51 protein-coding genes (2 of these 51 only partly in view) are annotated in these 57671 nt (G+C 70.6%); 7 read left to right on the forward strand and 44 right to left on the reverse strand.

From position 1 onward, the window contains the following. From IEY79_RS21575 to pyrR, 9 genes are all read right to left on the reverse strand, one after another. Positions 1-248 carry the 5' portion of an integration host factor gene (locus IEY79_RS21575; protein ID WP_003956414.1) on the reverse strand. The gene continues 76 nt to the left of window position 1, outside the view, so only the first 248 of its 324 coding nucleotides appear in the window; it begins with the start codon at positions 246-248; the stop codon falls past the left edge of the window. Between the two features lie 257 nt (positions 249-505). Next, on the reverse strand, positions 506-1390 hold the full coding sequence (pyrF, locus tag IEY79_RS21580; protein WP_189109205.1) for an orotidine-5'-phosphate decarboxylase: 885 nt from the start codon (positions 1388-1390) through the stop codon (positions 506-508). After that, complete coding sequence (locus IEY79_RS21585; protein ID WP_189109206.1) at positions 1387-2496, reverse strand: quinone-dependent dihydroorotate dehydrogenase; 1110 nt, start codon at positions 2494-2496, stop codon at positions 1387-1389. The genes pyrF and IEY79_RS21585 overlap by 4 nt, the downstream gene beginning before the upstream one ends. Before the next feature lie 256 nt (positions 2497-2752). Continuing rightward, positions 2753-6079: a carbamoyl-phosphate synthase large subunit gene (gene carB / locus IEY79_RS21590; protein ID WP_189109207.1), complete on the reverse strand. Its 3327-nt coding sequence runs from the start codon at positions 6077-6079 to the stop codon at positions 2753-2755. Then, a complete protein-coding gene (carA, locus tag IEY79_RS21595) occupies positions 6072-7238 on the reverse strand; it encodes a glutamine-hydrolyzing carbamoyl-phosphate synthase small subunit (RefSeq protein ID WP_189109208.1) in 1167 nt (388 codons plus the stop codon). Before carA ends, carB begins: the two co-directional genes overlap by 8 nt. Further along, entirely contained in the window at positions 7235-7897 is a 663-nt protein-coding gene (locus IEY79_RS21600) for a PH-like domain-containing protein (RefSeq protein ID WP_229701023.1), read from the reverse strand. Before IEY79_RS21600 ends, carA begins: the two co-directional genes overlap by 4 nt. A gap of 11 nt (positions 7898-7908) precedes the next feature. Further along, complete coding sequence (locus tag IEY79_RS21605; protein ID WP_189109210.1) at positions 7909-9195, reverse strand: dihydroorotase; 1287 nt, start codon at positions 9193-9195, stop codon at positions 7909-7911. A gap of 2 nt (positions 9196-9197) precedes the next feature. After that, positions 9198-10220: an aspartate carbamoyltransferase catalytic subunit gene (locus IEY79_RS21610; RefSeq protein WP_189109211.1), complete on the reverse strand. Its 1023-nt coding sequence runs from the start codon at positions 10218-10220 to the stop codon at positions 9198-9200. A gap of 122 nt (positions 10221-10342) precedes the next feature. After that, positions 10343-10933, reverse strand: coding sequence for a bifunctional pyr operon transcriptional regulator/uracil phosphoribosyltransferase PyrR (gene pyrR, locus IEY79_RS21615; protein WP_189109212.1), 591 nt, complete (start codon positions 10931-10933; stop codon positions 10343-10345). A 217-nt stretch (positions 10934-11150) separates the two neighbouring features. On the opposite strand from pyrR, the gene bldD reads away from it, so the two are divergent. Continuing rightward, entirely contained in the window at positions 11151-11651 is a 501-nt protein-coding gene (gene bldD, locus IEY79_RS21620; RefSeq protein WP_023542978.1) for a transcriptional regulator BldD, read from the forward strand. 405 nt (positions 11652-12056) lie between these two features. On the opposite strand, the gene nusB is transcribed toward bldD, so the two are convergent. The 14 genes from nusB to IEY79_RS21690 all read right to left on the reverse strand — a co-directional run bounded on the left by nusB (position 12057) and on the right by IEY79_RS21690 (position 26025). Next, positions 12057-12488 carry a transcription antitermination factor NusB gene (nusB, locus tag IEY79_RS21625; RefSeq protein WP_189109213.1) on the reverse strand — a complete coding sequence of 144 codons (432 nt, stop codon included), beginning with the start codon at positions 12486-12488 and terminating at the stop codon, positions 12057-12059. A gap of 2 nt (positions 12489-12490) precedes the next feature. Next, complete coding sequence (gene efp / locus IEY79_RS21630; protein WP_023542976.1) at positions 12491-13057, reverse strand: elongation factor P; 567 nt, start codon at positions 13055-13057, stop codon at positions 12491-12493. Positions 13058-13138: 81 nt separating this feature from the next. Next, a complete protein-coding gene (locus IEY79_RS21635) occupies positions 13139-14251 on the reverse strand; it encodes an aminopeptidase P family protein (RefSeq protein ID WP_189109214.1) in 1113 nt (370 codons plus the stop codon). Between the two features lie 127 nt (positions 14252-14378). Then, positions 14379-15422 carry an AAA family ATPase gene (locus IEY79_RS21640; protein WP_189109215.1) on the reverse strand — a complete coding sequence of 348 codons (1044 nt, stop codon included), beginning with the start codon at positions 15420-15422 and terminating at the stop codon, positions 14379-14381. A gap of 142 nt (positions 15423-15564) precedes the next feature. Then, entirely contained in the window at positions 15565-16005 is a 441-nt protein-coding gene (gene aroQ, locus IEY79_RS21645) for a type II 3-dehydroquinate dehydratase (RefSeq protein ID WP_189109216.1), read from the reverse strand. Continuing rightward, positions 16002-17102, reverse strand: a complete 1101-nt coding sequence (gene aroB, locus IEY79_RS21650; protein ID WP_189109217.1) for a 3-dehydroquinate synthase — start codon at positions 17100-17102, stop codon at positions 16002-16004. Before aroB ends, aroQ begins: the two co-directional genes overlap by 4 nt. Further along, complete coding sequence (locus IEY79_RS21655; RefSeq protein WP_189109218.1) at positions 17099-17689, reverse strand: shikimate kinase; 591 nt, start codon at positions 17687-17689, stop codon at positions 17099-17101. Before IEY79_RS21655 ends, aroB begins: the two co-directional genes overlap by 4 nt. After that, a complete protein-coding gene (aroC, locus tag IEY79_RS21660; protein WP_189109219.1) occupies positions 17686-18870 on the reverse strand; it encodes a chorismate synthase in 1185 nt (394 codons plus the stop codon). The genes IEY79_RS21655 and aroC overlap by 4 nt, the downstream gene beginning before the upstream one ends. 137 nt (positions 18871-19007) lie before the next feature. Beyond that, positions 19008-19853 (reverse strand): shikimate dehydrogenase, encoded by an 846-nt coding sequence (locus IEY79_RS21665; protein WP_189109220.1) that lies wholly within the window; start codon positions 19851-19853, stop codon positions 19008-19010. Then, entirely contained in the window at positions 19840-21774 is a 1935-nt protein-coding gene (gene mltG / locus IEY79_RS21670; protein WP_189109221.1) for an endolytic transglycosylase MltG, read from the reverse strand. The genes IEY79_RS21665 and mltG overlap by 14 nt, the downstream gene beginning before the upstream one ends. A 192-nt stretch (positions 21775-21966) precedes the next feature. Then, positions 21967-22443 (reverse strand): Holliday junction resolvase RuvX, encoded by a 477-nt coding sequence (ruvX, locus tag IEY79_RS21675; RefSeq protein ID WP_189109222.1) that lies wholly within the window; start codon positions 22441-22443, stop codon positions 21967-21969. Positions 22444-22506: 63 nt separating this feature from the next. After that, positions 22507-25176 carry an alanine--tRNA ligase gene (gene alaS / locus IEY79_RS21680; protein WP_189109223.1) on the reverse strand — a complete coding sequence of 890 codons (2670 nt, stop codon included), beginning with the start codon at positions 25174-25176 and terminating at the stop codon, positions 22507-22509. Then, on the reverse strand, positions 25176-25553 hold the full coding sequence (locus IEY79_RS21685) for a DUF6167 family protein (protein WP_229701014.1): 378 nt from the start codon (positions 25551-25553) through the stop codon (positions 25176-25178). The genes alaS and IEY79_RS21685 overlap by 1 nt, the downstream gene beginning before the upstream one ends. Positions 25554-25560: 7 nt before the next feature. Further along, complete coding sequence (locus IEY79_RS21690; RefSeq protein ID WP_189109224.1) at positions 25561-26025, reverse strand: DUF948 domain-containing protein; 465 nt, start codon at positions 26023-26025, stop codon at positions 25561-25563. Positions 26026-26244: 219 nt separating this feature from the next. Here IEY79_RS21690 and IEY79_RS21695 point away from each other — a divergent pair, with 219 nt between their 5' ends. Next, entirely contained in the window at positions 26245-28527 is a 2283-nt protein-coding gene (locus IEY79_RS21695; protein ID WP_189109225.1) for an ATP-binding protein, read from the forward strand. Between the two features lie 31 nt (positions 28528-28558). Here the strand turns inward: IEY79_RS21695 and rpsD are convergent, their stop codons facing one another. Then, positions 28559-29173, reverse strand: coding sequence for a 30S ribosomal protein S4 (gene rpsD / locus IEY79_RS21700; RefSeq protein ID WP_189109226.1), 615 nt, complete (start codon positions 29171-29173; stop codon positions 28559-28561). A 180-nt stretch (positions 29174-29353) separates the two neighbouring features. On the opposite strand from rpsD, the gene IEY79_RS21705 reads away from it, so the two are divergent. Further along, on the forward strand, positions 29354-30034 hold the full coding sequence (locus tag IEY79_RS21705) for a DUF2470 domain-containing protein (RefSeq protein ID WP_189109227.1): 681 nt from the start codon (positions 29354-29356) through the stop codon (positions 30032-30034). Between the two features lie 43 nt (positions 30035-30077). On the opposite strand, the gene IEY79_RS21710 is transcribed toward IEY79_RS21705, so the two are convergent. The 4 genes from IEY79_RS21710 to IEY79_RS21725 all read right to left on the reverse strand — a co-directional run bounded on the left by IEY79_RS21710 (position 30078) and on the right by IEY79_RS21725 (position 34335). Next, the gene (locus IEY79_RS21710) at positions 30078-31445 is read right to left on the reverse strand and encodes a replication-associated recombination protein A (RefSeq protein WP_189109228.1); all 1368 of its coding nucleotides are present in this window, start codon (positions 31443-31445) and stop codon (positions 30078-30080) included. Positions 31446-31517: 72 nt separating this feature from the next. Continuing rightward, the gene (locus IEY79_RS21715; RefSeq protein ID WP_189109229.1) at positions 31518-32153 is read right to left on the reverse strand and encodes a vitamin K epoxide reductase family protein; all 636 of its coding nucleotides are present in this window, start codon (positions 32151-32153) and stop codon (positions 31518-31520) included. Between the two features lie 192 nt (positions 32154-32345). Continuing rightward, complete coding sequence (gene hisS, locus IEY79_RS21720) at positions 32346-33608, reverse strand: histidine--tRNA ligase (protein WP_189109230.1); 1263 nt, start codon at positions 33606-33608, stop codon at positions 32346-32348. A 13-nt stretch (positions 33609-33621) separates the two neighbouring features. Next, the gene (locus IEY79_RS21725; protein WP_189109231.1) at positions 33622-34335 is read right to left on the reverse strand and encodes an MBL fold metallo-hydrolase; all 714 of its coding nucleotides are present in this window, start codon (positions 34333-34335) and stop codon (positions 33622-33624) included. 179 nt (positions 34336-34514) lie between these two features. Here IEY79_RS21725 and IEY79_RS21730 point away from each other — a divergent pair, with 179 nt between their 5' ends. Then, positions 34515-35303: a peptidylprolyl isomerase gene (locus IEY79_RS21730; protein ID WP_229701015.1), complete on the forward strand. Its 789-nt coding sequence runs from the start codon at positions 34515-34517 to the stop codon at positions 35301-35303. Positions 35304-35550: 247 nt separating this feature from the next. Next, on the forward strand, positions 35551-36780 hold the full coding sequence (locus tag IEY79_RS21735; protein ID WP_189109232.1) for a DUF349 domain-containing protein: 1230 nt from the start codon (positions 35551-35553) through the stop codon (positions 36778-36780). Between the two features lie 72 nt (positions 36781-36852). On the opposite strand, the gene IEY79_RS21740 is transcribed toward IEY79_RS21735, so the two are convergent. The 15 genes from IEY79_RS21740 to pgsA all read right to left on the reverse strand — a co-directional run bounded on the left by IEY79_RS21740 (position 36853) and on the right by pgsA (position 52898). Further along, the gene (locus tag IEY79_RS21740) at positions 36853-39504 is read right to left on the reverse strand and encodes a RelA/SpoT family protein (protein ID WP_189109233.1); all 2652 of its coding nucleotides are present in this window, start codon (positions 39502-39504) and stop codon (positions 36853-36855) included. A 207-nt stretch (positions 39505-39711) separates the two neighbouring features. Beyond that, positions 39712-40257, reverse strand: a complete 546-nt coding sequence (locus tag IEY79_RS21745; protein ID WP_189109234.1) for an adenine phosphoribosyltransferase — start codon at positions 40255-40257, stop codon at positions 39712-39714. Further along, on the reverse strand, positions 40254-41393 hold the full coding sequence (gene secF / locus IEY79_RS21750; protein ID WP_189109235.1) for a protein translocase subunit SecF: 1140 nt from the start codon (positions 41391-41393) through the stop codon (positions 40254-40256). The genes IEY79_RS21745 and secF overlap by 4 nt, the downstream gene beginning before the upstream one ends. 1 nt (position 41394) lies before the next feature. Next, complete coding sequence (gene secD / locus IEY79_RS21755; RefSeq protein ID WP_189109236.1) at positions 41395-43173, reverse strand: protein translocase subunit SecD; 1779 nt, start codon at positions 43171-43173, stop codon at positions 41395-41397. A gap of 144 nt (positions 43174-43317) precedes the next feature. After that, positions 43318-43836, reverse strand: a complete 519-nt coding sequence (gene yajC, locus IEY79_RS21760) for a preprotein translocase subunit YajC (RefSeq protein WP_189109237.1) — start codon at positions 43834-43836, stop codon at positions 43318-43320. Between the two features lie 164 nt (positions 43837-44000). Then, entirely contained in the window at positions 44001-45107 is a 1107-nt protein-coding gene (gene ruvB / locus IEY79_RS21765; protein ID WP_189109238.1) for a Holliday junction branch migration DNA helicase RuvB, read from the reverse strand. Between the two features lie 110 nt (positions 45108-45217). After that, entirely contained in the window at positions 45218-45844 is a 627-nt protein-coding gene (gene ruvA / locus IEY79_RS21770) for a Holliday junction branch migration protein RuvA (RefSeq protein WP_189109239.1), read from the reverse strand. Further along, on the reverse strand, positions 45841-46398 hold the full coding sequence (ruvC, locus tag IEY79_RS21775) for a crossover junction endodeoxyribonuclease RuvC (RefSeq protein ID WP_189109240.1): 558 nt from the start codon (positions 46396-46398) through the stop codon (positions 45841-45843). Before ruvC ends, ruvA begins: the two co-directional genes overlap by 4 nt. A 185-nt stretch (positions 46399-46583) precedes the next feature. Next, on the reverse strand, positions 46584-47336 hold the full coding sequence (locus tag IEY79_RS21780; protein ID WP_189109241.1) for a YebC/PmpR family DNA-binding transcriptional regulator: 753 nt from the start codon (positions 47334-47336) through the stop codon (positions 46584-46586). Between the two features lie 62 nt (positions 47337-47398). Then, the gene (pdxT, locus tag IEY79_RS21785) at positions 47399-48004 is read right to left on the reverse strand and encodes a pyridoxal 5'-phosphate synthase glutaminase subunit PdxT (protein WP_229701016.1); all 606 of its coding nucleotides are present in this window, start codon (positions 48002-48004) and stop codon (positions 47399-47401) included. Continuing rightward, positions 47994-48908 (reverse strand): pyridoxal 5'-phosphate synthase lyase subunit PdxS, encoded by a 915-nt coding sequence (gene pdxS, locus IEY79_RS21790; RefSeq protein ID WP_189109243.1) that lies wholly within the window; start codon positions 48906-48908, stop codon positions 47994-47996. The genes pdxT and pdxS overlap by 11 nt, the downstream gene beginning before the upstream one ends. A 140-nt stretch (positions 48909-49048) precedes the next feature. Further along, entirely contained in the window at positions 49049-49591 is a 543-nt protein-coding gene (locus IEY79_RS21795) for a hypothetical protein (RefSeq protein WP_189109244.1), read from the reverse strand. Between the two features lie 486 nt (positions 49592-50077). Continuing rightward, positions 50078-51241, reverse strand: coding sequence for a glycosyltransferase family 4 protein (locus IEY79_RS21800; protein ID WP_189109245.1), 1164 nt, complete (start codon positions 51239-51241; stop codon positions 50078-50080). Continuing rightward, complete coding sequence (locus tag IEY79_RS21805; protein WP_189109246.1) at positions 51238-52191, reverse strand: phosphatidylinositol mannoside acyltransferase; 954 nt, start codon at positions 52189-52191, stop codon at positions 51238-51240. The genes IEY79_RS21800 and IEY79_RS21805 overlap by 4 nt, the downstream gene beginning before the upstream one ends. Further along, positions 52188-52898, reverse strand: a complete 711-nt coding sequence (gene pgsA, locus IEY79_RS21810) for a phosphatidylinositol phosphate synthase (protein WP_373292591.1) — start codon at positions 52896-52898, stop codon at positions 52188-52190. The genes IEY79_RS21805 and pgsA overlap by 4 nt, the downstream gene beginning before the upstream one ends. A 209-nt stretch (positions 52899-53107) precedes the next feature. Here pgsA and IEY79_RS21815 point away from each other — a divergent pair, with 209 nt between their 5' ends. Further along, positions 53108-55321, forward strand: coding sequence for an elongation factor G-like protein EF-G2 (locus IEY79_RS21815; RefSeq protein WP_189109248.1), 2214 nt, complete (start codon positions 53108-53110; stop codon positions 55319-55321). A gap of 168 nt (positions 55322-55489) precedes the next feature. Then, a complete protein-coding gene (locus IEY79_RS21820) occupies positions 55490-57145 on the forward strand; it encodes an AbeC-like domain-containing protein (RefSeq protein WP_189109249.1) in 1656 nt (551 codons plus the stop codon). Positions 57146-57151: 6 nt separating this feature from the next. On the opposite strand, the gene IEY79_RS21825 is transcribed toward IEY79_RS21820, so the two are convergent. Further along, positions 57152-57671, reverse strand: the 3' portion of a protein-coding gene (locus IEY79_RS21825; protein ID WP_189109250.1) for an HIT family protein. 47 nt of this gene lie beyond the right edge of the window; the window shows 520 of its 567 coding nt (coding positions 48-567); the start codon falls outside the window, past its right edge — the gene reads right to left on this strand; the stop codon is at positions 57152-57154.

Genomic DNA, 57671 nt, shown 5'->3' on the forward strand with positions numbered 1-57671 from the left:
TCGGAGATGCCGAGTCGCTCCATGATCTGCTTGGCGCGCACCTTGCCCACGCCGGGCAGAGATTCGAGGAGGGCGGAGACCTTCATCTTGCCGATGACGTCGTTCTCCTGTCCCTGCTTGATGACCTCGTGGAGGGAGGCGCCGGAGTGCTTGAGTCGATTCTTGACCTCGGCCCGCTCCCGGCGAGCCGCGGCGGCCTTTTCGAGCGCGGCTGCGCGCTGTTCAGGGGTAAGGGGCGGAAGAGCCACGCCTACGTCACCTCGGATGTCGAACTGTCGGATACGGACCGGTGAGGAACGGGGTCGCCCCACACCAGGGCGAGCAACGCGCGAGACCTTCCGCACGTTGGCTCTCGACGGAGACTAGCGTTGAAGACCGCTCTCGTCAGCGAGAACAGCCGAAAAGTCCTGGTCAGCATCGCTCGACCAGGACATTCCTGGCAAAACAACCTGCTTTTCTTCCTGGATCGACGCCGGATCCGCGCAGAATTCACGTTCGAGCCGCGTCAGCGCGCTCCTTCCGCGCCCTCGACCGCCGTCCGCACCTCGTCGCCGAACCGCTCCGCCGCCGCACGCAGGGCGTAAACATCCGGACCTGCACGCAGTACACCCCGGCTCACACTCGGCACCACATTTCGGACGGCCGAGCCGAACACACCGGGAAGGTCCGCGGGGGTCGCGCCCTGCGCGCCGATGCCGGGGGCGAGGAGCGGACCGTTGACGGCGAGATTCACACCGGCCTCGCCGAGGGTCGCCCCCACGACGGCGCCGACCGACCCCAGCGGCGTCACTTCGGCGTTCTCCGCCGCCATGTGATCGAGCATCACCTGTGCGACCGAGGAACCGCCCGCGGTGGTGGCCCGCTGGACCTCGGCGCCCTCCGGGTTGGAGGTGAGGGCGAGCACGAAGAGACCGGAGCCGCTGATCCGTGCCGCGTCCAGGGCGGGCCGCAGGGAGCCGAAGCCGAGGTACGGCGAGACCGTGACGGCGTCCGAGAAGAGCGGGCTGTCCTTGTCGAGGTAGGTGGCGGCGTACGCGGCCATGGTGGAGCCGATGTCGCCGCGCTTGGCGTCCATCAGCACGAGCGCGCCGGCGGCCCGGGCCTCGGCGACCGCCTGCTCCAGGACGGCGACACCGCGCGAGCCGAACCGCTCGAAGAACGCCGACTGCGGCTTCAGTACGGCGACGCGGTCGGCCAGCGCCTCGACGACGGTCCGTGTGAAGGACGTCAGCCCCGCGACGTCGTCGCTCAGCCCCCAGGCGTGCAGGAGCGAGCTGTGGGGGTCGATGCCCACGCAGAGCGGCCCCCGCGTGTCCATGGCGCGCCGCAGACGAGCGCCGAAGGGCTCCGGCTCCGGCTCCGGCTCGGGGGCGGACGCGGAGGCGGTCATGCGCGCACCTTCCTGGTGTCGGCGCCGACAGCGTCGGCGAGGGTGGCGTACTCGCTGGTGGCCAGCCGGGCGGCCAGCCCTTTGTGGATGCCCCGGCTCCAGAACGGCCCCTGGTAGATGAAGGCGCTGTAGCCCTGGACGAGGGTCGCGCCCGCCAGGATCCGCTGCCAGGCGTCCTCGGCGTTCTCGATGCCGCCCACCCCGACCAGGGTGATCCTGTCCCCCACACGGCCGTACAGCCGCCTCAGGACCTCCAGCGAGCGCTCCTTCAGTGGCGCTCCGGACAGTCCGCCGGCCTCGGCGAGCAGGGACGGGGCCGTCCTCAGGCCGAGGCCGTGCCGGGCGATGGTGGTGTTGGTGGCGATGATGCCGTCCAGGCCGAGCTCGACGGTCAGGTCGGCGACGGCGTCGATGTCCTCGTCGGCGAGATCGGGGGCGATCTTGACCAGCAGCGGGACCCGCCGCCCGGTGACGACGCGGTCGGCGGCCTCGCGTACGGCCGTCAGCAGCGGACGCAGCTGGTCGACGGCCTGGAGATCGCGCAGACCGGGGGTGTTCGGGGACGAGACGTTGACGACGAGATAGTCGGCGTGGGCGGCCAGGCGCTCGGTCGACGTCACGTAGTCGCCGATCGCACTCTCGTCCGGGACCGCCTTGGTCCTGCCGATGTTGACGCCGACCGTCGTACGGAAGATCTCCCGGCGGGTGGCGAGGCGCAGGGCGATGGTCGCCGATCCGTCGTTGTTGAAGCCCATGCGGTTGATCAGCGCCCGGTCGGCGGGCAGCCGGAACAGCCGCTGCGGGGGGTTGCCGGGCTGCGGGCGGCCGGTGACCGTGCCGACCTCGACATGGTCGAAGCCGAGCATGCTCATGGCGTCGATGGCGACGGCGTTCTTGTCGAAGCCGGCTGCGAGACCGAAGGGGCCGTGCATCCGCAGCCCGAAGGCCTCGGTGCGCAGCTCCTTGTAACGAGGCGCGAGCGCCGCGGCCACGAAGGTGCGCAGGACCGGGATCCCGACAACGAACCGGATCCAGCGGAAGGCCAGCTGGTGGGCCTGCTCCGGGTCCATCCGCCGGAAGAAGAGCCGGAAGAAGAGTCGGTACATGAGGGGCGGGCTCCTCTGGGTCGTGTCTGACGGATGGCGCCGTCCGCCGGCGGGGCGGGGCGCGAGGCGCACGCGTCGGCGTCGGCGCGTGCGCTCGCGTGACGGAGGATCATTCTCGTACGGGACGTACGCGAATGACCCCGGCGACGCAAAGGGCGCCCTCCCGCCCCGGGGGAACTACGTCGGCCTGGGGGGTGTCTCAGAAGTGGCGCCGTCCGCCCGCGGGGCGGGCCAGGCGGGACTCTGAAGACACGGCCTAGTCCTCGCGGGCGGCGATGAGGTGCTGTGCGTGCTCCTGGAGCGAACGGACTCCCACACCGCCGTGGTTGAGCGCGTCGATGCCCTGGACGGCTGCCGCGAGCGCCTGCACCGTCGTCAGACAGGGGACGCCGCGTGCCACGGCCGCCGTACGGATCTCGTAGCCGTCGAGCCGGCCGCCGGTGCCGTAGGGGGTGTTGACGATGAGGTCGACCTCCCCGTCGTGGATGAGCTGGACGATGGTCCTCTCGCCGTTCGGACCGACGCCCTCGAACTGCTTGCGCACGATCGTGGCGTTGATGCCGTTGCGCCGCAGGACCTCCGCGGTGCCGGAGGTGGCGAGCAGCTCGAAGCCGTGCGCGACCAGTTCACGCGCCGGGAAGATCATCGAGCGCTTGTCGCGGTTGGCGACGGAGATGAAGGCGCGGCCCTTCGTGGGAAGCGGACCGTACGCCCCTGCCTGCGACTTGGCGTACGCCGTGCCGAAGACGGAGTCGATGCCCATGACCTCGCCGGTGGAGCGCATCTCCGGGCCGAGCACCGTGTCGACGCCGCGTCCGTGGATGTCGCGGAAGCGCGACCACGGCATGACGGCCTCCTTGACGGAGATCGGCGCGTCCATGGGCAGGGTGCCGCCGTCGCCGTTGGCCGGCAGCAGGCCCTCCGTACGGAGGTCGGCGATGGTGGCGCCCAGCGAGATCCGGGCGGCCGCCTTGGCCAGGGGCACCGCGGTGGCCTTCGAGGTGAACGGCACGGTGCGCGAGGCGCGCGGATTGGCCTCCAGGACGTAGAGGATGTCCCCGGCCAGCGCGAACTGGATGTTGATCAGCCCGCGGACACCGACTCCGCGCGCGATGGCCTCGGTGGAGGCGCGCAGCCGCTTGATGTCGAAGCCGCCGAGGGTGATCGGGGGCAGGGCGCACGCCGAGTCGCCGGAGTGGATGCCGGCCTCCTCGATGTGCTCCATGACGCCGCCCAGGTACAGCTCCGTCCCGTCGTAGAGCGCGTCGACGTCGATCTCGATGGCGTCGTCGAGGAAGCGGTCCACCAGGACCGGCCGGGTGGGGCTGATCTCGGTGGACTCGGCGATGTACGTGGACAGGCGGGTCTCGTCGTACACGATCTCCATGCCGCGTCCGCCCAGTACGTACGAGGGGCGGACCAGCACGGGGTAGCCGATCTCGTCCGCGATGGCCTTGGCCTCGTCGAAGGTGGTGGCCGTGCCGTGCTTGGGCGCGGGCAGTCCGGCCTCGGCGAGGACCCGGCCGAAGGCGCCGCGGTCCTCGGCGGCGTGGATGGCCTCCGGGGGCGTGCCGACGACCGGGACGCCGTTGTCCTTGAGCGCCTGGGCGAGACCGAGCGGTGTCTGGCCGCCGAGCTGGACGATGACGCCCGCGACGGGCCCGGCCAGGGTCTCCGCGTGGACGATCTCCAGGACGTCCTCCAGGGTGAGCGGCTCGAAGTAGAGCCGGTCGGAGGTGTCGTAGTCGGTGGAGACGGTCTCGGGGTTGCAGTTGACCATCACGGTCTCGTAGCCGCCGGCCGGCGTCGGGGCCGCGCTCAGCGCGAAGGAGGCGTGCACGCAGGAGTAGTCGAACTCGATGCCCTGGCCGATGCGGTTGGGGCCGGAGCCGAGAATGATCACGGCGGGCCTCTCGCGCGGCGCGACCTCGCTCTCCTCGTCGTACGAGGAGTAGAAGTACGGGGTCTTGGCGGCGAATTCGGCGGCGCACGTGTCGACCGTCTTGTAGACGGGGCGCACGCCGAGCGCGTGCCGTACCTCGCGTACGACGTCCTCGCGCAGCCCCCGGATCTCGGCGATCTGGGCGTCGGAGAATCCGTGCCGCTTGGTTTCGGCGAGGAGTGCGGGGTCGAGCCGGTCGGCGGCGGCGAGCTCGTCCGCGTACTCCTTGATCAGGAAGAGCTGGTCGACGAACCACGGGTCGATCTTCGTCGCGTCGAAGATCTCCTCCTGGCTCGCCCCGGCGCGGATCGCCCGCATGACGGTGTTGATCCGGCCGTCGGTGGGGACCTTCGCCAGCTCCAGCAGCTCGGCCTTGTCGCCGGGCGCCCCGGCGAAGACGAACTGGCTGCCCTTCTTCTCCAGCGAGCGCAGCGCCTTCTGGAGCGCCTCGGTGAAGTTACGGCCGATCGCCATGGCCTCGCCCACCGACTTCATGGTGGTGGTGAGGGTGGCGTCGGCGGCGGGGAACTTCTCGAAGGCGAAACGCGGGACCTTCACCACGACGTAGTCGAGGGTCGGCTCGAAGGACGCCGGGGTCTTCTCGGTGATGTCGTTGGGGATCTCGTCCAGCGTGTAGCCGACGGCGAGACGCGCGGCGATCTTGGCGATCGGGAAACCGGTGGCCTTGGAGGCGAGCGCGGAGGAGCGCGAGACGCGCGGGTTCATCTCGATGACGATGATCCGGCCGTCGGCCGGGTCGACGGCGAACTGGATGTTGCAGCCGCCGGTGTCGACCCCGACCTCGCGGATGATCGCGATGCCGATGTCACGCAGCCGCTGGTACTCGCGGTCGGTGAGGGTCATCGCGGGCGCGACGGTGATGGAGTCGCCGGTGTGGACGCCCATCGGGTCGAAGTTCTCGATGGAGCAGACGACCACGACGTTGTCGTTCCGGTCGCGCATCAGCTCCAGTTCGTACTCCTTCCAACCGAGGATGGACTCCTCCAGGAGCACCTCGGTGGTCGGCGAGAGCATCAGGCCCTGTCCGGCGATCCGGCGCAGCTCGTCCTCGTCGTGGGCGAAGCCGGAGCCGGCGCCGCCCATGGTGAAGGAGGGGCGTACGACGACGGGGTAGCCGCCCAGTTCGTCGACGCCGGCCAGGATGTCGTCCATCGTGTGGCAGATGACGGAGCGGGCGGACTCGCCGTGTCCGATCTTGGCGTTGACGGCCTCGACGACCCCCTTGAAGAGGTCGCGGTCCTCGCCCTTGTTGATGGCTTCGACGTTGGCGCCGATGAGTTCGACGCCGTACCTCTCCAGGACGCCGTTGTCGTGCATGGAGATCGCGGTGTTGAGCGCGGTCTGGCCGCCGAGGGTGGGCAGCAGCGCGTCGGGGCGCTCCTTGGCGATGATCTTCTCGACGAACTCGGGGGTGATCGGCTCGACGTAGGTGGCGTCGGCGATCTCCGGGTCGGTCATGATCGTGGCCGGGTTGGAGTTGACGAGGATGACGCGCAGGCCCTCGGACTTGAGGACGCGGCAGGCCTGGGTGCCCGAGTAGTCGAACTCGGCCGCCTGGCCGATGACGATCGGACCCGAGCCGATGACCAGGACGGACCGGATATCGGAGCGCTTAGGCACGCGGGCCCTCCATCGGGACTGTGTTCATCAAAGACGTGAAGCGGTCGAAGAGGTAGGCGGCGTCGTGCGGGCCGGCGGCCGCCTCGGGGTGGTACTGGACGCTGAAGACCGGCCGGTCGAGCAGCCTGAGCCCCTCGACCACGTTGTCGTTGAGACAGACGTGGGAGACCTCGGCGCGGCCGTAGGGGGTGTCGGAGATCCGGTCGAGCGGGGCGTCGACGGCGAACCCGTGGTTGTGCGCGGTGACTTCGACCTTGCCGGTGGAACGATCCTGCACCGGCTGGTTGATCCCGCGGTGACCGTATTTGAGCTTGTACGTGCCGAACCCCAGCGCGCGGCCGAGGAGTTGGTTGCCGAAGCAGATGCCGAAGAGCGGCGTACCGCGCTCGAGCACGCCCTTGACGACCGTGAGGTCGGCGGTGGCGGGGTCGCCGGGGCCGTTGGAGAGGAACACGCCGTCGGGCTCGACCGCGTACACGTCGTCGAGGGTGGCGGTGGCGGGCAGGACGTGCACCTCGATGCCGCGCTCGGCCATCCGCCGGGGAGTCATGCCCTTGATGCCGAGGTCGATGGCGGCGACGGTGAACCGTTTGGTGCCGACGGCCGGGACGACGTACGTCTCGGTGGCCGCGACCTCCGCGGAGAGGTTCGCGCCCTTCATCCCGGGCGCCTCCAACACGCGCGCGGTCAGTGCCGCTTCGTCGTTGAGGCCGCCGCCCGCGAGGGCGTCCCCGGAGAAGATGCCGACGCGCATCGCGCCGCGCTCGCGCAGATGGCGGGTGAGCGCGCGGGTGTCGACACCGCTGATGCCGACGATGCCCTGCCGGACGAGTTCCTCGTCCAGGGAGCGCCGGGAGCGCCAGTTGGAGGGGACGCGGGCGGGGTCGCGTACGACATAGCCGGCGACCCAGATCCGGCCGGACTCGTCGTCCTCGTCGTTGACGCCGGTGTTGCCGACGTGCGGGGCGGTCATGACGACGACCTGGCGGTGGTACGAGGGGTCGGTGAGGGTTTCCTGGTAGCCGGTCATGCCGGTGGAGAACACCGCCTCGCCGAAGGTCTCCCCCTCGGCCCCGTAGGCACGGCCGCGGAAACTGCGGCCGTCCTCCAGGACGAGTACGGCGGGAGCCTGGGCGGCTCCCCGGGTGGAGAGGGTCATCGTGCGGTGCCTTCCGTCGTGAGTGGTGCGTCGTCGGTCGCGGCGGTCGACGCGTCGGTGAATGGCGCGTCGCTGGTCGCGGCGGTCGACGCGTCGGTGGTCGGTGTGTGATCCGTCGCGACCGACTGGTTCATGAGGTTGACGGCCTCGACCCAGGCGGTGTGCTCCGCCGCGCGGTCCGAGCGGAAGCCGGAGTCGAGCAGCCGTTCGCCGTGCTGCCAGGTGAGGATCAGCAGCCCGCCCTCGGCGAGGACCTTGCCGGCGATGCCCTTGTCGAGGCGGGCGGCGCGCAGTTGGCCGGCCGGGACGAAGAAGTCGGTGGCCCCGGGCCGTACGACCTGCACGCCCGCGTCCGTGAGCGTCAGCTCCACGCGGCTGCGGACGCCGAGGCCGTGGGCGACGATCCGGTCCAGCCACTGACCGGCGGTCGTGGAGCCGTGGTACCGGCCGCTGAGCCGCAGCCGTACCTCCCCGGGCGCCGCCGCCTCGGGAGCCTGGGGCAGCTCCGGCAGATCGGACTGGAGGCTCCCGCGCCACTTCCAGCCCTGGCGCATCAGCCAGTACACCAGCGCGATGAAGACGAGCAGGCCCACCGCCCAGCCGATACGGGCGGACCAGTCGGTCACCTCCGCCGACTTCTGCTCGGCGGCCAGATTGATCAGTGCAGCGCTCACGCCAGATTCCCGTCGACGACCGTGGCACGGCCCCGCAGGAAGGTGTGGGTGACACGTCCCGGCAGCTCGCGGCCCTGGTAGGGGGTGTTGCGGCTGCGGGACGCGAAGCCCGCGGGGTCCACCACTCCACGGTAAGCGGGATCGACGAGCGTGAGGTTGGCGGGCTCACCTGCCGAGACGGGACGGCCGTGTCCGGCGAGGCGGCCGATCTGCGCGGGGCGGACCGACATCCGGTCGGCGACGCCCGCCCAGTCGATGAGCCCGGTGTCGACCATCGTCTGCTGGACGACGGAGAGCGCGGTCTCCAGGCCGACCATGCCCATGGCCGCCGCCGCCCACTCGCAGTCCTTGTCCTCGTGCGGGTGCGGGGCGTGGTCGGTGGCGACGCAGTCGATGGTGCCGTCCGCGAGGGCCTCGCGCAGCGCCAGGACGTCGGCCTCGGTGCGCAGCGGCGGGTTCACCTTGTAGATGGGGTTGTAGGACCGTACGAGCTCGTCCGTCAGGAGCAGGTGGTGCGGGGTGACCTCGGCGGTGACGTTCCAGCCCTTCGACTTGGCCCACCGGATGATCTCGACCGAACCGGCCGTGGAGAGATGGCAGATATGGACGCGGGAGCCGACATGGGCGGCCAGCAGGACGTCCCGGGCGATGATCGACTCCTCGGCGACGGCGGGCCAGCCGCCGAGTCCGAGCTCCGCCGAGACGATGCCCTCGTTCATCTGGGCGCCCTCGGTGAGCCGGGGCTCCTGGGCGTGCTGGGCGATGACGCCGTCGAAGGCCTTCACGTACTCCAGGGCCCGGCGCATGATCACCGCGTCGTCCACGCACTTGCCGTCGTCGGAGAAGACCCGCACCCCGGCGGCCGAGTCGTGCATGGCGCCGAGTTCGGCGAGCTGCTTGCCCTCCAGGCCGACGGTGACGGCGCCGACGGGCTGTACGTCGCAGTAGCCGGACTCCCGGCCGAGCCGCCAGACCTGCTCGACGACGCCGGCGGTGTCGGCGACGGGGAAGGTGTTGGCCATGGCGTGCACGGCGGTGAAGCCGCCGACCGCCGCCGCCCTGGTGCCGGTGAGGACGGTCTCGGAGTCCTCGCGCCCCGGCTCGCGCAGATGCGTGTGCAGGTCGACCAGACCGGGCAGCAGGATCTGCCCCTCGGCCTCCACGACGGTGGCGTCACCCGCCTCGATGCCGATGCCGACGCGCTCGATGACCGTGCCGTCGATGAGGACGTCGCTCGCTTCGCCGCCGAGCACCTTGGCGCCACGGATCAGGGTCTTGCTCATGGTTACTTGCTCTCCTCGGTGGCGGACGACGCGCGGGAATGGGTGACGGCGGGCTCGTTGCCGCCGAGCAGCAGATACAGGACGGCCATCCGCGTCGAGACACCGTTGGCGACCTGCTCGACAGCCGTGCAGCGGTCGGAGTCGGCGACCTCGGCGGTGATCTCCATACCGCGGTTCATCGGGCCGGGGTGCATGACGATCGAGTTGTCGGGCATCCGGGCCATCCGCTCGCCGTCGAGCCCGTAGCGCCGCGAGTACTCGCGCTCGGTCGGGAAGAAGGCGGCGTTCATCCGCTCGCGCTGGACCCGGAGCATCATCACGGCATCGGACTTGGGCAGCACCTGGTCGAGGTCGTACGACACCTCGCACGGCCACTTCTCGACACCGATCGGCAGCAGCGTCGGCGGGGCGACCAGCGTGACCTCCGCGCCGAGCGTGTGCAGCAGCAGCACGTTGGAGCGGGCGACGCGGCTGTGCAGGATGTCGCCGACGATCGTGATCCGGCGCCCTTCGAGGTCCCGGCCGATGCCCGCGTCCGCGCCGACGAGCCTGCGGCGCATCGTGAAGGCGTCGAGCAGCGCCTGGGTGGGGTGTTCGTGCGTGCCGTCACCCGCGTTGATGACGGCGCCGTCGATCCAGCCGGAGTTGGCGAGGCGGTACGGGGCGCCCGAGGAGCCGTGGCGGATGACGACGGCGTCGGCGCCCATCGCCTCCAGCGTCAGCGCGGTGTCCTTGAGCGACTCTCCTTTAGAGACCGAGGAGCCCTTTGCCGAGAAGTTGATGACATCGGCGGAGAGGCGCTTCGCGGCCGCCTCGAAGGAGATCCGGGTGCGGGTCGAGTCCTCGAAGAAGAGGTTGACGACCGTACGGCCGCGCAGCGTCGGCAGCTTCTTGATGGGCCGGTCGGCGACCCGGGCCATCTCCTCGGCGGTGTCGAGGATCAGCACGGCGTCGTCGCGGGTGAGGTCGGCGGCGGAGATCAGATGGCCGGGGGTACGGGGGCTTGCCCCTGTGAGGCGCAGCATCGGTGGTGCTCCGTTGTGTGGAGGTGGTTCCGGGGTCCGGGGTGTTCCCGGGAGGGCACGGCGGCAGCGGGGCGCGCCGACGCCACGGCCTGGTACCGGCCCGCGGCGTACGGGAGGGCGCGCTACCGCTCGCCGGCCGGGGCGGGCTCTCCCGGATCGGGCTTCTTCAGACCGAGCAGCACGGTGTCGCGGCCGTCCTCCTCGGCGAGCTGCACCTTGACCGTCTCGCGCAGCGAGGTGGGGAGGTTCTTGCCCACGTAGTCCGCGCGGATGGGCAGTTCGCGGTGACCGCGGTCGACCAGGATGGCGAGCTGGACCGCGCGTGGCCGGCCGATGTCGCCGAGCGCGTCGAGGGCGGCGCGGATGGTGCGGCCGGAGAAGAGCACGTCGTCCACGAGGACCACGAGACGTCCGTCGACGCCGTCGGCCGGGATGTCGGTGCGGGCGAGCGCGCGGGCGGGCCGCATGCGCAGATCGTCCCGGTACATCGTGATGTCCAGGGAGCCGACCGGGATCTTGCCGCCGGTGATCTCTTCGAGCTTGTCGCCCAGCCGTCTGGCCAGGAAGACGCCACGGGTCGGGATGCCGAGCAGAACCACGTCGTCGGCGCCCTTGGCGCGTTCGACGATCTCGTGGGCGATACGGGTCAGTGCCCGTGCGATGTCGGGCGCCTCCAGCACGGGGCGGGCGGCATCGGAGCTGTGCGTGTCCATAAGAAACGGACCTCCTTCTCCGCCTCACGGGACGGACGTTAAAGGACGTCGGATTTGCGCAGTCGACATTACCAGGTCCGACAGCCTTTTCCGGACTTGTGGCGGGGCGGGTCCGGATCATTCGGCTTGACGCATCCAAGTCACGCTGCGTAACCTCACAGTGAGTTACCAGCCACGCGGCGGAGCCGCAGATTTGTCCCAGCGTCCGGGGAGCCTTATGTCCAGCGAATACGCAAAGCAGCTCGGGGCCAAGCTCCGCGCCATCCGCACCCAGCAGGGCCTCTCCCTCCACGGCGTGGAGGAGAAGTCCCAGGGCCGTTGGAAGGCCGTGGTGGTGGGGTCGTACGAGCGCGGCGACCGCGCCGTGACCGTGCAGCGCCTCGCCGAGCTGGCCGACTTCTACGGTGTGCCGGTCCAGGAGCTCCTGCCGGGCACCACGCCGGGCGGGGCCGCCGAGCCGCCGCCGAAGCTCGTCCTGGACCTGGAGCGCCTCGCCCATGTCCCGCAGGAGAAGGCCGGCCCTCTCCAGCGTTACGCGGCGACCATCCAGAGCCAGCGCGGTGACTACAACGGCAAGGTGTTGTCGATCCGCCAGGACGACCTGCGCACCCTCGCGGTCATCTACGACCAGTCGCCCTCGGTCCTCACCGAGCAGCTCATCAGCTGGGGCGTGCTGGACGCCGACGCACGCCGCGCCGTGGCCCACGACGAGGGCTGACACCGCGGTACAGAACAGCAGAAACGTCACATCCGGAAGGGCGGACCGCGAGCGGCGGGCCGCCCTTCCGGCGTGTCGGGGTCCTCGGGCCGGACCGAGACGGATGTCACCCTCGGGGGCCGACGGATCGAACGCGGATACGGGTGGAAGCGACCTGCGCCACCGGGCCGCGCATCACCCGGACGGCTCAACGGCCGATGATCGAGACCCCCTGCCGTCCGCTCAGGGCGCCCAGGACCCGGCGGGGCACGGAACCCCGGCCGCACTCCCCCGCCAAGAAGCACTCAAGCGCCGGACGGGCCGCGTGTGCGGCCCGTCCGGCGCTTGAGGACACGCTCGACGGCTCCGGGCCGTGAGGCCGTGAGCCCCTCCTGCGGGCGGACGACGCTACTTCTGGAACACGCCCTAGTCGGCGCGGAGCAGACTCGGCTTGAGGTCCTTGAAACGGCCGAGGAGACCGTTCACGAACGACGGCGATTCGTCGGTGGAGAACTCCTTGGCGAGCTGGACCGCCTCGTCGATCACCACGGCGTCGGGCGTTCCGTCCACCCACACCAGTTCATACGTGCCGAGCCGCACGATGTTCCGGTCGACGACCGGCATCCGGTCGAGCGTCCAGCCCACCGAGTAGGTGCTGATGAGTTCGTCGATCCGCTCGGCGTACTTCGCGTATCCCTCGACGAGTTCCATCGTGTACTCGCTGACCGGCGGCTGGCGGTCGTCGGTCCGGGCGTGCCGAAGCCAGTCCGCGAGGACCGTCTGCACGGGCGCCCCGCGCTGGTCGGCCTCGAAAAGGATCTGGAAGGCGCGCTTACGGGCCTTGTTGCGGGCAGCCACGGTTAGCTGTTCACCCGGCCGAGGTACTCACCGGAGCGCGTGTCGACCTTGATCTTCTCGCCGGTCGTGATGAAGAGCGGGACACCGATCTCGTAACCCGTCTCCAGCTTGGCGGGCTTGGAGCCACCGGTGGAGCGGTCGCCCTGCACACCGGGGTCGGTGTGCTCGATGACCAGCTCGACGGCGGCGGGCAGCTCGACGTAGAGCGCGTTGCCCTCGTACATCGCCACCGTGGCCTCGAAGCCCTCCAGGAGGAAGTTCGCGGCGTCGCCGACGACCTCCCGGCTGATGTGGATCTGGTCGTAGGTGCCCATGTCCATGAAGACGAAGTACTCGCCGTCCATGTACGAGAACTGCATGTCGCGGCGGTCGACGCTGGCCGTCTCGACCTTCACGCCGGCGTTGAAGGTCTTGTCGACGACCTTGCCGGAGAGCACGTTCTTCAGCTTGGTACGCACAAAGGCCGGGCCCTTGCCAGGCTTGACGTGCTGGAACTCGACGACGGACCAGAGCTGGCCAGAGTCGAGCTTGAGCACCATGCCGTTCTTGAGGTCGTTCGTGGAAGCCACGGTTGCGGAATCTCCTGGACTGAAGCTGGGTGGGACCACGGGTGCGCGCTGCCGGCGCGACCGGCAGAGCCTGCCGGTCGGCTAGAGCGCGAGCAGTTCCTTGGTCGTAATGGTGAGTAGCTCGGGTCCGCCGTCCGCCTCGGGGCGGACGACGAGCGTGTCATCGATCCGGACACCGCCCCGGCCCGGAAGGTGGACCCCCGGTTCGACGGTGACCGGCACACAAGCGTCCAGTTTACCCATGGCAGCGGGTGCCAACTGCGGGTCCTCGTCGATTTCGAGCCCCACACCGTGTCCGGTACGGGCCGCGAGCCCCTCGCCGTACCCCGCCGACTCCAGCGGCTGACGGGCCGCGCGGTCCACGTCGCGGTAGGCGGTACCGGGGGTCAGAGCCTCCCGACCTGCCCGTTGTGCCGCGAACACCAGGTCGTACAGCTCGATCTGCCAGTCGGCGGGCGACGTTCCGATGACGAACGTGCGGCCGATCTCGCAACGGTATCCGTGGTAGTTGGCGCCGAGGCGAACGGAGAGGAAATCCCCCTCCTCGACCCTGCGGTCCGAGGGCCGGTGGCCCGCGCGGCCCGCGTTCGGGCCGGTGGCGACGGAGGTGCGGAAGGCCGGTCCGTCGGCGCCGTGGTCGACCAGCCGCCGCTCAAGTTCGAGCGCGAGATGGCGTTCGGTGCGGCCGACGAGGATCGATTCGAGCAGTTCGCCGAGGGCCTGGTCGGAGATCTCGGCGGCGATCCGCAGCTGGGCGATCTCCCCCTCGTCCTTGACGGTGCGTTCCTGTTCCACGGCGCAGCCGAGATCGGAGAGGAGCAGCCGGGGTGCGACCGAGCCGATGGCGCGGTGGCGGACGACGGTCAGATGGTGCTCCTCGACGGCGAGGGTCCGGACGCTGGACGCGTCGAGGAGGTCCGCGGCGGCGACGGCCGGATCGCCCGCGGCGGTGGGCAGCACGTTCAGCCGCAGCCGTTCGTCGGGGCGGCTGTCTGCGGTCACGCCGCTGAGGGTGCGGGGGCAGAGGAGTACGTCCTGCTGGTCCGCGACGCCCAGCAGCAGCACGGCTCCCGGTGGTGCGCCGCCCGCGAGATAGCGGACGTTGGCGGGCAGGGAGACCAGGGCGGCATCGCTGCCGGCCGCGGCGCACCGGTCGCGCAGCCGCCCGCGACGGACCGCATACACCTCTGACATGTATCGAGCGTATGAGCGCGGGCCCGGCTCGGCGCGGCCGACGCGTCCGACCGGGGGCGGGCCGGGGCCCTCTCACCGTCGGACGGACGGGCTCCTCCCGACGCCGCGGAGGGGCCCGGCGTCCGGGCTACCAGGCCGGTGGGCTGGCGATCGACCGGGCGAGCACGTCGTCGAGGACCCGGGCCGTCGTCTCCACGTCGTACTTCGAGTTGTCGATGATCGGCAGCCCGGAGCCGTACCAGCCGGCCATCCGGCCGTGGATACCCGCCACTTCCTCGTCGGAGAGCCTGCGGTTGCCGCTGCGCTCCGCGTTCCGCTCCAGCACGATCTCCAGACCGGGCAGCAGGACCACGGGCAGCAGTCCGGGGCCGACATGGCGCTTCCAGCCGCCGAGTCCGACGACCGGACGGTCGGGGAAGACCGCGTCGTCGAGGATGCAGGAGATGCCGTTGGCCAGGAAGTTACGGGCGGCGAAGCCGCAGGTGCGGCGGGCGAGGCGGTACTGCGCCTCGGAGTGCTCGTTCCACCCCGACTGCGGGTCGGCGAAGCCGGAGCAGACCCATTCGCGTACGTCGTCGAGGCTGATGTGCGCGGTGGGAACCTGCCGGCGGGCCGCCCAGTGCCGGGCGACGGTCGTCTTGCCGGCGCCGGCGGGGCCGATCAGCAGGACGGCGAGCGTGGCCGCGCCCGTACCGCTGTCGGCGAGATGCGGCACGGGTATGGGAACCGGCCCGCCCGGCGGCAGCTGGATGTGCCCGGTCGAGTCGGGCGGTGGTGGCGCCTGCGGCGCCGGGGGGCCCTGCGGGGGCACGGGTGCCTGCTGGTGGCCCCCCGGGACGCGCTGGTGTCCGGTGGGCCCGCCGGCCGGCGGGGGCCCCTGAGGCGGCTGTGGTGCGCCGGGCGGGTGAGGTACGCCGTGCTGCTGGGGACCGCCGGGCGGGTGAGGTCCCGGGTGCCCACCGGGCATCTGGGTGCCGTACGGCGCCGCGCCCGGTACGGGCGGTTGCCCGTGGGGCGCGGGAGGGCCGGCCGGCGGGCCGGAGTGTGGTGCGGCGCCCGGTGGCGGACCGTGGGGCGGGGAGCCGTGCGCCCACGCGCCCGCGCCCTGTCCGCCCGCTCCGTGGGCCGAACCGTGGGGAGGCGGCAGCGGAGCCCCCATCGCGTGCTGCATCCGGTGCCACTCCGTCTCGTACGTCTGACGCTGATCGCTCGGCCGCCGGGCCGACTTGCTTCGAACGGTACCGTTGCCGGCCGCTTCCGTAGGAACGTCAGAGACCCGCCCCGAGTGCCCGGCCGGCCGCCGGGCTTTCCCGTCAGCCGTCCAGCTCCTCGGCGACGGCGCGCAGCGCCAGTCGGTACGAGCCGATGCCGAACCCCGCGATCGTGCCACTGGCGACCGCCGCGACGACCGACGTGTGGCGGAATTCCTCGCGTGTGTACGGGTTCGAGATGTGGACCTCGATCAGCGGCGCGGTGCGCTGCGCGGCGGCGTCCCGCATTCCGTACGAATAGTGGGTGAAGGCCCCGGGGTTGAGAACCACCGGAAGCGATCCGTCGGCCGCCTCGTGCAGCCAGCGGATCAGCTCGCCCTCGTCGTTCGTCTCGCGTACGTCGACCGTCAGGCCCAGCTCCTTGCCCGCCGCCTGGCAGGTCTCCACAAGACCGGCGTACGAGACGGAGCCGTAGACGTCCGGCTCGCGGGAACCGAGGCGGCCCAGGTTGGGGCCGTTGAGCACCAGGACCCGACGGCTCACTCGGACACCTCCCCGTACGCGGCGAGCAGCACCGCCGGGTCGGGTCCCTCCAGCACGGTCGGCTTGGCCAGACCGTCGAGGACGATGAAACGCAGCAGGTCACCGCGGGACTTCTTGTCGACCTTCATGGTCTGGAGCAGCTTGGGCCACTGGTCGCCGCGGTAGGTCAGCGGCAGTCCGACCGACTTCAGGACGGCGCTGTGCCGTTCGGCGGTGGCGTCGTCGAGCCGGCCGGCGAGGCGGCCCAGTTCGGCGGCGAAGACCATGCCGATGGAGACGGCCGCGCCGTGTCGCCATTTGTAGCGTTCGTTCTTCTCGATGGCGTGGGCCAGTGTGTGGCCGTAGTTGAGGATCTCGCGTACGCCGGACTCCTTGAGGTCGTTGGACACGACCTCGGCCTTGACCCGGATCGAGCGCTCGATCAGCTCGGCTGTGTGCGGTCCGGCGGGCGAACGCGCTCCCTCGGGGTCGGCCTCCACCAGATCGAGAATGGCCGGATCGGCGATGAATCCCGCCTTGATGATCTCGGCCATGCCGCTCACGTAGTCGTTCACCGGGAGCGAGTCCAGCGCCGCGAGGTCGCAGAGCACCCCGGCGGGCGGATGGAAGGCGCCCACGAGGTTCTTGCCCTCGGCCGTGTTGATGCCGGTCTTGCCGCCGATGGCCGCGTCGACCATGCCGAGGACGGTCGTCGGTACGGCGATCCACCGCACCCCGCGCAGCCAGGTCGCGGCGACGAAGCCCGCGACATCGGTGGTGGCGCCGCCACCGACGCCCACGATGACATCGCTGCGGGTGAAGCCGGTCTGGCCGAGAGCCTTCCAGCAGTAGGCGGCGACCTCGACGGTCTTGGCCTCCTCGGCGTTGGGCAGCTGGATGGCGACCGCCTCGTACCCCTGGTCCGCCAGGTCCTGGCGGAGCGTCCCGCCGGTCTCGGCGAGCGACTCCGGGTGCAGTACGGCGACACGCTTGGCCTGGGGGCCGATGAGCGCGGGCAGCTCGCCCAGCAACCGCCGGCCGACCAGCACCTCGTACGGGTCGTGGCCGGTGCCGCCGACCTGGATACGGGTGACCGTCTGGTCCTGATCCGTCGTCATGCCTGGTTCTCCTTGCCGGGAGCGGTGCCGGGGGCCTTGCCGGGGGCGGCGGACGGATCGGCGCCGGGGACGGCCGCCGCGCCCAGCTCCAGTGCCTCGATGACGGCTTCGGCGACCTCTTCGGGCGCCCGCTCGTCGGTCGGGACGACCACGCGCGCGACCTCCGTGTAGAGGGAGCGGCGCTCCTCCATCAGCAGCTTCCACTGCTGGCGGGGGTTGATGGCGAGCAGCGGGCGGGCCAGGCCCAGACCGGTGCGCCGGACCGCCTCGTTGGCCTCCATGGAGAGATAGACGACGGGCAGGTCCGCGAGCAGTTCGCGGGTGTCCTTGTCGAGAATCGCGCCGCCGCCGAGCGCGAGGACGCCGCGGTGTTCGGCGAGGGCGGTGCGTACCGCCTCCCGCTCCAGGTCGCGGAAGTGCTGCTCGCCCTCGTCGAAGAAGATGTCCGAGATCTCCCGGCCCTCGGCGGCGACGATGTCCGCGTCGGTGTCCCGGTAGTCGGTGTCGAGGCGTTCGGCGAGCAGCGCGCCCACGGTGGTCTTGCCGACCCCCATCGGACCGACCAGGACGATCTGCGGGCCGCTCATCGGATCACCAGGTTCTGGAGGTACGACTCGACGTTGCGCCGGGTCTCGGGGACGCTGTCGCCGCCGAACTTCTCGGCCACGGCGTCGGCGAGCGTCAGCGCGACCATGGCCTCGGCGACGATGCCCGCGGCGGGCACCGCGCAGACGTCCGAGCGCTGGTGGTGCGCCTTGGCGGCCTCGCCGGTCGCGACGTCCACGGTGGCGAGTGCGCGGGGGACGGTCGCGATGGGCTTCATCGCGGCCCGCACGCGCAGCAGTTCGCCCGTCGACAGTCCGCCCTCGGTGCCGCCGGAGTGGCCCGAGGCGCGCCTGATGCCCTCGTCGGTGACCATGATCTCGTCGTGCGCCTGGGAGCCGGGCACCCGGGCTAGGTCGAAGCCGTCGCCGACCTCGACGCCCTTGATGGCCTGGATGCCCATCAGGGCGGCGGCGAGCCGGGCGTCGAGCCTGCGGTCCCAGTGGACGTGCGAGCCGAGACCGACGGGCACGCCGTACGCCAGCACCTCGACCACACCGCCGAGGGTGTCGCCGTCCTTGTGGGCCTGGTCGATCTCGGCGACCATCGCGTCGCTCGCCTCGGGGTCGAGGCAGCGGACGGGGTCGGCGTCGAGCCGCTCGACGTCGCCGGGGGTCGGGTACACGCCGTACGGGGCCTTGGCGGTGGCCAGTTCGACGACGTGGGAGACGATCTCGATCCCGGCCGTCTCCTTCAGATACGACCGGGCGACCGCGCCGAGTGCGACCCGGGCCGCCGTCTCGCGGGCGCTGGCGCGCTCCAGGATCGGCCGGGCCTCGGACGCTCCGTACTTCTGCATCCCCGCGAGATCGGCGTGGCCGGGGCGCGGGCGGGTCAGGGGCTCGTTGCGGGCGAGTCCCGCCAGCACCTCCGGGTCGACCGGGTCGGCCGCCATGACCTGTTCCCACTTGGGCCACTCGGTGTTGCCGATCATGATCGCGACCGGCGATCCCATGGTCAGGCCGTGCCGTACGCCGCCGAGGAAGGTGACCTCGTCGCGCTCGAACTTCATCCGTGCGCCGCGCCCGTAGCCCAGCCGCCGCCTGGCGAGGTGATCGCCCACGATCTCCGTGGTGATCGGCACACCCGCGGGAAGGCCCTCCAGCGTCGCGACGAGTGCGGGTCCGTGCGACTCCCCCGCTGTCAGCCAGCGCAACCTGCTCAACGGTGCTCCTCGGTGAATCTCGACATCTTCGACCGTACGACTGCGGTACGCATCCTCGGGTCCCGATCCTGCCATGACCGGCGGTCCGCTCCGTGACTCCGTCCAGCCTGCGGATGCGGGCGCGGCGCCCGCGGCCGTCAGGCTCCGTGCGCCCCGAGGGCCTGTTCGCCGGCCTCGCGCATCACGGCGAGCGGCGCGGGCGTGCGGCCTGTCATCAGCTCGATCTGGAGGACGGCCTGGTGCACGAGCAGGTCGAGACCGCCGACCACGGGGCCGCCCTGGGCCGACCAGGCCGCGGCGAGCGCGGTGGGCCAGGGGTCGTACAACACGTCGAAGAGGGTGCCTGGGCTGCCGGGGACGCGCCCCGCCAGCGTGTCGGTGGCGCCCGCGGGGGTCGTCGCGATCACCAGCGGAGCGCCGAGCGCGTCGGCCGCGTCCGCCCAGTCGGCGGTGCGCACGTCGACCCCGAGCCGTGTCCCCCAGCCGCGCATCTCGGCGGCGCGTTCCGGGCCGCGTACATAGGCGGTGACCGGGCCCTCGCAGATGCGCGAGAGCGCGGCGAGCGCGGACGACGCGGTCGCTCCGGCGCCGAGGACGGCCGCCGACTCCACCGTGTCGACGCCGCGCTCGCGCAGGGCGGCGAGCATGCCGGGGATGTCGGTGTTCTCGCCCGTGCGCCGGCCGGCGCCGTCGATGACGACGGTGTTGACGGCCTCGACGGACGACGCGGTCTCGCTGACCCTGTCGAGCAGCGGGATGACGGCGCGCTTGAGCGGCATGGTCAGCGAGAGCCCGGCCCAGGACGGGTCGAGCCCGGTCAGGAAGGCGGGGAGGCGCGCCTCGGAGACGTCGAAGCGGTCGTACGACCAGTGGGTCAGGCCCAGTTCCGCGTACGCCGCCCTGTGCAGTACCGGGGAGAGGGAGTGAGCGATGGGCGAGCCGAGGACGGCCGCCCTGTGCTGGGTGGTACTAGTCGTTCGCATTCTTCCGTCGCTCGTTGAACTTTTGGACCAGCTTCTCGTGCTCGGCCAGGGTCTTGGTGAATTCGGTGGTCTTGCCGTCGATGGAGATGAAGAACATCCAGCCGCCCGCGTCCGGCGCCTTTGTCGCGTTCAGCGCGTCGGCACCCGGATTTCCGATCGGACCCGGCGGAAGACCCTTGTAGAAGTACGTGTTGTACGGGTCGTCGTGGTTCCTGATCTCCGCGGTGGAGATGTCGATCTCGCTCTCGTTCTTCAAGTAATTGAAGGTCGAGTCGAATTCGAGTTTCTGGTTGGTGTCGGTGTTCGTCGGCTTGAGCCGGTTGTAGACGACCGCCGCCATCTTCTTGAAGTCGTCGTGCGTGATGCCTTCGGCCTGTACAAGGCTGGCGACGGTGACGACGTCGAGCGGTGAGTCCAGACCGAGGTCCTCGGCCGATTTCTCCAGATCGTACTTCTTGTACTCCTGGTTGGACCGCGCGACCATCTGCTTGAGGATGTCCTCCGGCTTGGTCTTCTCCCCGATGTCGTAACGCGCGGGGTACAGGAAGCCTTCGAGCGGGTCTTTTATGTTTTCGCTGTCGTTGGCCCAGGCGGGCAGGCCGAGTTTATCGGCCTGCGCCTTGGCGACGTCGGCGGTGGTACCTGGTTCGAGCTTGAGCTTGGTGTCGATGAATTCGTACACCTTGACGGCACGCACGCCCTCGGCGATGGTCAGCGAGTTCAGATTGGCCGGATTGGTCATCAACTCGACGGCGGCCTTGGCCGACATCTCTTTCTTCATCGGGTAGACACCGGGCTGGATCGCCTCGCCCTTGGGGTGCTCTCCCGCGGCTTCGATGAATGCCGCCGCGCTCTTCACCACCCCGCCCTCCTTGAGCAGGTTGCCCATCTCGGCGAGGCCCGCGCCCTGCGGGATCTCGACCTGGACGGAGCCGGTGCCGGCGCCCGCGAAGTCGGCGGGCGGACCGAAGCGTTCCTGCCAGAACTGGTAGGCGTAGTAGCCACCGCCTGCCGCGCCTCCTACGAGGACGAGGGAGGCCACAAGGCAGGCGCCGCCGCCGCGGCGCTTCTTCTTCGACGAGCCGCGGCGGTCACGTCCGCCGCCTCCGCGCCGGCCGTCGCCGTCGTCGTCGTACTCCCGGTCGTCCCTGTCGTCGCCCCGGTCGTCGTCACGGTCACGGCGGCGGTCGTCGCGGTCCTCGCCGGTGAAGAACGGGTGCGTCTCCTCGGGCTGCGGACCGTCCCAGTCGTTCTCGGGCTCGGGCTGGGGCGGAGGCGGGGTCGCCGCCTGATGGCGTCCCGGGGGGCCCGGGGGTGCGTACGCCGCCTCGGAGGTGCCGTACGGGTCCGGGCTCTCGCCGCCGTAGCCGCCGCCCTGCTGGGCCGCGTAGGGGTCGCCCTGGTTCTCGCCGTAGGGCATGGCCGCCTGCTGGCCGGTGTCCCAACCGCCGCCGTACTGGGGGGTGTTGGGCTGCTGTCCGGCGTACTGCTGCTGGTCGTACTGCGGCTCGGCGTACTGCTGTTGTTGCTGTTGTTGCTGCAGGTACGGGGGCTGTTGCTGTGGGTGTTGCTGCTGGTGCTGGGGGTGTTGCTGCGGCTGGTGTTGCTGTTGGACGTACTGCTGCTGTCCGGTGTCCCAGCCACCGCCGTCGTACTGGGGGTTGTAATGCTGCTGGGGATGGGGCTGCTGGGGGTGCTGTTGCTGAGGTTGCTGCGCGTACTGCTGCTGGCCCGTGTCCCAGCCGCCACCGTCGTACTGGGGGTCGTACTGCTGCTGCGGATGGGGCTGCTGAGCCTGAAGCTGAGCGTCGTAAGGAGTGTGGCCGTCCGCGGCCTGCTGCGCTCCCCACCCCTGGTCCCCGTACAGGGGGTCCTCGGGGTGCCACGGTTCAGGGCCTCGACCCCGGCCATAGTCAGTCATCGATCCCCTAGAGCCGCGAGGCGAGCGGTGCCGGGCGCGGATGGCCCGGTGTCCGTAACGCCTCTCTCTGTGCGGCAGTTGTTCGAATCCCCGCCGCATCGCGCGGAACGTTACCGTATCGCGATCAGGCGGCCTTCATTCGAGCACACAGATAACCGTAAGTATGTTCCAGTATCGCCCGATCAGGGCTTTTCAGGTCTGAACCCGCACACCCTCACCGGGTGGCGCTCCCGACGCCCTTTCGGACTCCAGCGCGTTCTGCAGAATGATGACGGCCGCCACCTGATCGATGACGGACCTGCCCTTCTTGGACTTCACACCCGAGGCGCGCAGTCCCTGGCCGGCGGTCACCGTGGTCATTCTCTCATCAACCAGCCGCACCGGGACCGGCGCGATCCGACGGGCGACCTCTTCCGCGAACGCCCGCACCTTGACCGCCGCCGGTCCCTCACCACCGCTGAGCGAGCGTGGCAGACCGACGACGACCTCGATCGGCTCGTACTCCTCGACGAGTTGCACGAGGCGCCGGTGGGCGGCCGGGACATCACGTCCGGGCACGGTCTCCACCGGCGTCGCGAGGAGCCCGTCGGGGTCGCACGAGGCAACCCCGATCCGGGCGTCCCCGACGTCGACGGCCAGTCTCCGGCCCCGGCGCGCGAGCGCGCTCACGCCGCCACGACCCCGATCATGTCCCCGGCCGCCATGTCCCCGGCCGCGTGCTCACGCATGTCTTCAGGACGTCCCCTCGACAAGGCGCTCCACCGCGGCCACGGCGTCACCGATGGCCTCGGGATTCTGACCGCCGCCCTGGGCGACGTCCGGCTTGCCGCCGCCTCCGCCGCCGAGGGTCTTGGCGGCGGCGCGGACCAGCTCGCCGGCCTTGAACCCGCGCTCACGGGCCGCCTCGTTGGTGGCGATGACCGTCAGCGGGCGTCCGCCCACCGTCGTGAACAGCGCGACGACCGCCGGGCGGCCACCGGTGATCCGGCCGCGCACGTCCAGCACCAGCCTGCGCAGGTCGTCGGCCGACGTACCGTCCGGCACCTGGCCGGTGACCAGGGCCGTACCCCGTACGTCCCGGGCGCCCTCGACCAGTCCGGCGGCGGCGGCCAGCACCTTCTCCGCGCGGAACTTCTCGATCTCCTTCTCGGCGTCCCTCAGCTTGGCGAGCATGCCGGCGATCTTCTCCGGCAGTTCCTCGGAGCGGCCCTTGACCAGCTCCTGGAGCTGGGCGACGACGGTGTGCTCCTTGGCGAGGAAGTTGTAGGCGTCGACACCCACCAGCGCCTCGATACGGCGCACACCGGACCCGATCGAGGACTCGCCGAGCAGCTTCACCAGGCCCAGCTGGGCGGTGTTGTGCACGTGCGTGCCGCCGCACAGCTCCTTGGAGAAGTCGCCGATGGTGACGACGCGGACGCGCTCGCCGTACTTCTCGCCGAACTCGGCGATGGCGCCCTGCTTCTTGGCCTCGTCGATGGACATGACCTCGGCCTGGACGTCGAGTTCACGCCCGAGCACCTCGTTGATCTTCTGCTCGACGTCGGTGAGAACCGTGCCCGGTACGGCGGCCGGCGAACCGAAGTCGAAGCGGAAGCGGCCCGGGGAGTTCTCGGAACCGGCCTGGGCGGCCGTCGGGCCGAGGGCGTCGCGCAGCGCCTGGTGCGTCAGATGGGTGGCGCTGTGGGCGCGGGCGATGGCGCGGCGGCGCCGGGTGTCGATGGCGGCGAACGCGGCCGAACCGACCGTGACCTCACCGACCTGCACGGACCCCTTGTGCACGGAGACACCCGGGACCGGCTGCTGGACGTCGCGGACCTGGATGACCGCGCCGGTGTCGAGGCGGATCCGCCCCTGGTCGGCGAGCTGGCCGCCGCCCTCGGCATAGAACGGGGTGCGGTCCAGTACGACCTCGACCTCGTCGCCCTCGGTGGCGGCGGGCGACGGCACACCGTCGACCAGCAGGCCGACGATCCGCGACTCGCCCTCGGTGCTGGAGTAGCCGGTGAACTCGGTGGCGCCGGAGGTGTCGGCGACCTCGCGGTAGGACGAGAGGTCGGCGTGGCCTGTCTTCTTCGACCTGGCGTCGGCCTTGGCCCGGTCCCGCTGCTCCTTCATGAGCCGGCGAAAGCCGTCCTCGTCCACGGAGACGCCCTGTTCGGCGGCCATTTCGAGGGTGAGGTCGATCGGGAAGCCCCAGGTGTCGTGGAGCAGGAACGCCTTGTCGCCGGGCAGTACCGTGCCGCCGGCGGCCTTGGTCTCGGTGACGGCGGTGTCGAGGATGTTGGTGCCGCCCTTGATGGCCTTCAGGAAGGCGGCTTCCTCGGCGAGGGCGACCGTCTCGATGCGCTTGCGGTCGGTGATCAGCTCCGGGTACTGCTGGCCCATCGACGGGATGACCACGTCGATGAGGTCGGCGACGACCGGTCCGGTGGCGCCGAGGAGCCGCATGTTGCGCACGGCGCGGCGCAGGATGCGGCGCAGGACGTAGCCGCGGCCCTCGTTGCCGGGGGTGACGCCGTCGCCGATGAGCATCACGGAGGTGCGCATGTGGTCGGTGACGACGCGCAGGGAGACGTCCGAGGCGGGGTCGGCGCCGTAGCGGACGCCGGTCAGTTCGGTCGCCTTGTCGATGACGGCCATCGACGTGTCGATCTCGAACATGTTGTGGACGTCCTGGAGGACCATGGCGAGGCGTTCGAGGCCGAGTCCGGTGTCGATGTTCTTGGACGGCAGGTCGCCGAGGATCTCGAAGTCGTCCTTGCCCTCGCCGGCGCCGCGCTCGTACTGCATGAAGACCAGGTTCCAGATCTCCACGTAGCGCTCGTCGTTGACGGCGGGGCCGCCCTCTTCGCCGAACGCCGGGCCGCGGTCGTAGAAGATCTCCGAGCAGGGACCGCAGGGGCCGGGCACGCCCATGGACCAGTAGTTCTCCTTCTTGCCCAGACGCTGGATCCGCTCGGCGGGGAAGCCGACCTTGTCCGTCCAGATGCCGGCGGCCTCGTCGTCGTCCAGATAGACCGTGACCCACAGCCTGTCGGGGTCGAGGCCGTACCCGCCGTCGGCCACCGGGGTGGTCAGCAGCTCCCAGGCCAGCGTGATGGCGCCTTCTTTGAAGTAGTCGCCGAAGGAGAAGTTGCCGCACATCTGGAAGAACGTGCCGTGCCGGGTGGTCTTGCCGACCTCTTCGATGTCCGGCGTACGCACGCACTTCTGGACGCTCGTCAGCCGCGGGGCGGGAGGCTTGACCTCGCCGAGGAAGTACGGCTTGAAGGGGACCATGCCCGCGGGGACCAGGAGCAGAGTCGGGTCGTCCGCGATGAGCGACGCCGAAGGGACGGCGGTGTGGCCGCGCCCCTCGAAGAAGCTCAGCCAGCGGCGGCGGATTTCGGCCGACTCCATCAGTGGTCCTCATTCCGGTTGTGCGGTGTACGCGAGTTGAATCTGTCGCTGTGGTCGTGGTTTCGGTACTCGTCGCCGTGCTCGTCGTACCGGCGTTCGGCGCGGCCCTCGACGGCGAGGCGCCGCTGGGCGGGGAGTTCGGGGTCGGCCGGGGCGTCGAGCCCCAGCACCTCGCCCAGTTCGGACTCACGCTGGGCCATACCCGCCCGGACGTCGAGTGCGAAGTCCCTGAGCCGGTGTCCGGCGTCGACGGCCTTGTCGGCCGCCTGTGCGGCGAGGCTCTCGGGCGTCAGCCGGCGGAGTTTGCTGTGGACCTTGGTGGTGGCCCACACACCGGCCGCCGCGCCCGCGGTGAACCAGAACGTACGGCGGAACATCGCTGCCTCAGCCCTTCTGCTTCCTGCTGCGTCGGGCGGACGGAACGGTCCTGCCCACGATGACCGTGCGCCGGCCGCGCGCGGCCGGTACCGATGGCTTGCGGTCGGCGGGCGCCGGTTCGGCCGGGGTCTTGCGGCCCATCGCCCGCCGCACCCCGTAGCCGAAGGCCGCGACCTTCACGAGGGGTCCGCCGAAGGTGGACGCCACGGTCGTGGAGAGCGCCGACGCGTTGGAGGTGACCTCCTGGACGTCCGTGGCGATGGCGTCGACCCGGTCGAGCTGGGTCTGCGCCGCGCGTACGGTCGCCGAAGCGTCCGCCAGCAGCGGTACGGCCTGTTCGGTCACGTCCGCCACGAGTTTGGTGGTCGCCTTGAGCGTCTGCGCCAGCCTCACGAGCACCACGGCGAGGAGGGTGACCAGAACCGCCCAGAAGACGGCAACCAGGATCCCGGCAACCTCTCCACCGGTCACGCTGCACCGCTCTCTGCGTTGATGGGTCGCTCGGGTCGCACCGGATCCGAACGGCCCGGCCGACCCGAGAAAAGTCTTCTCTCGACCCTATCGCGCCCGGAGTGGCTCCCCGTACCGCTTTAAGGCGGTCACGGACCCACCCCGTCGGCCGGGGCGGGGCGGAGGAGTCGCCGCGGCGGATTGTACGCGGTGCGGTCGCGCGAGTACTGTGCGTGTCTCATGCGACCTGTCCCCGGCAATCTCCCCGCGGAGCTGAACCGGTTCGTGGGCCGTGCCGACGAACTGGCGGAGCTGGCACGTCTGCTCACCCGGACCCGGCTGATCACCCTGGTGGGGGTGGGCGGTGTCGGCAAGACGCGGCTGGCCGTGCAAGCGGCCCGTGCCCTCCGGCCGGAGGAGCTGCGAAAACGCTACGGCGACGGTGTCTGGCTGGTCGAACTCTCCGCCGTCCGCGACCCCGGACTGCTCGACCACGCGCTCCTCGACGCCCTCCGCATCACCGACCACAGCGGCCGGCCGACCCGGGAGATGCTGCACACCCATCTCGCCGACCGCCGCCTGCTGTTGGTGCTGGACGGCGTCGAGCAGCTGGTCGAGCGGTGCGCGGAGCTCGTACGGGATCTGCTGCGCCGCTGCCCCGGCCTCCAGGTGCTGGCCGTCGGCCGTCGGCCCCTCCGGCTGGCCGGCGAACGGACCTTCCCGCTCGCCCCGATGTCGGACACCGACGCGCGGCGGCTCTTCGCCGACCGGGCCGACGGCGTCGCGCCCGGCGGCCGCCGACTCGACGAACACCGTGACGCCGTACGGGAGTTGTGCCGCAGACTCGACGGCATCCCGCTCGCGCTCGAACTGGCCGCCGCCCGGCTGCGCGTCCTGTCCGTCGAGCAGATCCTGCGGCGGGTGGACGACCGCTTCCAGCTGCTCACCGGGGGCTCGCGCGGTGAGCTGCCGCGCCACCGCACGCTCCGTACCGCGATCGGCTGGAGCCACGAGCTGTGCACCCCGGCCGAACGGCTGCTGTGGGCACGGCTCTCCGTCTTCGCCGGGCCCTTCGACCTGGAGGCGGTCGAGTACGTCTGCGCGGGCCCCGAGCTGCCGGCGGCGAGCGTGCTCGACGTGCTCGACGCCCTGGTCGCCCAGTCCCTGGTCGTACCGGAGGAGACGCCGGCCGGGCCGCGCTACCGGATGCTGGACACGGTGCGCGCGTACGGCGCCCAGTGGCTGGAGGCCCTGGGGGACACCGGCCGGATGCGCCGCAGACACCGGGACTGGTACGTGGGACTGGCCACCTGGTGCGAACTGGACTGGTTCAGCCCCCGGCAGGCGGAGATCGCCGCCTGCGCCGACAGCGCGCTGCCCAATCTGCGCGCGGCCATCGAACTCTGTCTGGAGACGGAGGGCGAGGCCTATCTCGGGCAGTATCTGGCGGGCACGCTCTGGTTCTACTGGGCGGGCTGCGGCCGGCTCACCGAAGGGCGGCACTGGCTGGAGCGGGTCCTCGCGTCGGCCGATCCGCGGGACGAGGGCCTGAACGACGAGACCTGTCAGGACGAGCCCCGTCCGGAGAAGGCCCGCCGGGAGGGCTCCCCGCACGCCGGGTCACGGCTCAAGGCCCTGTGGGTGCTGGGCCATGTGGCGATCCTCCAGGGCGACAACACAGCCGCGGTGGGTGCTCTGTACGAATGCCGGGGAGAGGCCGCCCGTACGGAGAACGCGCTGGCGCTCACGTACGCCGAGCACCGGCTGGGCTGTCTCGCGCTCCTCTCCGGCGACATGCCGCGCGCCGAACGGCTGCTGCGCGCCGCGCTCGGCGGCTACCACGAGCTGGGCGAACTCAACAGCAACGTGCTGATGGGCCAGGCGGAGCTGGCCCTCGCCCTGGTCTTCCAGGGCGACCTGGACACGGCCGTCGCGCTCTGCGCCGATGTCCGGGACATCTGCGAGGACAGCGGCGAACGCTGGACCCGGTCCTACGCCCTGTACGTCCACGCGTACGCGGCCTGGGCGCGCGGCCGGCTCGGCGAGGCCCGCGCGCTGCTGGCCGAGTCCGTCGCCATCCACCACACCTTCAACGACCTGGTCGGGCTGGTGCTGTCCATGGAGCTGATGGCGCTGGTGACGGCGGGCGAAGGGGACCCGGCCGAGGCCGCGGTGCTCCAGGGCGCGGCCACCCGGCTCTGGCAGTCGGTCGGGGCGCCCCTGTTCGGCTCCCCCGCCTTCGGTGCGCCGCGCGAGCAGTGCGAACGCCGGGCCAAGGATCTGCTGGGTCCCGAGCTGTACGGCGCCCATGTGGCGGAGGGACACGCCCTGCCGCCGGCGGCGGCCGTGGAACGCGCGCTGGCCGGGCCGCGCGGGGCCGGGCTGCTCCCCCGTCAGCTGTCCGGCGGCCACAGGGAGATGCCGGACCGGAAGGCCGACCGGGAAACGGGCCTCGCGGCGGGCCTGGAAAAGCGAGAGCCCGCCGGCTCCCCCGGCCAGATCGGCGGGGAAGCGGCGGGCTGAACGCGCGTACTACGCCTGGATCAGCTGGTGATCAGCGGGCGTAGTACTCGACGACGAGCTGCTCGTCGCAGATGACCGGGATTTCCTTGCGCAGCGGCTCGCGGTCCAGACGGAACGCCAGCGCCTTCAGGTTGACCTGGATGTAGCGCGGGGTCTCGCCGTCCGTGTCGTAGCCACCCTCGCGCGCGACCTGGAAGGGAACCTTCTCGCGGCTGCGCTCGCGGACCATCACGACGTCGTCGGGACGGACGCGGAACGACGGCTTGTCGACCTTGCCGCCGTTGACCTCGATGTGGCCGTGGACGACCATCTGACGGGCCTGGTAGATGGTGCGGGCGATGCCCGAACGCAGGACCAGGGCGTCGAGACGACGCTCCAGCTCGACGACCAGGGCCTCGCCGGTCTTGCCGCCGGCCTTGCGGGCGCGGTCGTAGGCGCGGGCCATCTGGCGCTCGCTGATGTCGTACTGAGCACGCAGACGCTGCTTCTCCAGCAGACGGACCTTGTAGTCACTGTTCTGCTTGCGGCCGCGGCCGTGCTCGCCCGGCGGGTAGGGACGGGCCTCGAAGTACTTCACGGCCTTCGGCGTCAGCGCGATACCGAGCGCGCGTGACTTCTTGACCTTGGGACGCGACTGGTTAGGCACGTTCTCCAGACCTCCGTTGTAGGTTAGGTTAGGCTCACCTTACTCAAAGGAGATCGCATGTCTCGTCGCCCTGGGAACACCACGCGCATCACAGACAGTCTCGACGCGCAGGGCATCGATACGACGGAGGTCCGATCAGCTCATGGTCAGCCGCGTCCCAGCGGGCTTGAAATCGCCCGGATGCCGTCAGCAGCCGAGCGCACACGAACTCTCGTACAGAGTACATGCTCAGCGGTGCTGCTCGTCCCGGGCCTGGACGCCCTGCGACCCGACCAGTTGATGCCCGACGCGCGGACCGTGGACGGCGAAGGCGACCTGCTGCTGGCCTTCGCGGCGGACTCCCCCGTCGTCCGGGCGGCGACGCGCGCGCAGGCCGACGAGCTGGCCGCGGTGCTGGAGATCACCGATGTCGCGCCGGTCTCCGTGCCCCACCGTATCCGGGGCCGCGCCTGGGTCTCCGGCTGGCTGACGCGCGTACCCGGCGCGGCCGAGCCCGGCCGGACGACTCTCCGGCTGGAGGTCGGCGAGGCGTACGTGGACGACCTGTGGGGCGCCGAGTCGGTGGAGGCGGACGAGTTCACCGCCGCCGTACCGGACCCCCTCTCGGAGCACGAGGCCGAACTGCTCCAGCATCTGCACGCCGCGCACAGCACCGAGGTGCAAACGCTGCGCTCGCTGCTCGGCGAGCGCACCGGCGGCGGGGCGGCGGCCGTACCGGTCGGCGTGGACCGCTTCGGGCTCAGGGTCCGCTTCACCGGCGTCAACTGCTTCGACGCCCGCTTCGACTTCCCCGAGCCGGTGCGCGACGTGGGCGAGCTGCGCCGTGCCATGCACGCGCTCTTCGAGGCCGCGAACAGCTGAGCGCGAACGGCACGGCACCCGCACCCGCACCCGCACCGAATACTCAGTTCGACGGGGCGTCGCCGCGCAGTCGTTCGCGGACCTTCTCGACCACGTCCGCGTAACGCGCCTCCGCGCCGTACCGCGTCGGTTCGTAGTACCGCCTGTCCCGCACCTCGTCCGGGAGGTACTGCTGCGCGGCGATCCCTCCGGGCACATCGTGCGGGTAGACATACCCCTGCGCGTGGCCGAGCTTGGCCGCCCCCTTGTAGTGACCGTCGCGCAGATGCGGCGGTACGGGACCGGCCAGGCCCTTCTTCACATCCTCCAGCGCGCCGGAGATCGCGAGCGTCGCCGCGTTCGACTTCGGGGCCAGCGCCAGCGCGATGGTGGCGTGGCTGAGGGTGAGCGCGGCCTCCGGGAAGCCGATCATCGCCACGGCCTGCGCCGCCGCGACGGCCGTGGGCAGAGCCGTCGGATCGGCGAGGCCGATGTCCTCGCTGGCCGAGATCATCAGCCGGCGGGCGATGAACCGGGGGTCCTCGCCCGCCTCGATCATGCGTGCCAGATAGTGCAGCGCCGCGTCCACGTCGGAGCCGCGGATCGACTTGATGAGGGCGCTCGCCACGTCGTAGTGCTGGTCGCCGTCGCGGTCGTACTTCACGGCGGCGCGGTCGACCGTCTCCTCCACCGTGGCGAGGCTGATCTCCTTCTCGCCCTTGGAGATCGCGGCACCGGCCGCCGCCTCCAGGGCGGTCAGGACCCGCCGGGCGTCTCCCCCGGCGATCCGCAGCAGATGGGCCTCGGAGTCCTCGGGCAGTGAGACCGCGCCGCCGAGCCCTCGCTCCTCGGTGAGCGCGCGCCGCAGCAGGGCGCGCAGGTCGTCGTCGGTGAGCGGCTCCAGCGTCAGCAGCAGGGAGCGTGAGAGCAGCGGGGAGATGATCGAGAAGTACGGATTCTCGGTGGTGGCCGCGATGAGCGTGACCCAGCGGTTCTCCACGGCGGGCAGCAGGGAGTCCTGCTGGGCCTTGCTGAAGCGGTGGATCTCGTCCAGGAAGAGGACGGTCTCCTTGCCGAAGCCGCCGGAGGCGCGCCGTGCGCCGTCGATGACGGCCCGGACCTCCTTGACCCCCGCGGTGATCGCGGAAAGTTCGACGAAACGGGCGTCGGTCGCCTTGGAGACGACATAGGCGAGCGTCGTCTTGCCGGTGCCCGGCGGGCCCCAGAGGAGCACCGACGAGGGACCCGCGGGTCCCCTGCCCTGGGCGGCCTGTTCGACCAGACGCCGCATCGGGGAGCCGGGCTTGAGCAGATGCCGCTGGCCGACCACCTCGTCCAGGACACGCGGGCGCATCCGGACGGCCAGCGGGCTGCTGGACGGGTCCTTCTCCTGGCGGTCTTCGGCTGCTGCGGTAAAGAGGTCGGGCTCCACATCTCAGAGCCTATGCCAGCCCACTGACAGGACGACCGGCGCGACCGGCGCGGGCCCGCTGGAACGCGCGGGTCAGCCGGTCCAGAAGTCCCACCAGCGGGTCAGGATCAGCATCCCGATGATCCCGGTCCACAGCACCGGCGGCACCCAGTGGAACTCCTCCAGTCCGCTGCGCAGCCACCGCGGCGCGGGAAGGATCCGGTGCGTCACGTTGTGCGTGGTGACGTAGGAGAACATCACGATCGTCGCCACCCACGCGAGACAGCACCAGAGGCAGAGGGAGCCGATGGTGTAGAGCGACTGGTACTGCAGCCAGGTGCAGAAACCGACACCGAAGAGCATTCCCGCGTTCAGCCCCAGCCAGAACCACCGCCGGTACCGCGCCCCCGCCAGCAGCCCGACCCCCACAAACACCACGACCGCGTACGTCACCAGCCCCAGCATCGGATTGGGGAACCCGAACGCCGCCGCCTGGTCGCTCTTCATGATGTTCCCGCAGGACACCACCGGATTCAGACTGCACCCCGGAGTGAAACCCGGATCCTCCAGCAGCTTGAACTTGTCGATCGTGATCACCCACGACGCCAGCACACCCGCCGCACCCGTCACCACCAGCAACCACGCCAGCACCCGCCCCGCACCGAAGAGCCCGGGGGCCTCGCGCTCCGCCCGGTCGGCCGACACGTCGTCCAGCGCTGTACTCGTCATATCGCCGTTCCATCACTCGGGGTCCGCGTCCGCGGAGGGTCCGGTCAATTCTGCCGCACCCGCCCCCGTATCCACCGTTCGATGGACATAAAGACGGACGGGCGCCGACCGGGATGCCGCCGACCGACCGCCGCGGGCCCCGGACGTCCGAAGCGTCCGGGGCCCGCGGCGTGTTCTCAGGTCGGGCGGGGGTCAGGCGAGTCTCGCGGTCAGGTCGGCCACGAGCCCGTCGAGCGGTACGGGCTTCTGCTCGCCGCTCTCCATGTCCTTGACCTGCGCCACGCCCTCGGCGAGATCACGCTCACCGGCGACGATCGTGAACCGCGCGCCCGAGCGGTTGGCGTTCTTCATCGCGCCCTTGAGCCCCTTGCCGCCGTAGCTGAAGTCGGCCGCGACCCCGGCCCTGCGCAGCTCGGTGACCACGCCGAACAGCAGCCGGCGCGCCTCCTCGCCGAGCGGCACCGCGAACACACTGGTGGCTGGCGGCAGTTGGAGCGTGATGCCCTCGGCCTCCAGCGCCAGCACCGTACGGTCCACGCCCAGCGCCCAGCCGACCGACGGCAGCGCGGGCCCGCCGATCATCTCCGAGAGCCCGTCGTAGCGCCCGCCGCCGCCCACCGCGGACTGCGCGCCGAGGCCGTCGTGGACGAACTCGAAGGTCGTGCGGGTGTAGTAGTCCAGCCCCCGTACGAGCCGTTCGTCGTCCTCGTACGCGACACCCGCCGCGGTCAGCAGGTCGCGCACCTCCGCGTGGTACTCCCGGCAGGCGTCGCATAGGTAGTCGCGCAGCCTCGGGGCGTCGGTGAGCTGGTTCTGTACGGCCGGGCGCTTGTCGTCGAGGACCCGCAGCGGGTTGATCTCGATACGCCGGCGGGTCTCCTCGTCGAGGTCGAGGTCGCGCAGGAAGGTCTGCAGCGCCTCGCGGTAGACGGGGCGGCACTCCTTGTCGCCCAGCGAGTTCAGCAGGATGCGGAAGCCGGTCAGCCCGAGTGAGCGGTACGCCTGGTCGGCGAGGATGATCAGCTCGGCGTCGAGCGCCGGGTCCTCCGCGCCGATGGCCTCGGCACCGACCTGCGAGAAGTGGCGGTAGCGGCCCTTCTGAGGGCGCTCGTAGCGGTAGTACGAGCCGGAGTACCAGAGCTTGACGGGGAGGTTGCCGGCCTTGTGGAGATTGGCCTCCAGCGCGGCGCGCAGCACGGAGGCAGTGCCCTCGGGGCGCAGCGCCAGCTCGGAGCCGCCCTTGGTGGTGAGGGTGTACATCTCCTTGGTGACGATGTCGGTGGACTCGCCGACGCCGCGGGCGAAGAGTTCGACGTCCTCGAAGCCGGGCGTCTCGATGTAGCCGTAACCGGAGTTCTTCAGCGGCGCGGAGATCGCCTCGCGCACCGCGAGGAACACGGCGGATTCCGGCGGAAGCAGGTCGTACGTGCCCTTGGGAGCCTGAAAGGTGTTCATGGAAGTCGCTGCGTCACATTCCTCGTCGCGGAGCGGCGCCGTGGCCGCTGCCGTAGCCTGCGGCCACCTCGCGCAGATACGGGTTGGTGGTTCGCTCCCGGCCGATGGTCGTCTGGGGGCCGTGGCCGGACAGCACCACGGTCGAGTCGTCGAGCGGCAGGCACACGCGGCCCAGCGAGTCGAGCAGCTCGGCCGCGTCGCCGCCGGGCAGGTCCGATCGTCCGACGGAGCCGGCGAACAGCAGGTCGCCCGAGAACAGGACGGGCGGAATGTCCGCCGCCTCGGGCAGCCCGAAGGTCACCGACCCCTTCGTATGGCCGGGCGCGTGCGCGACGCCGAAGCGCAGGCCCGCCAGTTCCAGCTCGGCACCGTCGTCCAGCTCCTTGACGTCGTCGGGCTCGCCCACGGTGAGTTCGCCCATGAGCGGCATCCCGATGGAGCGGCCGAGGCCCTTCTCGGGGTCGCTCATCATGTACCGGTCCGAGGGGTGGATCCAGGCCGGGATGCCGTGGGCACCGCACAGGGGCACGACCGACGCGACGTGGTCGATGTGGCCGTGGGTGAGGATCACGGCGACGGGCTTGAGGTGGTGCTTCTTGACCGTCTCGGCGACGCCCTCGGTGGCCTGGTGGCCGGGGTCGATGATCACGCACTCCTCGCCCGCGGCGGGGGCGACCAGATAGCAGTTGGTCCCCCAGGCCCCGGCGGGGAACCCGGCAATAAGCACGATCGTCCTCAAATGTCGTCCGTCGGGAGATTGCAGCAGATCAGAGCCTACCGGCGCTCCTCATTCCACAGGTAACCCATATACCGTACGGGGCTAGTCAGCGTTCATAGGACTTAGTTCCGAGCACTGTTCCGAGCACCGCCCAGACAGGGCCCACGAAGACACGAGGAGACGACCCGGTGGTCAACAGCGAGCAGCGCCGGCGCCAGCTTGCCAGGGAGAAGTTCGAGCGGCAGCAGCAGCGCCGGGCGGAGATCCGCAGGGGCGCCAGACGCCGTAACGCGATCATCGCTTCCGCGCTGGCCGTCGTGCTGGCGGCGGCGGGTGGCGCGTACGCCATCGCGGGCCTGACGGACGACAACGGTGAGAAGGACGTCGCGCAGGACAGTCCCTCGGCGCCGCCGTCCCCGACCGAGAGCAAGCCGGCCGGGCCGAAGATGACGATCGACGCCAAGGCCAAGTACACGATGACCCTGAAGACGAACCAGGGCGGCATCGGCATCGCGATGGACGCCGCGAAGACTCCGGAAACGGTGAACTCCTTCAAGTCCCTCGCGGACAAGAAGTTCTTCGACGGCACGAAGTGTCACCGTCTGACCACGGAGAACATCTTCGTGCTCCAGTGCGGCGACCCGAAGGGCGACGGCACCGGCGGCCCCGGCTACACCATCGCGGACGAGAATCTCGACGCGCTCGGCAAGCCGGCCGCGGACGGTGCGGTGACCTACCCCGCGGGGTCGGTGGCGATGGCGAATACCGGCCAGCCGAACAGCGGCGGCAGTCAGTTCTTCCTCGTGTGGAAGGACACCAAGCTCCCGCCCTCGTACACACCGTTCGGGACGATGGACGCCGAGGGCCTGAAGACCGTGAAGGCCGTCGCGGCGGGGGGTGTCACCGGTGAGACCAAGGGAGACGGTGCGCCGAAGAAGACCGTCACCATCGAGAAGGGCACCGTCGACAAGACGTGACCACCGGTGACCGGCGGCGCGGCCCGCGGTGCGGGGCGTTCGACGGGCCCCGCACCGTACCCCGCGAATTTCGGCCGTGCGGAGTGCGGACAGCCGGGCCGCCGGTCACCTAGATTGGCGTAGTGCGACGCGCGGGTCGGCTCTGCGGACCCGCTTTCGCGTCGCGGAAGACGGGCGAGGCCCGTCCAGGAAACTGTGGACGATGCCCGGGGGGCACCCCTCGCAGGCATCAGGTGGAGGAGGCGCTGTGAGCAGCGACCCGTGGGGCCGTGTCGATGAGACAGGCACCGTGTACGTGCGCACGGCCGAGGGCGAGCAGGTCGTCGGATCGTGGCAGGCAGGCTCTCCCGAGGAGGCTCTGGCCTACTTCGAGCGCAAGTACGAGGGCCTGGTGGTCGAGATCGGCCTTCTCGAACGGCGGGTGAAGACCACCGATCTCTCGGCCAAGGACGCGCAGGCCGCCATCGACCATCTGCGGGCGCAGGTGGACGAGCATCACGCCGTCGGGGATCTCGCCGCCCTGCGTACGCGTCTCGACGGCCTTGTCTCGACGGTCGAGGCGCGGCGCGAGGAGCGCAAGGTCCAGAAGGCCAAGCAGACGGACGCCGCGCGTGAGGCGAAGCAGGCTCTGGTGACGGAGGCCGAGGAGCTCGCGCAGAGCGACCAGTGGCGGTCCGCCGGGGAGCGGCTGCGCGCGCTGGTGGACACCTGGAAGGGGTTGCCGCGGCTGGACCGGAAGTCCGACGACGAGCTGTGGCACCGCTTCTCGCACGCGCGCTCGGCGTTCTCCAAGCGCCGCAAGGCGCACTTCGCCTCGCTGGACGCGCAGCGCGAGGAGGCCCGTAAGGCCAAGGAGAAGCTGGTCACCGAGGCCGAGTCGCTGTCGGGCTCCACGGACTGGGGCGGGACGGCGGCGCGCTACCGCGAGCTGATGACCGAGTGGAAGGCCGCGGGCCGCGCGCAGCGCGAAGCCGAGGACGACCTGTGGAACCGCTTCCGCGGCGCCCAGGACGTCTTCTTCGCCGCCCGTGGTGAGGTCTTCGCCGAGCGGGACGCGGAGCAGACCGAGAACCTGAAGCTGAAGGAGGAGCTGGCGGCCGAGGCCGAGCGGCTGCTCCCGGTGAAGGACCTGAAGGCGGCCCGCGCCGCGTTCCGTGCCCTCAACGAGCGGTGGGAGGCGGTCGGGCATGTGCCGCGCGACGCCAGGCCCAGGGTCGAGGGCCGGATGCAGACGGTCGAGCGGGCGCTTCAGGAGTCCGAGGAGAACGAGTGGCGCCGTACGAACCCGGAGGCGCGTGCGCGCGCCGCGGGTCTGACGGGCCAGCTCCAGGCGGCCGTCGACAAGCTGCGTACGCAGATCGACACGGCACGCGCCTCGGGCAACAACGCCAGGGCGGACAAGCTGGCGAAGGAGCTGGAGGGCCGGCAGGCCCTGCTGGACCAGGCGCTGAAGGGCCTTCAGGAGTTCGGCGGCTGACACCCGCACGCGTGACGGCACGGAGCGGCCCGGCGGTGATCCCACCGCCGGGCCGCTCCGTCGTGCGGGGCGTCAGGGCCTGCGGGCGGATGTGACGCGGTAGACGTCGTAGACGCCCTCCACGCCCCGTACGGCCTTCAGCACGTGCCCGAGGTGCTTGGGGTCGCCCATCTCGAAGGTGAAGCGGGAGGTGGCGACCCGGTCGCGGGACGTCTGGACAGCCGCCGACAGGATGTTGACGTGCTGGTCGGAGAGGACCCGGGTGACGTCGGAGAGCAGCCGGGACCGGTCCAGCGCCTCGACCTGGATGGCGACGAGGAAGACGGACGACTGGGTGGGCGCCCACTCGACTTCGAGGATCCGCTCCGGCTGCTGCGACAGCGAGTCGACGTTGACGCAGTCCGCGCGGTGTACGGAGACGCCGCTGCCGCGGGTGACGAAGCCGATGATCGGGTCGCCCGGGACCGGCGTACAGCAGCGGGCGAGCTTGACCCACACGTCCTCGACACCCTTGACCACCACACCGGGGTCGCTGCTGGAGCGGCGCTTGGTGCGTCCGCGCGAGGGCGGCGCGCTCTCGGCGATGTCCTCGTTGGCGGCCTCCTCGCCGCCGAGCGCCTGCACGAGTTTCTGTACGACGCCCTGCGCCGCGACATGGCCCTCGCCGATCGCCGCGTACAGCGACGAGATGTCGGGGTAGCGCATCTCGTGCGCGAGCGTGACGAGCGAGTCACCGGTGAGGATCCGCTGGATCGGCAGGTTCTGCTTGCGCATCGCCTTGGCGATGGCGTCCTTGCCGTGCTCGATCGCCTCGTCGCGGCGCTCCTTGGAGAACCAGGCGCGGATCTTGTTCCTGGCCCGGGGCGACTTGACGAAGCCCAGCCAGTCACGCGAGGGTCCGGCGCCGGACGCCTTGGAGGTGAAGACCTCCACCAGGTCGCCGTTGTCGAGGGTCGATTCGAGGGGGACGAGCCGCCCGTTGACCCGCGCTCCTATGGTGCGGTGGCCGACCTCCGTATGGACGGCGTAGGCGAAGTCGACGGGGGTGGCTCCGGCGGGCAGCGCTATGACATCGCCCTTGGGCGTGAAGACGAAGACCTCGTTGCGCGACAGGTCGAAGCGCAGGGACTCCAGGAACTCGCTGGGGTCCTCGGTCTCCTTCTGCCAGTCGAGCAGCTGGCGCAGCCACGCCATGTCGTTGACGGTGTCCTGGCCGCCGCCCTTGCCGGCGTTCTTCGGCACGTCCGTACGGACCTTGGACGCCCCGGCGACGGCCTCCTGCTTGTACTTCCAGTGCGCGGCGATGCCGTACTCGGCGCGGCGGTGCATGTCGAACGTGCGGATCTGGAGCTCGACCGGCTTGCCGCTGGGCCCGATGACCGTCGTGTGCAGCGACTGGTACATGTTGAACTTGGGCATCGCGATGTAGTCCTTGAACCGCCCCGGTACCGGATTCCACCGGGCGTGGACGGTGCCCAGCGCCGCGTAGCAGTCGCGGACCGTGTCGACGAGTACCCGGATACCCACCAGGTCGTAGATCTCGGCGAAGTCGCGGCCTCGCACGATCATCTTCTGGTAGACGCTGTAGTAGTGCTTCGGTCGGCCGGTGACGGTGGCCTTGATACGGGCCGCGCGCAGATCGGACTGGACCTCGTCGGTCACTATGGCCAGGTACTCGTCACGCTTGGGCGCCCGTTCGGCGACGAGCCGGACGATCTCGTCGTACATCTTGGGGTAGAGGATCGCGAAGGCGAGGTCCTCCAGCTCCCACTTGATGGTGTTCATGCCCAGGCGGTGGGCCAGCGGCGCGTAGATCTCCAGCGTCTCGCGGGCCTTCTTCTCCTGCTTCTCCCGCTTGAGATAGCGCATGGTGCGCATGTTGTGCAGCCGGTCGGCGAGCTTGATGACCAGGACGCGGGGGTCCTTGGCCATGGCGACGACCATCTTGCGTACGGTCTCGGCCTGGGCGGCCTCGCCGAACTTGACCTTGTCGAGCTTGGTGACGCCGTCGACGAGGAGGGCGACCTGGTCGCCGAAGTCCTTGCGGAGCGTGTCGAGGCCGTACTCGGTGTCCTCGACGGTGTCGTGCAGCAGCCCCGCCATGAGTGTGGCCGGGTCCATACCGAGTTCGGCGAGGATCGTGGTCACGGCCAGGGGGTGCGTGATGTACGGGTCGCCGCTCTTGCGCTTCTGGCCGCGGTGCCAGCGCTCGGCGACCTGGTAGGCGCGCTCGATCTGGCGGAGGACGGCGGTGTCGATCTTGGGGTCGTTGCTCCGTACGGTCCGCAGGAGCGGTTCGAGGACCGGGTTGTACGGCGACGAGCGCTGCACGCCGAGACGGGCCAGCCGGGCGCGTACGCGGTTGGAGGAGCCGCCGGAGCGCGAGGGCGCGGCCGGCGGGGGCTTGGGCGCGGTGACGGGGACCGGGAGCCGGCTCTTGTCGGGCGCGGAGCCCGGCACGGCCGCGACGGCGGGGGTGGGTGCCGTGGCCGGGTCGACCGGCTTCGACGGGCTCCGCCTCGGCTCGGACCCGTTGCGGTCGGACGTGTGGTCGGACCCGTTCCGCTCGGTGCCGCTGTGCCCGGACCCGTTCCGCCCGGCAGACGTCTGCGCAGCCGTCCTCGACCCGTCCGCCTGATTCTGCGGCGGGGCAGGCGCCGCCATGGCCTGGTCTGTCTGCGGATCGGGCTGGGCGGCGGGGAGTGGCTGGGCCTCGTCTGGCAAGAGCGCTCCTCGTGCGTTTCCGGGCTCTCCCGGTCAGGTGCCGAACGGCCATGGTATCGACCTCGTGCCGCGGGTGCTCACGAGACCGTTGACCGCGCGGGTGCCTGGAGGGATTCCGGGTTGATGAGAGGGAAAACGCGGACGCCCCGGGCGGAATTCCCGGGGCGTCGCATTTTGACCGCATTTCGCCTTATTTGACCGAGGCGGTCAGAGCGAGATCAGTGCCTCCAGCGGAGCGTCCCGCAGGTGCGGCTCCAGGCGGGCCCTGCCGTTGAGGAAGCCCAGCTCCAGCAGGACCGCCACGGCCACCACTTCGGCGCCGGCCCGGCGGACCAGCTCGACGGAGGCCCCGGCGGTGCCGCCGGTGGCGAGCACGTCGTCGATGACGATGACGCGGTCGCCCTCCTGGAGGTCCTCGGCGTGGACCTCCATCTCGGCGGTGCCGTACTCCAGGACGTACGACTGCGACAGCGTCGCACCGGGCAGCTTCCCGGCCTTGCGGACGGGGATGAAGCCGATGCCGGCCCGGACCGCGACCGGCGCGGCCAGGATGAAGCCGCGCGCCTCCAGGCCGACGATCTTCGTGGCGCCGTGCCGTACAGCCAGCTCCGCGAGCTCGTCGGTGAGCGCCGTGAACGCCTTCGGATCCGCGAGCAGCGGCGTGATGTCCTTGAACATCACCCCCGGCTTCGGATAGTCCGCGACATCACGGATCCGGCTGCGGAGCAGCTCCCTGGTGCTGTCGTCGGTCATCGACGCTTCCCCGACGCACGGCCCCTGCCACGGCCGCCGTGGCTTCGGGGACCCGCGACGACGGCGGCGGGCGGGGCGGCGTGCACCGGACCCTCGCCGTCATCCGGCTCGGCGTCCCTCGGCTCGTCGTAGGCCTCCTGGTCGGACTCGGCCGGCTCGCCCTTGGCCGCGGCGGCCGCCCGCTTGGCCAGGACGCGTTTCCTCAGTGCCTTGATCGACGGCTCGCGCTCCTTGAGGTCGGCGACCAGCGGAGTGGCGATGAAGATCGACGAGTACGCACCGGCGGCGAGGCCGACGAACAGCGACAGCGAGATGTCGTTCAGCATGCCGGCGCCGAGGAATCCGCCACCGATGAAGAGCAGACCGGCGACCGGCAGCAGCGCGACCACGGTGGTGTTGATGGAACGCACCAGGGTCGAGTTGATGCTGCGGTTGGCCACCTCGCTGAAGGTGTGGCGCGTCTGCTTGGTGATGTCCTTCGACCCCTCCTTGAGGCTGTCGAAGACCACGACCGTGTCGTACAGGGAGTAACCGAGAATGGTCAGCAGACCGATCACCGTGCCCGGTGTGACCTCGAAGCCGACCAGCGCGTACACACCGACCGTGATGGTGAGGTCATGGATCAGGGCGATGAGCGCCGCGACCGCCATTCTCCATTCGAAGGCGATCGCCAGATAGATCACCACCAGGATCATGAAGATCCCGAGTCCGGTCCAGGCCTTGTTGGCGATCTGCTCGCCCCAACTCGGCCCGACCAGGTCGGCGTTGATCTTCTCCTTGGGGATGTTCAGGTCTTCGGCGAGCTGGGTCTGCGTCTTGTCGGCCTGGGCCGTGTTCAGCTCGGTGACCTGGATGCGCAGGCCGCCGTTGCCGAGCTTCTGGACGATCGCGTCGTGGCCGGACGCCGCTTCCGCGTGCTCCTGCGCCTCCGACACGGAGATGCTCGTCTTGGGGGTGTTGAAGACGGCACCGCCCTTGAACTCGATGCCCATGTTGAGCCCCCGCACCGCCAGGCCGGCGATGGCCAGGATGGTGATGAGGATCGAGAGCGCGTACCAGAACTTGCGCTTCCCGACGAAGTCGTAGCCGACTTCGCCGCGGTAGAGCCGGGCGCCGAGATCGCCGAGTCGCGACATCTCACGCCTCCTTCGGGTCGGTGGGGGCGCTGAGACGGCGTGTGCGGCGCAACGGTGGTTTCGCTCCGAGGCGCTTCGGGTCGAGACCGGACCAGGAACCGCCGCTCGAGAAGAACTTCGTGCGGGCGACCAGAGTCATGATCGGCTTCGTGAAGAAGAAGACGACGACGACGTCGAGGACCGTGGTCAGGCCGAGCGTGAACGCGAAGCCCTGCACCTTGCCGACGGTGACGGTGAAGAGCACGGCCGCGGCGAGGAACGACACGAAGTCGGACACCAGGATCGTGCGCCGGGCACGTGGCCAGGCCCGTTCGACGGCGGGCCGCAGCGTACGGCCCTCTCTGATCTCGTCACGGATTCGTTCGAAGTACACGATGAACGAGTCTGCCGTGATGCCGATCGCAACGATCGCACCACACACCGCGGGGAGGTTGAGGGCGAAGCCGATACCCGGTCCGAGCAGGGTCATGATCGCGTACGTCATGACCGCCGAGGCCAGGAGGCTGACGATGGCGATCAGCGCGAGACCCCGGTAGTAGAGCACCAGGTAGATGATCACCAGCGCGAGGCCGATGGCGCCGGCGATCAGACCGGCGTGCAGCTGCTCACCGCCGAGCGCGGCGGTGACCGTGGTGACGGTCTCTTCCTGGAAGGTGAGGGGCAGCGCGCCGTACGACAGGATGTTGCCCAGGTCCTGCGCGGACTCCTGGGTGAAGTTGCCGGAGATCTCGGCGTTGGCGCTCAGGGTCTGGCGCACCGAGGGCGCCGAGACGACCTCACCGTCGAGGACGATGGCGAACTGGTTCTGCGGGGGCTGCTGCTGCGACAGCTTGCTGGTGATCGCCTGGAACTTCTTCGAGCCACCGCCCGTGAAGTCCATCTGGACGATCCACTGGCCGGTCTGCTGGTTGATGGTGGCGTTGGCGTCGTCGACGTCCTTGCCGCCCACCTCGGCCGGGCCGAGGATGTACTTCTCCCAGACACCGTCGTTCTCACCGCAGGCGAGCGTCGGCTGGTCCGGCTTCGCGTTGTCGCCGAGGACGCCCCTGGCCTTCTCGTTCGTGCAGTCGAGCGCCGCGAAGTCGGCCTGGAGCTTCTCCGTCGCGGGGTCCGCGGGCGGTGTCGCGGGCTCGCTCGGCGGCGCGCTGGGCTTGCCGGAGGCCGAGCCGCTCGGCGTGGGCGTCGCGTCGGCCTTCAGGTCCTCCGTGAGGGGACGGCCCTGGGTCGTCTCCGAGGGGCTGGGGGCGTTGTCGCCCGAAGGGGATGCGGTCTCCTTCGGCTTGTCGCTCCCGGAAGGGCTCGGGCTCTCGCTCGAACCGGCGCTCGGAGTCGGGTTCGCGTCCGGCGGCGGCTGCTGCGCGGCGGGGTCACCCGGGCCGAGGGTCAGGACCGGCCGGAAGTACAGCTGAGCGGTGGTGCCGACCTGCTCACGAGCCTGCTGCGAGTTCGTGCCCTTGGGGATGTTGACAATGATGTTGTCGGATCCCTGGGTCTGAACCTCGGCCTCCTGAACGCCGAGACCATTGACACGACGCTCGATGATGCCGACCGCGGTGTTCATGTTGGTCTCGTTGACCGCGTTCGCCTGGCCCGGCGAGCTCTTGGCCTTGAGCGTGATCGTCGTACCGCCGGCGAGGTCGATACCGAGGCGCGGCGTGAGCTCGCCCGCCCCGAACATCCCGCCGACGAGGGCGATCATCGCGATCAGGAACAGGATCAGGGTGCGCCCCGGCTTTCCCGGGGCCCCCGTCTGCCTTCGGCCCTTCTGAGGTGCTGCCACCTTTTCGTTTCTCCCTGTCCAACCGCCCCACGCCGGGTGAGCGACGGAGCGGCAACGAAGTGTTGTGGGGACGTGCCCACGCGAATGCCGACGTCGTCCGGGGACCGCGGTACGCCCGGGGGCGTGGTGCGGGACCGGACGGGACTACTTCGCGCCGCTCTCGCCTTCGGCCTTGGCGTCCTTGGGCTCGACCGACTCCTTCTCGGCGTCGGCGTCGGCCTTGGGCGCGTCGGCCTTCGGCGCGTCGACGTCGGCCGCGGCCTCGGCCTCGGCGTCTTCCGGGCCGTCCTTCTTGCCCAGGTCGATCCTGGCGACGTCGTCGTCGACCAGCGAGGAGGCGTCGTCGGGCACGACGTGGCCGTCGACCTCGAACTCTTCCTCGTCGCCGTGGACGATGCGGTTGTACTCCTCGTCCGTCAGGACGGCGCCGATCGCGTTCTTCGCGTACACGGCGTGCACGGCCGGTGCGACCTCCAGCAGGACCGTGTCGTCGTGAACTTCCTTGACGGTGGCGTACATGCCCCCGATCGTCCGGACACCTGTGCCTGGCTGCATCTCATTGCGCATCTGCACAGCCGCCTGCTGCTTCTTCTTTGCGGACCGGGTCATCAGGAACATGGCCCCGATGAGCACGATGAAGGGGAGGAGGGTCACGAGACTCACGGGAGGGAACTTCCTTCGCACGACCGCGCTGTCGAGCGGCCTGGTATACGGGGGTGGGTAGCCGACCGTTACGGGCGGCATCGGCGGAGTCTAAGCGAGTCCGCATCAATGGAACAACGCCCAGCATGGCACCGGGGTTCCTGCTGGGGCGAGTGCCTGTGCGCTCACGCCCCGAACAGCCCCGGTTGTCCGCTTGCGCCTGGGCTCCGCGGGGGTGGCGCCAGCCCCAGATGGGCCCATGCCGCCGGGGTCGCGACCCGGCCGCGCGGGGTGCGGGCGAGCAGCCCCTCCCGTACGAGGAAGGGCTCGGCGACCTCCTCGACCGTCTCGCGCTCCTCGCCCACCGCGACGGCGAGGGTCGACAGGCCGACCGGGCCGCCGCCGAACAGCTTGAGCAGGGCCCCGAGCACGGCCCGGTCGAGGCGGTCCAGGCCCCGTTCGTCCACCTCGTACACCTGAAGGGCGGCGGAGGCGATGTCGCGGTTGATGTACCCCTCGGCCTTGACCTGCGCGTAGTCGCGGACCCGGCGCAAGAGACGGTTGGCGATACGGGGCGTGCCCCGGGAGCGCCCCGCGATCTCGGCGGCGCCCTCCGCGTCGATCTCCAGGTCCAGGAGGTGCGCGGAGCGGTGGATGACCCGTTCCAGCTCGACGGGCTCGTAGAACTCCATCTGCGCGGTGAAGCCGAAACGGTCGCGCAGCGGGGGCGGCAGCAGGCCGGCCCTGGTGGTGGCACCGACGAGGGTGAAGGGCGGCAGCTCCAGCGGGATGGCCGTGGCACCGGGGCCCTTGCCGACGATGACGTCGACGCGGAAGTCCTCCATGGCCATGTAGAGCATCTCCTCGGCGGGCCGGGACATCCGGTGGATCTCGTCGAGGAAGAGGACCTCGCCCTCCTGGAGGGAGGAGAGGATCGCGGCGAGATCGCCGGCGTGCTGGATGGCCGGGCCCGAGGTGATACGGATCGGGGCGCCCATCTCAGCCGCGATGATCATGGAGAGAGTGGTCTTGCCGAGGCCTGGCGCGCCCGACAGCAGGACGTGGTCGGCGGTGGCGCCCCGGGCGAGGGCCGCCTTCAGGACGAGGTCGAGCTGTTCCCGTACGCGCTCCTGCCCGACGAACTCGTCCAGCGACTTGGGCCGCAGCGCCGCCTCGACCGCCTGGTCCTCACCGTCGGCGGACCCGGCGACGAGCCGGTCGGGCCCCTCGGTCGCGTCCGTCGGCGGGAGGCCGCCTCCCGGCGTCCCTTTGCTGCTGTCGTCCCAGTTCACTGTGGCTCACCTCATGGAATCGGGACGTCCCTGGACGGTCCCGTGGAGTTCGGCTCCGGCGCGGGCGGCGATCGGGGGGCGGCCTGCCCGCGCCCGTCGTCGTGGCCCGGTCAGCGTGTGCGGTTCAGCGACTGGAGAGCCGCCCGCAGGAGTCGCGGTACGGCGGGCGACTCGCCCGCCTCGATCGCGGCCTCGGCCTGGGGGGCGACCAGCGCGACCGCCTCGTCCGCCTCCCTCGTCGCGTAGCCGAGACCGATCAGCGCCGAGTGCAGCTGGTCGTTCCAGGCGGCGGAGACGGGGACGCCGATTCCCTGTCTGCCGACATGAGCGCCGAGGGGCTCGCCGAGCCGGTCCTTCAGCTCCAGCAGCAGCTTCTGCGCGCCCTTCTTACCGATGCCGGGGACGGCCGTGAGCGTCTTCTCGTCGCCGGTGGCGACGGCGACACGCAGGGTGTCCGGCGCGTGCACCGCGAGCATCGCCTGGGCCAGCCGCGGGCCCACACCGCTGGCGGTCTGGAGCAGCTCGAACGTCTGGCGCTCGTCGTCGTCGGCGAAGCCGTACAGCGTGAGCGAGTCCTCCCGGACGACCAGCGACGTGGCGATCCTGGCCTGCTCACCGATCCGCAGCCCGGCGAGCGTGGCCGGGGTGCACTGGACGGCCATGCCGACGCCGCCGACCTCGATCACCGCGGAGGTCGGGGCGAGCGCGGCCACCGGGCCGCTGACGAAGGCGATCATCGGGGAACCTTCCGTACGGGGGTGTGGCCGGCGGGCCGGGACGCCTTCGCCACGGCGTGCGCCTGCTGGAGACGGTTGACGGCCGGGGCGCGCCAGATATGACAGATGGCGAGGGCGAGGGCGTCGGCGGCGTCGGCCGGTTTGGGCGGGGCGTCCAGTCTCAGCAGCCGGGTCACCATGGCACCGACCTGTGCCTTGTCGGCGCGCCCGCTGCCCGTGACGGCGGCCTTGACCTCGCTGGGGGTGTGCAAGGCGACCGGAATGCCGCGGCGGGCGGCGCAGAGCATGGCGACGGCGCTGGCCTGGGCCGTGCCCATCACCGTACGGACGTTGTGCTGGCTGAACACCCGCTCCACGGCGACCAGTTCGGGCCCGTACTCGTCCAACCAGGCTTCCACTCCCCGCTCGATGGCGACGAGGCGCGACCCGAGGTCCGCGTCGGCCGGTGTGCGCACCACACCGACCCCGAGCATCGTCAACGCGCGTCCCGCGACGCCCTCGACGACGCCGACACCGCACCGCGTCAGTCCGGGGTCCACGCCCAGTACCCGCATCGCGCCCCTCCCCCTCACACTCCCGGTCCCGCCCGATCACCTGTTCTGCCGGTGAGTCAGAACCCCTGATCAGCACAGTATCGGTCGGCACCGACAACGCGGCGGGCCGACGGGGGGTGTGTCCCCGTCGGCCCGCCGCGTACAGCCGAGTTGACGCCGGCGACGCGCGCCGGTGCGCCCGCCGGTCAGGCGTCGACCTTCTCCATGACCTCGTCCGAGACATCGAAGTTGGCGAAGACGTTCTGCACGTCGTCGCTGTCCTCCAGCGCGTCGATCAGCTTGAAGATCTTCCGTGCCCCGTCCTCGTCCAGCTCGACCTGCATGGTCGGCACGAAGTTGGTGTCGGCGGAGTCGTAGTCGATGCCGGCCTGCTGGAGCGCCGTGCGGACCTCGACCAGGTCGGTCGCCTCGCTGAGCACCTCGAAGGACTCACCCAGGTCGTTGACCTCCTCGGCGCCCGCGTCGAGGACGGCGCCCAGGACGTCGTCCTCGCCCAGCTCCCCCTTGGGGACGATCACGACGCCCTTGCGGTTGAACAGGTATGACACGGAGCCGGGGTCGGCCATCGAGCCGCCGTTGCGGGTCATCGCGACGCGGACGTCGGAGGCGGCACGGTTGCGGTTGTCGGTCAGGCACTCGATGAGCACGGCGACACCGTTGGGCCCGTAGCCCTCGTACATGATCGTCTCGTAGTCGGCGCCACCGGCCTCCAGGCCGGCGCCGCGCTTGACGGCCGAGTCGATGTTCTTGTTCGGCACCGAGCTCTTCTTCGCCTTCTGGATGGCGTCGAAAAGGGTCGGGTTGCCGTCGACATCGGCGCCCCCGGTGCGGGCCGCGACCTCGATGTTCTTGATCAGCTTCGCGAAGAGCTTGCCGCGCTTGGCATCGATCACGGCCTTCTTGTGCTTCGTCGTAGCCCATTTAGAGTGGCCGGACATCTGCCTGTCTCCTTCGCGTAACCAATCCTGCTCCGTTCGGCAGAGATCCTACCGGGAGCCCCTCACCCCGCGGAGCGCACCATCTCCGTGAAGAAGCCGTGCAGCCGGTGGTCGCCGGTGAGTTCCGGATGGAAGGCCGTGGCGAGGGCGCTGCCCTGCCGTACGGCCACGACATGCCCGCCGTGCTCGGCCAGCACCTCCACCTCGGCGCCCACCGACTCCACCCACGGCGCCCGGATGAAGACTCCGTCCACCGCTCCCACACCGACCACGTCGACGGCCGCCTCGAAGGACTCGTTCTGCCGTCCGAAGGCGTTCCTGCGGACGATCATGTCGATGCCGCCGACCGTCTCCTGTCCGGAGCGCGGGTCGAGGATCTTCTCGGCGAGGAGGATCAGGCCGGCGCAGGTGCCGTAGACCGGCATCCCGGCGCGTACGCGCGATCGCAGCGGCTCCAGCATCCCGAAGAGGACGGCCAGTTTGGACATGGTCGTCGACTCGCCTCCGGGGATCACCAGCCCGTCGACGGCGGCCAGTTCGTCCGGCCGCCGTACGGTCGTGGGCACCGCGCCGGCCGCCGCCAGGGCGGCCAGATGCTCCCGTACGTCGCCCTGGAGGGCCAGGACGCCGATCAGCGGGCCGCGCGCGGCGCCCTGGTCACCAGCCACGGTTGGCATAGTGCTCGGACGCGGGCAGGGTGTCGATGTTGATGCCGACCATGGCCTCGCCGAGGTTGCGGGAGGCGTCCGCGACGATCTTGGGGTCGTCGTAGAAGGTGGTGGCCTTGACGATGGCGGCGGCGCGCTTGGCCGGGTCGCCGGACTTGAAGATGCCGGAGCCGACGAAGACACCCTCGGCGCCGAGCTGACGCATCAGGGCCGCGTCCGCCGGGGTGGCCACGCCTCCCGCGGAGAAGAGCACGACGGGCAGCTTGCCCAGCTCGGCGACCTCCTTGACGATCTCGTACGGGGCGCGGAGCTCCTTCGCGGCGGCGTACAGCTCGTTGTTGTCGTAGCCGCGCAGCCGGGCGATCTCGTTCTTGATCTGGCGCAGATGACGGACCGCCTCGACGACGTTGCCGGTGCCGGCCTCGCCCTTGGAGCGGATCATGGCCGCGCCCTCGGCGATACGGCGCAGGGCCTCGCCCAGGTTGGTCGCGCCACAGACGAACGGCGTGGTGAAGGCCCACTTGTCCGAGTGGTTGACCTCGTCGGCCGGGGTCAGGACCTCGGACTCGTCGATGTAGTCGACGCCGAGGGACTGCAGGACCTGGGCCTCCACGAAGTGGCCGATGCGGGACTTGGCCATCACCGGGATCGAGACGGCCTCGATGATGCCCTCGATCATGTCGGGGTCGGACATCCGCGCGACGCCGCCGTCCTTACGGATGTCGGCGGGAACACGCTCCAGCGCCATCACGGCGACCGCGCCGGCGTCCTCGGCGATCTTCGCCTGGTCCGGCGTGACCACATCCATGATCACGCCGCCCTTGAGCTGCTCGGCCATGCCGCGCTTCACGCGCGCGGTGCCGGTCTCGGGGGTCTGGCTGGTGGGGATAAGCGTGCTGGACACGGGAACGACCTCACTGGGACGGGGGCGGGACCGGTTGACGATGTGAGCAAACCTCTCCGGACCAGTCCACAGCAAGGGCCAATGGAAGGCCTGTGGATCGTTCTCGCGGCCCCCTCCCGCCCCCTCCCCCGGCTCCCCGGCTATGCGGGCCGGTTGGCGAGGGCCACCGGCGGCTCGTCGTCCATCTCGAAGGCGAGCGGGGACGGCGCGTGCCCGGCGAGGCGGAACCAGCGGACCGTACGGTGCCGGCGCAGCGCGCGGGCCGCGCGTACGGAGTCGTTGTGGAAGCGCCGGGCCATGGGAACGAGGCGTACGGCGGCGGCCAGCTCGTCGGCGGCCTCGTCGCCGCCCGGAGCCGCCCGTACCGCCTCGACCTGCGCGACCTCTCCGAAGACGGCCCGCAGCGCCTCGCTCAGTTCGCTCTCGGCCACCTCACGCTGCTCGTCCTCGGCCTGGCGCGCGGCGTGCGCGCCCTGGTAGAGCACGATCGAGGCGGCGGGATCGAGGAGGCCCGCGGTGGCCAGCTCCTGGGCGACCGAGGCGCGGCGCACCAGTTGGGCGTCGAGGGAGGCCCGTGACGCGTCGATCCGCGAGTGCAGTCGGTCGAGGCGGCCCGCGGTCCAGCTGAGGTACAGGCCGATCGCCAAGAGCCCGGCGAAGATCCAGATCAGGGTTTCGGTCACGAACGGCAGGCTACTTGTGGCCGGGTGCCCTTCCGCCACCCCGTCCCGTCCGGATTCCGGGAGTGACCACCGGGACGCCCTCCTGAGAAGGGGGCGCCCGCACGACAGCCCCCAGGGCCTGTCCGGCGGACACGACCCTGGGGCGGGTCCGCGAGACAGCGGAGGGCGGGGCCCGGGGCGTCCGGTGCGATACATCGCGAGGCGCGAGGATGGTGCTCGTACCGGCGTACCCCGCCGACTTTCGACAACGCGGCGAGCGCGCGTGCCAGGGACCGCGAGCCCGGCAAGATCCAAACGACAGGCCCTGGGGCGTGTTCTGAAAGTCCCGTCTGGCTCACGGCGCCTGGCACGCTCGCTCGCCGCGTTGTCGGGTCGCCCGAGTACGCCCGGGCCATCCACAACGCTGATCCTCCGCCTTGCGATCGCGCGCACCAGACGCCGTGAGCCCCGCCCTGCGGGCGGACGACGCCACTTTCAAAACACGCCCTAGTCGCGCGCCGCCAGGCCGAAGCGGGCGCGGAGGCCGACCCGTTCGTCCGTGGCGACCGACGCCGCGCCGTCGGTCACCGTCTCGTAGACCGCGAGAATGTCCGCGCCCACCGTCGACCAGTCGAAGCGCCGCACATGCGCGCTGCCGCGCTCGCCCAGCTCCTCGCGCCGCCGAGAGTCACCCAGCAGCCGTACGGCGGCCTCCGCCAGCGCGTCCGCGTCCTCGTTGGCGAACAGTTCTCCGGCCTCGCCCTGGTCCAGGACCTGCGCGAACGCGTCCAGGTCGCTCGCCAGCACCGCCGCGCCCGCCGACAGCGCCTCGACGAGGATGATGCCGAAGCTCTCGCCCCCGGTGTTGGGCGCCACGTACAGGTCGACGCTGCGCAGCAGCCGCGCCTTGTCCTCGTCGCTCACCATGCCCAGGAATTCGACGCTGCCGCGCATCTCCTCGGGAAGCGAATCCACCGCCTCCTTCTCGTCGCCGCGCCCGGCGACCAGCAGCCTCGTGTCGGGGAACGCTTCGAGGATCCTCGGCAGGGCCTTCATCAGGACGGGCAGCCCCTTGCGCGGCTCGTCGATGCGCCCGACGAAGCCGATCGTGCCGCCCTGCCACCGGGGGTTGACCGCCGCTCTCGCGAAGAAGTCGACGTCGACCCCGTTGGGGATGACGACGGCGTCGCCGCCCAGATGCTCGACCAGAGTGCGCCGCGCGTACTCGCTGACCGCGATCCGTGCGCTTATCTTCTCCAGCGCCGGCTGGAGGATCGCGTACGCGGCGAGCATCACCCGCGAGCGCGGGTTCGACGTGTGGAACGTCGCGACGATCGGCCCCTGCGCCGCCCAGCAGGTGAGCAGCCCGAGCGAGGGCGCCGTGGGTTCGTGGATGTGGATGACGTCGAAGGTGCCGTCGTGCAGCCAGCGCCGTACCCGGGCCGCCGCCAGGAAGCCGAAGTTCAGCCGGGCGACGGAGCCGTTGTACGGCACGGGCACGGCCCGCCCGGCGGAGACCACGAACGGCGGGAGCGGCGTCTCGTCGTCGGCGGGCGCGAGCACGGAGACCTCGTGGCCCAGCCGGATCAGATGGTCCGCGAGGTCCCTGATGTGGAACTGCACTCCGCCCGGTACGTCCCAGGAGTACGGGCAGACGATGCCGATGTTCACCCGGCCCCACCGACCTTCTCGGGGCTTCCGCCGGTCCCGGCGTCCGTGTCGGGACGGGGTTCGAGGTCGGCGAGCCAGAGACGTTGCAGCATGTGCCAGTCCTCCGGATGCTCGGCGATACCGACGGCGAACTTGTCGGCGACGGCCTGTGTCATCACAGACGACTTCTCGGCGCGTTTGCCTGTCTCCGGCACCTCGACGGCCGGAAACACCCGTCCACGCATCAGTTTCGGCCCGTCGAAGTGGAGTGAGACCGGGAACAGCAGTGCCCCGGTCTGCTGCGCGAGCATGGCGGGCCCGGCCGGCATCCGGGTCTTCTCGCCGAAGAACGTCACCTCGACGCCGGACGCGGACAGATCCCGGTCGGCGACCAGACACACCAGTCCGCCGGAGCGCAGCCGTCGGGCGAGCGTCCCGAAGGCGGTGCCCCCGGTGTGCGGCAGCACCTCCATACCGAGGCTCTCGCGGTATTCGACGAAACGGTCGAAGAGCGATTCGGGCTTGAGCCGTTCCACGACGGTGGTGAACGGAACGCCCATCCCCCGGGTCAGCCAGGCCCCGGCCAGATCCCAGTTGGCCAGATGCGGCAGGGCCAACACGACGCCCCGCCCACTTTCCAGACCCTCCGTCAGGAGATGGATGTCCTTGATCTCGACGCTGTCCCGCACCCGCTCCGCGCTCCAGACCGGCAGCCGGAACGACTCCATCCAGTACCGCATGTACGAACGCATGCCGGCCTTCGACAGCTCCGCGAGGCGCTCGGGGCTGGCGTCCGGCACCACGCGGGCCAGATTCGACTCTAGCCGCAGCACGTTCGAGCCGCGCCGCTTCCAGACGGTGTCGGCGATGGTCCTGCCGAGGGCGACGGCCACCGGCTCGGGGAGCGTCTTGACGGTGCTCCAGCCGAGTCCGTAGAGGGCGTCGACGAGCCGGTCCCGCCCGCCGCTCATGAGGCGGACCCGCCGGCCCTGGCCGCGTCGGCCTCGGCCGACTCGCGCCGTACGGTCACCACACGCTGCCCGAGTGTCACCAGACTGCCCGCGGCCACCACCCACAGCGCGATCGGCAGCAGGATGTCGATACCGGGCACCCCGAACTTGTGCATGCCCGCGAGACCCGCCGCCACCAGGGAGATGACAAGACGCTCGGCGCGCTCGATGAGCCCGTTGACGGCCACCGGCAGCCCTATGGATTCGCCGCGGGCCTTCGTGTACGAGACGACCTGGCCGCTCGTCAGACAGAAGATGGAGACGGCGCAGAGCACATTGTTGTCGCCCGTTCCCGCGTACCAGAGCGCGAATCCGCCGAAGACCGCGCCGTCGGCGACCCGGTCGAGCGTGGAGTCGAGGAAGGCCCCCCACCGGCTGGAGATCCCGGCCTGCCGCGCCATGTTGCCGTCGATGAGGTCGGAGAAGACGAAGAGCGTGATGACGATCGTGCCCCAGAAGAACTCTCCCCGGGGGAAGAAGACCAGCGCTCCCGCCATCACCCCCGCGGTACCGATGAGTGTCACGGCGTCGGGACTCACCCCCCGGCGGAGCAGAAACGCGGCGAACGGGGTGAGGACACGCGTAAAGAATGCACGCGCGTACTTGTTCAGCATGGCCTTCCCGACGGTCGTTGGGCAGGCGGCCCCATCGGCCACCGGCTGGCCCATCGTAGCCAGGACCGCGGGCCTCCACCGCCGGGGCGCCCACCTCCGGCAGAACGGGCGCTCCGGCTCCGCGTGACGACCGACGTATGGACGCGGGCCGACGCGAGTGGAAAGCTCGAAGGACCACCGTGGGCATCGCAGGAGCTGCCACGCGCGGCCCCCACTGCCCGCGCCCCGACTCCTCACCGTGCGATCGATCGGGAGGCATGATCATGGGCGACAAGGCGAACGGACATCCCGGGGCCGCCGGCAGGGCGACAACGGCCGGCCGGCCCTCCTCGGTACGGAACGTGGCGCTGGTCGGCCACAGCGGATCCGGCAAGACGACTCTGGTCGAGGCCCTGGCGCTGACTGCGGGGGCTCTCACCCGGGCGGGCCGCGTGGAGGACGGCGGCACGGTCTCGGACTACGACGAGATCGAGCACCGGCAACAACGTTCCGTACAGCTGTCCCTCGTCCCGCTGGACTGGGGAGAGTGCAAGATCAATTTGCTGGACACCCCCGGCTACGCGGATTTCGTCGGGGAGCTGAGGGCCGGTCTGCGAGCCGCGGACGCGGCCCTTTTCGTTGTCTCGGCCGCCCAGGAGGCGGAGGCGGTGGCGGGCTCCACCCGTGCGATGTGGGAGGAGTGCGCCGCCGTCGGCATGCCGCGCGCGATCGTCGTGACGCATCTGGAGACCGCCCGCACCGGCTTCGAGGAGCTGACGCGGGTCTGCGGCGGGATCTTCGGCGGTGACGACCCCGACGCCGTCCTGCCTCTGTATCTGCCCGTGTTCGGCGCCGAGGGCCCCGACGGGCACGCGCCGGTCACCGGGCTCACCGGACTGCTCACGCGGAAGATCTACGACTACTCGTCCGGCACCCGCGAGGTGCTCGCGCCCGACCCCGCCCGGCTGCCGCTCATCGACGCCGCCCGGGACCGGCTGATCGAGGGGATCATCGCCGAGAGCGAGGACGAGACCCTGATGGAGCGCTATCTGGGCGGCGCCGAGATCGACGAGCGGACGCTCGTGGACGATCTGGAGAAGGCCGTCGCGCGAGGTGTCTTCCACCCCGTCCTGGCGGCGGCGCCGGCCGCCGGCGGAGCGCGCCAGGGTCTCGGCACGGTCGAGCTGCTCGAACTGATCACCCGGGGGTTCCCCACCCCGCTGGAGCGCCGCGCGCCCGAGGTGACGACCCCGCGCGGCTCGGAGCGCCCGCGCCCGAGCTGCGACCCGGGCGGCCCGCTGGTCGCCGAGGTCGTCAAGACGGCGTCCGACCCGTACGTGGGACGGCTCTCCCTCGTCCGGGTCTTCTCCGGCACGCTGCGGCCCGACGAGACGGTGCACGTCTCCGGGCACGGGCTCGCCGACCGCGGTCACGAGGACCACGACGTGGACGAGCGGATCGGCGCGCTGTCGGCGCCCTTCGGCAAGCAGCAGCGGATCCTGGACAGCTGTGTCGCGGGCGATCTGGCGTGTGTGGCGCGGCTGTCGCACGCCGAGACGGGCGACACGCTCTCCGCCAGGGACGACCCGCTGCTGATGCGGCCCTGGACGATGCCCGATCCGCTGCTGCCGCTCGCCGTGGAGGCGCACAGCACGTCGGACGAGGACAAGCTGTCGCAGGGCCTCGCCCGGCTCGCCGCCGAGGATCCGACGATGCGCCTGGAGCAGAACCCGGCGACCCGTCAGGTCGTGCTCTGGTGCCTCGGCGAGGCGCACATGGACGTGGCCCTGGAGCGGCTGCGCAACCGGTACGGCGTCCAGGTGGACGTCGTACCGCACAAGGTGTCGCTGCGGGAGACCTTCGGCGAGCGGGCGTCGGGGCGCGGCCGGCTCGTCAAACAGTCAGGCGGCCACGGCCAGTTCGCGATCTGCGAGATCGAGGTCGACCCGCTGCCCGCGGGCTCCGGCGTCGAGTTCGTCGACCGGGTCGTCGGGGGCGCGGTACCCCGGCAGTTCATCCCCGCGGTGGAGAAGGGCGTACGGGCGCAAGCGGCGCGCGGGGTCGCCGCCGGGCATCCGCTGGTCGACGTACGGGTGACGCTGGTGGACGGGAAGTCGCACTCGGTGGACTCCTCGGACGGTGCTTTCCAGACAGCGGGCGCGCTCGCGCTGCGCGAGGCGTCCGAGCAGGCGCGAATCGAACTGCTGGAGCCGGTCGCCACCGTGGAGGTCGTGGTCCCCGACGAGTACGTGGGCGCCGTGATGAGCGACCTGTCGGGGCGGCGCGGCCGGGTGGTCGGTACGGATCAGGCCGGGGCGGGACGGACGGCCGTACGGGCGGAGGTGCCGGAGATCGAGATCGGCCGGTACGCGATCGATCTGCGGTCCGTCTCGCACGGCACGGGCCGGTTCAGCCGCTCGTACGCCCGGCACGAGGCGATGCCGGCGCATGTGGCCGACCGTGTCCGGGAGAACGCCGCCGCGGAGGTGGTGTCCTGAGGACTGCGCCGGGGGCGCGGGAGTCTCGTGTGCCGGGACCGGATTCTTCCTGACGCGGGGTGTGTTCCGCGGGTTACGCTGTGGTGCGCCCCAGCTCAGCAGGTGTACGGGGCACCGTAGTTGGGAAAAGGGCGCAGCAGCGGATGCTCGCGGCGATGGGGGCGGACAGTGGCGCACGAAGGATTCGATTTCTCTCCGGGAGCTCAGGTTCCGCTCCAGGGGTCGGCAGGTCAGACGGCGGCGTCGCACGCCCTGGCCTCGGCGGCGTACCGCGACAGCCCCATCGAGGAGATCCTCAAGGCCGACAGCGAGTGGCACAAGTCGACGGTGAAGAAGGGCAAGGTCTCGCTCTTCGAGCCGAATCTGGGCGAGGCGTTCTCGCAGGCGGTGCGGGCTCGGATGCTGGGCGGCGGCCGTGCCGCGCTGATCCAGTCCTTCGGCATGGAGCCGCAGTCGGTGGTCGAGCACTGTCTGGCCGCCATCCGCATCCGCAAGGAGCGCGACACCCGGCTCACGCTGGTGGCCGTCGTGTTCGGTCTGCTGTTCCTGCCGGGGACGCTGCTGTGGATCGGTGTCTTCCAGCTGCGCAGGACGCTCGCCGGGTCGAAGGACAAGAAGGCCGGCGCGATCGGTGGCGCGCTGCTCCTCGGTGTCGCCGCGCTGGCCGTGGTCTTCATGGTCGCGCTGCCGTTCACGGGCTTCCTCGGCTGGTATCTGCGCGGCATGATCATCGCACCCGTCATCGGCTGGCTGGTCGCCAAGCGGATCTGCGAGACGACGGCCAAGGATCTGCGGGCCCGCTGGAGCGATCTCCTGTCGGGCGGAGGCGTCGGCGCCAAGGTGCCGGAAGCGGTGCCGGGGCATCCCGACGAGACCGCGCGGGAGGAACTGCGCAGCGGACTGGAGAAGCTGACGGCGGAGCAGCGCTCCAACGCGGTCTTCTACGCGGGCCCCAAGGGCATATTGGGCATGGGCACCCGGTGGGGCAGCTGGCAGCTCGCCGAGGACCTGGTTCCCAAGGAGGCCGGCAAGGAGATCCACCAGTTCCGCAGCTACGACGTGATACGGGCGATGCACGACCAGCTGAAGATGCTGGAGCGCGGCCCGCTCAACTCGGGCGGGTTCCCCAAGCCCGAGGTCAAGCACTGGATCGTGCGACCGGTCGGTGAGAACGCCGGATCGGTGAGCCGGCCGGAGGGTCAGGACGTCGAGGCGTACCAGGTCAAGCCGCACGAGATACAGCGGATCTGCAACCACCAGCAGTTCGGCGCGGGCGACCGGCACTATCTGGGTGTGCAGTTCGTGCTGTGGGACGGCCAGTTGATCATCACGATGATGATCACGGTGACGGTCCTGCACGAGACACTGCGTATCGAGGTGACGGGTCACGCGCTCGGGCCGGTGCACTCCCTCTTCTTCTCCAAGCCGTCGCCCAAGACGGTCACGACGGCCAAGACGGTCCGCTTCTGGGAGACCAAGACTCGCAACCTGCCGCTGGTGGAGCCGCGTGAGGCGGTACGGCTGGCGGTGCGCGCCCCGTTCACCTGGTACCCGCCGATCCTCGACTTCCTCGGCGGGAAGCTGTCGCTGCCCGAGCCGTTCGGTCTGCGGCACGCCTGGGCCGAGAAGCCGTGGCGCCACCGCTTCATGGCGGACGACGCGATGCGCGCGGCGACGCCGGTGCTCCGGGTGGCGCACACGGCGGCCCTGAAGGTACTGAGCGACAACGGCGTGGACACCGAGCGCTTCGGCAGCCGCTCCTCCTCCCTCAGCGGCGCGGTCCAGGACCCGTCGCCGAGGAAGGTCGACGTGTACGACGCGTGACGAGGGCTACGAGTCCGCCTTCGGCCACGCGTCGGCGAGCATCACCCGGGTGTCGGCGAGGAGTTGGGGCAGCACCCGGGTACGGGCGACGACGGGCATGAAGTTGGCGTCGCCGCCCCAGCGCGGCACGACGTGCTGGTGCAGATGGGCGGCGATGCCGGCCCCGGCGACGGCGCCCTGGTTCATGCCGATGTTGAAGCCGTGCGCCCCGGAGGCCGTACGCAGCGCGGTCATGGCCCGCTTGGTGAAGGTGCTCAGCTCGTCGGTCTCGGCGTCGTCCAGCTCGGTGTAGTCGGCGACGTGCCGGAACGGTACGACCAGGAGATGGCCGCCGTTGTACGGATAGAGGTTCAGCACCGCGTACACCGACTCGCCGCGTGCGACGACGAGCCCGTCCTCGTTGGACTTGAGCGGGATGGAGCAGAAGGGACAACCCTCGCCCGGGTTCGGGCTGGTGGGCTTGTTCTCGCCCTGGATGTAGGCCATCCGGTGAGGCGTCCACAGTCGCTGGAACGCGTCCGGGATG

This window comes from Streptomyces camponoticapitis (assembly GCF_014646115.1).
Taxonomy (GTDB): Bacteria; Actinomycetota; Actinomycetes; order Streptomycetales; family Streptomycetaceae; genus Streptomyces; species Streptomyces camponoticapitis.

What these genes read in the sequence shown, in the direction of transcription:
- pgsA (WP_373292591.1), bottom strand. Translation starts at nt 52,898, where the DNA reads ATGGGCCAGCCGGTGGCCGATGGGGCCGCCTGCCCAACGACCGTCGGG.
- IEY79_RS21640 (WP_189109215.1), bottom strand. Translation starts at nt 15,422, where the DNA reads ATGCAGCACGCGATGGGGGCTCCGCTGCCGCCTCCCCACGGTTCGGCC.
- IEY79_RS21655 (WP_189109218.1), bottom strand. Translation starts at nt 17,689, where the DNA reads ATGAGCGGCCCGCAGATCGTCCTGGTCGGTCCGATGGGGGTCGGCAAG.
- IEY79_RS21585 (WP_189109206.1), bottom strand. Translation starts at nt 2,496, where the DNA reads ATGTACCGACTCTTCTTCCGGCTCTTCTTCCGGCGGATGGACCCGGAG.
- ruvC (WP_189109240.1), bottom strand. Translation starts at nt 46,398, where the DNA reads ATGCGGGTACTGGGCGTGGACCCCGGACTGACGCGGTGCGGTGTCGGC.
- IEY79_RS21695 (WP_189109225.1), top strand. Translation starts at nt 26,245, where the DNA reads ATGCGACCTGTCCCCGGCAATCTCCCCGCGGAGCTGAACCGGTTCGTG.
- ruvA (WP_189109239.1), bottom strand. Translation starts at nt 45,844, where the DNA reads ATGATCGCCTTCGTCAGCGGCCCGGTGGCCGCGCTCGCCCCGACCTCC.
- IEY79_RS21780 (WP_189109241.1), bottom strand. Translation starts at nt 47,336, where the DNA reads ATGTCCGGCCACTCTAAATGGGCTACGACGAAGCACAAGAAGGCCGTG.
- pyrR (WP_189109212.1), bottom strand. Translation starts at nt 10,933, where the DNA reads ATGGACACGCACAGCTCCGATGCCGCCCGCCCCGTGCTGGAGGCGCCC.
- IEY79_RS21605 (WP_189109210.1), bottom strand. Translation starts at nt 9,195, where the DNA reads ATGAGCAAGACCCTGATCCGTGGCGCCAAGGTGCTCGGCGGCGAAGCG.
- IEY79_RS21665 (WP_189109220.1), bottom strand. Translation starts at nt 19,853, where the DNA reads ATGCGAACGACTAGTACCACCCAGCACAGGGCGGCCGTCCTCGGCTCG.
- IEY79_RS21745 (WP_189109234.1), bottom strand. Translation starts at nt 40,257, where the DNA reads ATGACCGACGACAGCACCAGGGAGCTGCTCCGCAGCCGGATCCGTGAT.
- bldD (WP_023542978.1), top strand. Translation starts at nt 11,151, where the DNA reads ATGTCCAGCGAATACGCAAAGCAGCTCGGGGCCAAGCTCCGCGCCATC.
- IEY79_RS21805 (WP_189109246.1), bottom strand. Translation starts at nt 52,191, where the DNA reads ATGAGCGGCGGGCGGGACCGGCTCGTCGACGCCCTCTACGGACTCGGC.
- IEY79_RS21610 (WP_189109211.1), bottom strand. Translation starts at nt 10,220, where the DNA reads ATGCTGCGCCTCACAGGGGCAAGCCCCCGTACCCCCGGCCATCTGATC.
- IEY79_RS21705 (WP_189109227.1), top strand. Translation starts at nt 29,354, where the DNA reads ATGCCGTCAGCAGCCGAGCGCACACGAACTCTCGTACAGAGTACATGC.
- IEY79_RS21685 (WP_229701014.1), bottom strand. Translation starts at nt 25,553, where the DNA reads ATGTTCCGCCGTACGTTCTGGTTCACCGCGGGCGCGGCGGCCGGTGTG.
- alaS (WP_189109223.1), bottom strand. Translation starts at nt 25,176, where the DNA reads ATGGAGTCGGCCGAAATCCGCCGCCGCTGGCTGAGCTTCTTCGAGGGG.
- IEY79_RS21715 (WP_189109229.1), bottom strand. Translation starts at nt 32,153, where the DNA reads ATGACGAGTACAGCGCTGGACGACGTGTCGGCCGACCGGGCGGAGCGC.
- mltG (WP_189109221.1), bottom strand. Translation starts at nt 21,774, where the DNA reads ATGACTGACTATGGCCGGGGTCGAGGCCCTGAACCGTGGCACCCCGAG.
- pyrF (WP_189109205.1), bottom strand. Translation starts at nt 1,390, where the DNA reads ATGACCGCCTCCGCGTCCGCCCCCGAGCCGGAGCCGGAGCCGGAGCCC.
- carA (WP_189109208.1), bottom strand. Translation starts at nt 7,238, where the DNA reads ATGACCCTCTCCACCCGGGGAGCCGCCCAGGCTCCCGCCGTACTCGTC.
- hisS (WP_189109230.1), bottom strand. Translation starts at nt 33,608, where the DNA reads ATGAACACCTTTCAGGCTCCCAAGGGCACGTACGACCTGCTTCCGCCG.
- aroB (WP_189109217.1), bottom strand. Translation starts at nt 17,102, where the DNA reads ATGACGACGGATCAGGACCAGACGGTCACCCGTATCCAGGTCGGCGGC.
- IEY79_RS21815 (WP_189109248.1), top strand. Translation starts at nt 53,108, where the DNA reads ATGGGCGACAAGGCGAACGGACATCCCGGGGCCGCCGGCAGGGCGACA.
- secF (WP_189109235.1), bottom strand. Translation starts at nt 41,393, where the DNA reads ATGTCGCGACTCGGCGATCTCGGCGCCCGGCTCTACCGCGGCGAAGTC.
- IEY79_RS21635 (WP_189109214.1), bottom strand. Translation starts at nt 14,251, where the DNA reads ATGTCAGAGGTGTATGCGGTCCGTCGCGGGCGGCTGCGCGACCGGTGC.